The organism is Microbulbifer agarilyticus (genome assembly GCF_019800665.1).
GTDB lineage: Bacteria > Pseudomonadota > Gammaproteobacteria > Pseudomonadales > Cellvibrionaceae > Microbulbifer > Microbulbifer agarilyticus_C.
In genome coordinates, this window is record NZ_JAHVKO010000001.1 from 690,818 (window position 1) to 748,488 (window position 57,671).

The following is a 57,671-nucleotide window of genomic DNA, read 5'->3' on the forward strand; positions in this document are numbered from 1 at the left end:
TTACTTGGTTCTTGCCTTTGCTGTCGCGTACCAGATTTTGCAGGCGCCGGGTCCAGTCATCGGCCGTTCGGTTTGCAATATTACTGGTGCCGGCGATTTCGCCAAAGGTGCGAACGCTACTCGCAATATCATGCAGAGACTTTGTTTCGGTGACGAACACCGTGAAGCCGAGTTCTCTCAGCTTTTCTATTTTGCGGCTGCCTGTCCCCGATGACCAGGCGATAATGAGGTCAGGTTTTAGAACAAGCAGTGCTTCGTAGTTGATGATTTGATAGTTGCCGATTTCGGGTAGCTCACGCGCAGCTTCGGGGTAGTCGCTGCCGATTGCGGCGATGAGCTTATCCCCTGCCCCTGCACTGTAGATGTTTTCGACAATACTTGGTGCCAGCGCAACGATACGCTCTGCTGGCTGCTTCAGCTCCAACCACACTCCATCAGCGCCTTGTACACGTATTGGCTTGCTTGCCACCTCGGTGCCGCAAACGGCGCTCGCGATAGCGAGGATCCATGCACTAATTACAAGTTTAAAATGTATGCGCTGCATAATATGCCGTGACCATATTTACCGTGAGCATAGTGCTAGCCCGCCTGAAATTTCTTGAGCCAATCTTTGCACATGTGCTCTTCGACCATATCAGCGAGACGGTCGAGCTGCTGTTGTCGATGTGTGGTTAGATCCACCGCGACACTGGAGTCCAGTCCGGCCCAGTCCAAAATGGTTTGCTGGACTTTTGGCTGGTCGAACAGGCCATGAATGTAACTAGCAAGGATCTGATTGTCGGCGCTGACGGCTCCTTCTGGCCTCATCCCGCTTTCATCGTGAATAAGTATGGCTGGATTGTTTAGTCCATTCCCATGGGAAATACCGCAATGGATTTCATATCCCTGTACGGGAATGTCGGTCGAATTACCTTTCAGGGCGAATACACCGGAAACATTCTTCAGCGCTTTTTGTGGGGTAAGAGTCGTCGTGTAATCGAGATAACCGAAGCCAGCTTCCGTGCCAGGCAAGTCTTCGACACCTTCTGGATCGCAGACGCTACGACCAAGCATTTGCAGTCCGCCACAAATACCAATCAGTTTGCCACCATAGCGCAGGTGGCGGTCGAGGTGAGATTGCCAGTCGTTTTCTTTCAGGTGCTCTAAATCTGCGCGCACATTTTTACTGCCCGGCAGGATAACCAAGTCACACGCGGGCAGTGGCTCGCGGACGCTCACAAACTGCAGATCAACCTCTGGATGCAAACGCAGCGTGTCAAAGTCGGTGTGATTGCTGATGCGAGGCAATACCGGTACAACCACCTTCAATTTCGTTTCGTGACGCGCTTGCTGGGTGCTAATCGCGTCTTCTGCATCGAGATACAAATCATGCAGATACGGGAGTACGCCGAGTACCGGCTTGCCGGTACGTTCTTCCAGCCAATCAAGCCCTGACTGTAACAACGCTAGGTCACCTCGAAACCGGTTGATGACAAATCCCACGACCCGGTTACGTTCGGATCGGGAAAGTAATTCGAGCGTGCCAACGAGGTGAGCGAATACGCCACCGCGATCGATATCGGCAATGAGTACCACCGGGCAATCGACGGCCTCGGCGAAACCCATGTTGGCGATATCGTTGTCGCGAAGGTTGATCTCCGCGGGGCTCCCGGCGCCCTCAACGAGGACCAAGTCGTACTCATTCGTGAGCCTTGCGAAGGACTCCAGAACCGCATTTTTTGCGGTCATTTTGTATTGGTGGTAATCCAGAGCCTGCATATTGCCGAGCACCTTGCCCTGGATAATAACCTGCGCGCCGGTATCCGATGCGGGCTTCAGTAATACCGGGTTCATATCTGTATGCGTATCGACCCCGCAGGCCTGCGCCTGCAATGCCTGCGCGCGACCAATCTCGCCGCCGTCAGCGGTAACCGCACTGTTTAACGCCATGTTTTGCGGCTTGAAGGGGGCAACCCGCATACCCCGGCGTGCAAAAAGGCGGCCAAGCGCACCGACCAAGGTGCTCTTACCTGCGTCTGAAGTTGTCCCTTGGATCATTAAAGCGGGCATGTTCAATATACTGTGTTAGTAGTCGACGCCCTGCCGCGCCTTAATGCCAGCCTTGAACGCGTGCTTGATGTCTTTTACTTCGGACACGGTATCCATAATTTCCTGCAGTGCGCTGCCACCGCCACGCCCGGTAACTACCACGCTTTGTTCGGTGGGTCTGTGTTTAAGGGAGTTGAGTACCATATCCTGATCCAGATATTTGTATCCCAGCATATAGGTCAGTTCGTCGAGGACAACCAAGTCATAACTCGCGTCTTGCAGTAGCTCCGCTGCTACCGCCCAGGTTTTTTCCGCTTCCGCGATGTCGCCGGCGCGGTCCTGGGTATTCCAGGTGAAGCCCGTGCCCATCTGGTACAAGGTAACCTCCGGACAGTGTTTTTTCAGATAGAGTTCCTCGCCCGAAAGCTGTGCGCCCTTAATGAACTGTACTACGCCGACTTTGTGTCCGTAGCCGAGTGCGCGGATGACCATGCCGAAAGCAGAACTCGACTTGCCTTTGCCATTACCGGTCAGCAGGATCGATACACCCCGCTCGGTACTGGCGGCAGCGATGTTTGCGTCCACCTTGGCTTTTTGCTTCTGCATGGCTTTCTTGTGCCGTGCATTTTTGTCTTGCTGTTCTTCCGACATGGTCATCTCTATCAGGTTATCGCTGTGTAATCAGTAGCGCAGCTCAACACCGGCGTAGGCCGCGCGTTCCGCGGTATTAAAGCCGGCAGCCTCCACGTATTCTTCATCCAGCAGATTCTCAGCACGGACATAGATGGTGGCGGTATTGTTGAGTTGGTAGCGCAGGCTGGCATCGACCACTTGGTAGTCATCCATGTCCGAGCCATCAATATCGATCGCATCGATGCTCGTGCGTGTGTTCAGCACGACACTCAGTGATTCCATCGGTGTATAGGTTACCCCGAGGTTTGCTATGTGTTGAGGACGGCGCGGCCGTGCGATATCGTCTGTAGTTTCGGAATCGGTGTAGGTGTAGTTTGCTGAAAGCGACAGGGCTTCACTCAACGTCACGGCACCGATCAGTTCCACGCCGCGCGACTCACTGCGGCCACCCTGGCGGTAGCTATAGTCTGCGAGGTTGAACCAAATTTCGTCTTCCACGATTTGATCGAACACAACAAACTCAAGATGCAGCGCGTCTTGGTAGTAGTATTCAGCACCCACATCGAGGCCGCGGCTTTCTTCGGGCGCGAGTGCCGGAAGGTCCGGATAGTAATTCCGGTTGTAGTTGATTTCTGAAAGGCTGGGCGCGCGGAAGCCAGTACCATAGCTCGCTTTCAGTTTGAGTGAGCCGTCACCGATCTCATCGAAAACATATGCCGCACTTGCGCGGTAGCTATTGTGGCTACCAAAGTCTGAATTGTCGTCATGGCGCAGGCCGAGGGTCACAAATGCCTGCTCGGAAATACTGCCCTGATACTCGGAATATGCCGCCCATTGATCACGGGACAGGTCTAATGACGTATCTTCTCGACGCTCTAGCCCGTAAACAACACCATGGTTGCCGGTGATGTTTGCGCTACCATTCAGATTCAGTTGCTCGCGCCCCCCTTCTACCTGATAAGACGTTACGCCTTCAGTCAAATAGGTTCGGCTTAGATCAGAATGGGTGTAAGCGAATTCATGCTGAGTATTTTCGCTGTTGTGGGCCAGGTTGATACGCTGGTTTTTCTGCTCATACTCCGACGAGCAGTCATCGACCTGCGGCGACCAGCCACAGCGATCGTATTCAGTTGTTGCATTTGTATCCCGCACTACGGCTTCCACGCGCCACTGTTCAGAAAAATTGAATCCAACACGTGAATGCACGGTACCGTTGTTGTAGCCGTCGTCATCTTTCAGTACCACGTCACCAGTACTGGTGTTGAAGCCGTCGGTATAGGCCTTTGCTGCTGATACATAAAAGTCTGCGCGCCCGATAGCGCCGCCGCTGCTCAAGTTGTAGCGATGAGAGTCGTAACTACCCGCTTCCGCGCCCGCATTAAATTCGACTGCGCCATTGTCTTTGCGCGTTGAAATGTCGAGCACACCACCGGCATCTGCACCGTACAGCATACCCTGTGGGCCACGTAGTAACTCTACTCTGGCCAGGTTGCTGCTAAGAATATGCTCTACATGGGCACCGCCCTGAGTGCTTGTAGGGTCGGATATGTCGATACCGTCAATACGTACCAGGGTACGGAAGCCGGATTCTCCGCGAACCTGCAGCGAGGTGGTTTTACCCATGCCGCCAGTATTGGAAACGGAAACAGAAGGTACGCTGCGCAGAATTTCAGACAACGAGGAATAGCCGCGGGCCTTGATTTGCTCTTCGTCGATGGTGGTCACCGAGGTGGCAACATGGCGCAATGGCGTTGCCTGGCGCGAGCTGACGACGATCACCGTTTCCAGGTTCGGAATTGATGTGGCTTCTTTTTCGTCTGAAGACTGCGCGAGCGCAGGTGCGCTACTGGCGGCCAATATGGCCGAGGAAAGTAAGATCTTATTCAAGTTCAACCCCTAAGGACAAAAGCACATGGGATCGAGGGAGGAATAGCAAAACACCACGCATAGGCGCGGGAAAGGTCTTGCAGGATGGTAGCCCTCCGCTCCATCGTGGTTCGACTAGAGGCCGGTATCGGGCTGACCACTCCTAACAATAAAGGCAGAAGTGGATCACCGTTGCGGGGGCAGCGCCGGAATTCCGGACTTCCCGTTTAACCTTCCCAACCTGTCGGCGTGTGGCCGAATAGACAGGTAGAAGGCACCTCAGATCGCGGGTGCGACGTTAGGGGAAAGGGACTGTGAAGTCAATGGCCGGTCGAGCGGTGCGCTGGAGCCCACTGCCCGGCCAGCTGGGGTTAGCGGGGCGGTGCAACTACTTCGTAGACAACCTGCGAGCCGGCATACTTTGGCCGGTACCAGGTATTGCTGCAGTTCTCATAGGTCACGCCGTTCACGCTGACCGCAGTACAGGACTCGGGTAGCGTGTAGGTCCAGGCTCCCACTGCTGCTGTGGTTGCGGCACCTGCCGCCGCGCCGGCCCAATAGCCGGGCCAGTATGGATGGCGCGGATGGTGATGGCCTCCACCGCCGTGATGTCCTCCTCCACCATGGTGCCCGCCACCACCGTGTTCTGGAATGGGCCGCCGACGCTCCTCTGGGCGGAGCTCCCGTCGCAGGCCCGGTCTGGGGCCGTGGTAAGCCGTACCGTCACGGAGCCCGGGTTCTGGGCGGAATCCGCCGCGGAAGTGCGGAGCGACATTCATAAAGCCGCCGCCAAAATGCATACCGCCCGCGTGAAAGCCTGGGCGCGCCCCTGCATCGGGGGCAATGCTCAACAAGCCGGCGAGGATAGCTCCACTGGCGATACCGCCATGTATGAATCGCTTCAACGTGCGCGTCATTGGCCGGCCTCCGGTGCAGGTTGAATCTTGTTGAACGTGATGGGCTTCAGGTCGCTGGACAGGTGTGGTGAAAACATCGTGTCATTGATCGAGCTCGCATCGCGCCAGTGCACTTCGGCTGTAAACTGGGGCTTTTCCGGTAGGTGGTTATTGGTGGTGATGAGCTTCATCGGCAGGCGTTGTTCACCGGTCGTGATCCAGATTTCCCAATCCAGTCCGCCGCTATGTAACGCCCAGTGCTCTACGGCTTTGCCATCCAAGGTGGTTTCGCCCACGCGTTTTGCTTTCTTGAGGTCGATCTTGCGCGCCTCTGGTGTCCCCCACTCGAGCAAGTCCACGACGGGTATCTCGATGCCGTAGTCTTTTGCCGTGCTGATCAGTACCTCGCGGGTACTCGCGGATGCGGGCAGTTGCCCGTAGTAGCCATCTTTTTTGGCGATGACTGTGAATTGATTGCCATCGTGGTAGAACTGGCGCTCCATGGTGTCCGTCTTCAAATCCACGAACAAGTGGTCCGGGCGCTCGAAGCGCACCGATGCGGTACCGTTGACGGCCATCTTTTTGCCTTTTCCAGTGATCACATCAGTGACCATCTTGATGTCATAGGCAAGCTTCTGTTGGCTGGCGAGGGTTTTCCCCATCGCACTCAGCGCTTCATAAGCGGCTTTAATCGATGCCTGATCGCTTTGAATGGCATTTTCCGCCTGCGACGCGTGCCGGCCTATTGCAGCGAATACGGATGGTGTAGTTGCGGCGCCAATGCCTGTGATGAGTGCAGCTCCCAGGGCAAGAGTTACGAGTCGATGCCCTGACCGTCGAGCGCACTTGCTCGGGTTTCTCATTAGCTACTCCTGTCCGGTAAAGTCCGGGGAAAGTGCAAATCGAAATTCGATACACCTAACAGAATAGCTAGTAGATTCGGGCGCCGAGGAAAATTGCTACTTTACGTTAACGAAATTTTGCGCTGCCCCTTTGAGCGTGCACAAAATGGCTGCATTCGAACTTGCTCAAATAGCGAAACTGAATATCAGGCAGCCAATTGTGCATGCAAGAATGCTGGAATGGCTTCTTCAAGCCAGTAACGCGGCTGCCAGAGGCTTCCACTGATAAAACCCACGTGCCCTCCCCGCTTGCTGATTCCCAGTGTGACCGAGCCGCTCACGTCGGCCGCAGTGGGTATGGCTTTGGGGGAAACGAACGGATCGTCCACTGCGTGGATCAGATAGGTCGGGCGCGCGATGTTGATAAGATGGGGGCGACTGGACGCCCGATCATAGTAGTCATCCACATCCCTAAACCCGTGCAAGGGGGCGGTAAAGTGGTCATCAAAATGGCGAAAATTGCTGAATGCACGAGGGGCATCCAGTTGTGGCATTTTTTGTGCGATCGCTGGGTCCTGCGCTTTACGCTTCAGACTTTCCTTAAGGCTGTCCAGCAAATGTTTTTGATATACCCGTGAGAAGCCGGTATTCATTCGCTTACTCGACAGATGTAGGTCCAGTGGCGCCGACACCGAGACCGCGGCCTTAAGTGGGCTGTTCTCACCGTCTTCACCCAGCCATTTCAGTAACACATTTCCGCCCAGTGAATAGCCGACAGCCATCAACGGGGTGTTTGGATAGTGTTCTGCGAGTTTTTCGGCGAGCCAGCGAGGATCTCCGCTATCGCCACTGTGATAGGCGCGCGGCAAGAGGTTCGGGATACCGCCACAACCGCGGAAGTGCATCACCGCTACCTGAAAGCCAGCAGACAGCAGTGCAGGCATGAGTCCCTGAATGTAAGAAGATTCCACCGAGCCCTCCAGGCCATGCAACACCAGTACGATCGGTTGCGTGGGGTCATCTCTCAGACGCACGGGTGTATGCAGGCCGATGCGGTCGCCGTCAGGTGTGGCCAGCCATTGGAGCTGGGTCCGAATCCAGGGCTTGGGGCGGTGAAAAACCGGAAAGATCGTTTGCAGGTGGCAGTTTGCCAGCCCCGTTGCGGGCTTAAATGGCTGTGACGTTGGGTGGTCTGTATTGGAGGCGGTATTCAAAATGCGTGCAGCCCTGATACGTTTTGCGTAAGGGCTGCAAGCGTATCGGCTGGCGCGTATGGAATCCAGCCTGCGCAGCATAATTGGGTTAACTGGCCTCCGGCGCTGTTACTTTCTCATAAAATCGATATTCACCGTTGGGCAGTATTGCGTAGACCACGTAGGGCTCAAAATCTTTACCGCGATACATTCCTGGGCTGCCTTTGGGCATTCCCGGTACGGCAAGACCTATGCTGCCTTTGGGGGGATTGGCGAGAAATTGACGAATCAGCCGCGCGGGGACATGCCCTTCAAACACATACTGATTGTTCCAGACGCCGGTATGGCACCCCTGCATGGTGGCAGGTACACCCCACCGCTGCTTCACGCTCGCCGTATCCAGGCCATTTTCACTGGCAACGGAAAACGCATTGTTTTCTAGGTGCGTAATCCAATCGTTACAACACAGGCAGAACGGTGACTTATAGACCGTAATACTGTTGGCATCATCCCGTGGGGCTTGGCCTTCTGGTGTACTAGCGGTATTGCTGCAACCAGCGAGTAGCAGCGCGATGAGTGCAAATGGCAGGAGCTTGAGTGGAATCACTTTATTCAATCTCGGCATAGAAAATGGCGTAATGTTGTTTGTTATCGGTCCAGTACTGACGCGGTGTAAAACCGGCGCTGTTTAGCAGTGCCTCTAACCCCGAGAGGGTGTATTTATGGCTGTTCTCCGTGTGGATCGTTTCACCCTCATCAAATCGGAATGTGTGGCCGCAAATGTCCACACTTTGTTCTTCAAGACTGACTAAATGCATTTCTACCCGTTGGCGCCGGCTGTGATAAAACGCGCGGTGGGCGAAATTGTCGACGTTGAAAGATCCATCCAATTCACGATTGATACGATGAAGGAGATTTTTGTTGAATGCTTCGGTGACGTGTTCGCTGTCGTGGTAGGCGCGCTCAAGCACAATGGAGTCTTTAACCAGGTCCGCCCCCAGTAACAGCCCGTCCCCCGGACGCAGTCGAGCGCCAAACAGATTGAGTAGCTCCAAGGCAGAGACTGGTGTGAAGTTGCCAATCGTGGAGCCTGGGAAGAACACCACTTTGCGACCCGACGTATTTTGTAAGCGTTGCCAGATATAGGCGCTGGTGAAGTCACCAACAGCCGGCACAACGTTCAGGCCAGGCAGTTTGTGCTCAATGCGCTCTCGCGCCGCCAGTAAAATCTCAGGAGAGATATCCATCGGCAAGTAGGCACTGGGCTTGTCCATTTGCTGCAGAAGCGGCTCTGCTTTCTCACAGTTACCCGCACCCGGCTCAATCAGAACAACATTCGCCCCAAGCTTTGCCGCAATATCCTCGAGTTGCTCCGTGAAAATCTGGGCTTCGGTGCGCGTTAGATAGTAGTCATCAAGATCGCAGATCTGTTCAAAGATACGGGACCCCGCTTCATCGTAAAGATACTTACAAGGTAACGTTTTCTGCGCTGCGGATAGACCACTCAACACATCTTGCTCGAATGCTTCTACTACTGCGATTTGCTGTGCTGCCATATTCATAGGTCGTCTCCCGCTAAGCGGATACCGGTAAACTGCCAGGACTGGTGGGGGTAAAAGAAATTGCGATAGCTAATGCGGATGTGGCTACGTGGTGTTACGCAGGAACCGCCGCGTAATACCATCTGATTGCACATAAACTTGCCGTTGTACTCCCCTACCGCATCTGCGCTGGCCTTAAACCCCGGATAAGGCTGATAAGCACTACTGGTCCATTGCCAGACATTGCCGAGAAGCTGGGTGCCCTGCGCCGTAGAATTGTCTGATGCGTTTAGATCATCATGCTCGGGTTGCGGGTGAAAATAACCAGAATCCAGCATGTTACCAGCGGCTGTAGCACCCTTTTGGCAGTGTAGCCACGCGGCTATTTCCCACTCGAACTCGGTGGGCAGGCGGAAACCTGCCCATGTCGCAAATGCGTCGGCCTCGTAGAAATTTACGTGGCACACCGGCGCATCAAGTTTAATAGGTTGTAATCCAGACAGCGTGAATTGATGCCAAGTGCCTTCCACCTCCCGCCAATACAACGGCGCCTTCATTCCGTTCTGGTTTACATGCGCCCAACCGTCAGACAGCCACAGACGAGACTGCTGATAGCCTCCCGCATTCATAAACGCCAGATACTCAGCATTTGTGACGAGACGAGAAGCGATACGAAACGCCGGCTGATAGCGTTGATGCGCGGGCCCCTCGTTATCGAATGAAAAGGCCTTGCCATCACTGCCAAGGGTATAGGTATCTTCCGGCACCCTGAGCCAGCTGAGCTCTGCAAGAACCTCATGCTCTGCTAGTGACATTTCCTCACGAAGCTCGCCATGCACATGCGAATAAGCCGGGGCCATAGGGTTAATGGACAGGCCATGCTTGATGTCAGTAAGAAGCAGCTCCTGGTGTTGCTGTTCATGATTGAGTCCGAGAACGAGCAAATTCGCGAGGTCGCTGTCGACTTCTTCCTCGGTAAGCCAGCGTTCTATTTCTCTGTCGATATGTTGGCGGTAGGAAAAGACCTGATCGAGTGATGGTCTGGAGAGAAGTCCCCGTTGCGGCCGCGCAAAAGGCGTCCCGAGCGCGTTGTAATAGGAGTTGAACAGGTGGTGGAAGTCGGGATGGAAACAGTCGTAGTCGGGGCAATGGGGCTGCAGAATGAAGGTTTCAAAAAACCAGCTGGTGTGTGCCAAATGCCATTTACCAGGGCTTGCATCTGGCATGGACTGAATCTGGAGGTCTTCGGCAGACAGTGGCTCCACGATACGTTCAGTCTGCTGACGAACGCTCTGGTATTTGATCAGCAGAGCATTGCGCTCATTCAAGCTCAGGGGATGCGGTTCGTCCGAACACCAATAGAGTGTCGATTGGTTACCGGCTGTGTCTTCGTTTACTGCTGGGTCCAACTCTGAAATCAGGTTCATTCCTTGTCCCGAGAACGGCATCGAGTGCTTTGATCATACAAGTATTTACGTCGAATCCCATGGCAGAGGCCTGTTTCAGGAAGAGTCAGGCGCCACTTATTGCAGAGCAAAAAAAAGGGCCGGCAAAGCCGACCCTTTTCGCAGGCGCTAGGCGCCTTGTGTCACGACTGACTTGTGCGATTAGAAGCGCACAGTGAAGTCGGCACCGTACATGCGCGGCATGAAACGCCAGGCCGGGCTTGCACCGATGGCTGCACCGGTACCGCCGTAGCCGCCAGCGATCTCTTCGTCAGTGACGTTCTGTACCCACAGGGCAGCAGAGTACTGATCAGAGGCGCTGTTCCAGCCAGCACGCAGGTTCATCAGCTGGTAGTCCGGAATAACACGGGCCGGATCGCTGATGGAGCCAACACGCTCGTCGGTCCAGTTGTAGTCGCCACGGATGGACACGTCGCCACCTGCAGCCAGTTCCCAAGTGTATTCAGCCATGATGTTGAACTTGTTCTCAGGAGTGCCTACACGAGGCTGGCCAACACGGGAATTTCGCTCTTCGGTTTCGCCAATGGATTCGATGATCTGGTAGCGAGTGTACTCTGTATCCAGGTAGGAGTAGTTACCGGCGATGAACAGATTGTCGGTAGCAGCCCACTGTACTTCAAATTCCGCACCCTGGCCTTCTGCATCCGCATTACGCAGGTAATAGTTCGGGATAGGATCGCCGACCAAGTCCAGCTGTTGCAGGTTCTTGTAGTCGTAAGCAAAGACAGAAGCGTTGAAGCGTACGGCATTGTCGAAGAGGCTACTCTTCAGGCCGATTTCCAAGTTGGTCACGCTTTCCTGGTCGAATGAAGGGTCGATTCCATCTGCGACGGTAAAGCTGTTGAAACCACCTGCCTTGAAGCCGTCGGCCAGCGAGATGAAAGTCATTACATCATCGTTCCAACGGTAGTCCAGAACGATACGGCCGGAAAGATCACTCCAGGAATCATTCAGCTTCTCGTTGAGGTTCGGGTTGCCACTGTTGTTAAACGCTAGGCCAAAGTTCAGATTTTGTTCCGCAAGATTAATGGTCATCGGAATAGTGGTGCCAGGAACCAGCACTGGGTTTCCGTTTTCATCAACTACGTTGATGTCCATATCCGCAATGGGCAAAGGGTTCTGATAGCGGCTAACGATAGAGAAGTCTTTCTCATCTGCGGTATAGCGAGCACCGACAGTAAGATCCAGTTTGTCTGTCAGGCTCCAGGTAGCATCGCCATAAATTGCGGTTGAGCGATAATCACCTTCGTTGAACACAGATTCATTCCACTCAACATCCCGTGCAACGAAATCTGCGGATCCCAAATAGATCGCACCAAACAATTGCTGACGCTGGAGCTGGAGGTTCTGGGGTAGCTGTGCGGCTGCAAACAACTGGTCCTCCACACCGCCTGGAGCAATGAACAGATCATAAATAAACTGTGTGACTGCTCCACCTTCTTGGCCAGCGTCCATCATGTTCTGTCGTACAGCGTAGGCTAGTTCTTCCTGTTGTGTCGTTGGGAAGGAGTCGAATACTTCTTGAGGGATGCCTAAAATCCCCATGGAGTCAGACTGAAGGCCTTTATATACGGCAAAAGACTCAAGCGACCCGCCTGTGAAATATGCATCGGTCGTATGCTCAAGCTCTTCGCGGGAGAATGAAGCGCCCAAGGTCCACTTCAGTGTGTCTGTAGCACCATTCAGACGGAACTCTTGGGAGAACTGGGTCTGCTCATCGAAGTTCGCGGAACCAAAACGGTAGTCAGGGTTATCGGTACCGTCCTCATCCTGCTGAAGGTGTGCGTCGAAGCCACGGTAAGCAGTGATAGAAGTAAAGGTGAAGTTCTCGAAATCGTGCACGATGGAAAGCGAAGTGCCCCAGGAGTCGCGATCTTCAATAGTTGCATCATCCAATGCATAGTCACCGAAAACATCAGTACCACTCTCGGCCTGAAGAGATGGGACAATAGAGCTACGCAGTGCGCTGCCTTGGTCCATGATACCGTAATCGGCACGCCACAGAACTTCAGTGTCCGGAGTCGGCTCCCACAGCAGGGAAGCTCGGTAAGTCTGGGTATCAATATTACCGACTTCGAAATCATTTTTGGTCGAAATGTTATCAGCGAAGGAGTCACGACGGTTGGTGGACGCGGTGAAACGGCCATACAGGTTGTCGCTCAGCTGCTTGTTCAGCAGCAGGTCGCTGGAAACACGGCCGTAGTTACCTGCTGTCATGTTCAGTTCAGCAGTGTCTTCGGCCTGAGGCTTGGTAGAAATAATGTGGATAGCACCACCGGTAGCGTTACGACCGAACAGAGTGCCCTGCGGGCCCTTCAGTACTTCGACACGCTCGATGTCTGCCAGTGGGATTTCAGCACCAGCGCCACGGCCGGTGTAAACACCGTCTACGTAAACCGCTACTGCAGGGTCGGAACCTACGGTGAAGTCACCGGTTTCGATACCACGTACGCTGTAGGTCGGCTGCAGCGGGGTATCGTTGTTCATCTCTACGCCCGGGGTGAATTTACCCAGGTCGGTCAGATTCTTGACACCCATGGCTTTCATGCTGTCACCGGTGAATGCGGAGATAGCAATAGGCACGTCTTGCAGGTTCTCTGCACGTTTCTGGGCGGTTACAACTACTTCTTCGATTTCGGCGGCGTAGGCAGCGCTACTCAGAGCCGTGGTAACGGCAATCGCAGCTGAAAGCGTCGAAAGAGTAAAGGAACGGTTTTTTCCGGACTGGTCGGCGTTGTACATCATCGCGTCCTCGCGTTTTAGTTATTGGTAAAGCGTGATGGAAAATGGTTGTTATTGATAGTTATGTTGGGCCATCTTACGTGGACCTCGGTCCTAATAAAAGCTTGTGATGACCTTTTTCTTGTGACCGGTCAGTTTTTCGGCAGAAAAATGTGAACTGGTGCGCCAAACTGGCGCATAATTCTTTAAAAGCACCCATCTTGTGACCGGACTTACCAAGCTGGTTCTGTAAAATCCGCTAACAGGCGACGTTAGCGATAGCTCTTTATGACTGGTACGGTTTTACCACATTTGGCCGTATGTCCCAAAATAACAACTCTAAATTTCCGGGAGATCTTGTGATGATTCCATCAAATCCCTGGCCGAGGCGATTGGCCCGCGGCGTAATCGGTATTGGCGCCCTACTCCTGCTCATTGCGGCAGTGTTTTGGTTTTGGTTGCGTCAAAGTCTGCCGTTGCTGGAAGGCTCTTTGCAGACCGGTGCTCTCTCGGCCCCGGTGACCATCGAGCGGGATGCCCAGGGGATTGCCTTTATCCATGCTGAATCTCGCACGGACTCTGCTTTTGCACTTGGGTTCCTGCATGCACAGGAGCGCTTTTTTCAGATGGATTTATTGCGCCGTAACTCGGCGGGCGAGCTGTCGGAGCTCGTGGGTGAAGCGGCTTTGCAGCACGATAAAGAGATTCGACTGCATCAGTTCCGCACTCGTGCCGTGCGCAATGTTGCGGCGATGCCAGCCGAACAAAAGGCAATTCTCGTTAAGTACACCGCGGGTGTGAATTTTGGGTTGTCCCAATTGAGCGCTGCGCCCTGGGAGTATGCGCTGCTACGACAGAAGCCGCGCGACTGGGTGCCAGCAGATAGCCTGCTGGCAATCTTCAGTATGTACATGACTCTGCAGAGCCATACGGGCAAATTTGAATTGCGCAATAACGCGCTTGCCGAGTTACTTCCCGATGACCTATACAGCTTCTTCGTACCGCAAGGCGGCGTCTGGGATGCTCCGCTAGTTGGTGATGCGCGCGCCCCCCTATTTCACTGCCGGAAACACATATTGCGGCACTTGTGGAAGATGGTGAGCCCATGGCCTATTCGTCCATGGAGAGTGAAGACATGATCTTTGGCAGTAACAACTGGGTGGTGGGTGGCGCGCTCACCGAGCACGGCGCGGCGATCGTTGCCGATGACATGCACCTGGCCATTACGGTACCAAATATCTGGTATCGCGCCGGTTGGAATATTCCGGGAACCGAGTTTGAAATGCGCGGTACCACCCTGCCCGGCGGCCCGATTCTGGTGGCCGGTAGTAATCGCAAGGTAGCCTGGGGTTTTACCAACACTACCGCCGACTGGGGTGACCTGATTCCGCTCGAGTTGTCGGAAGATAAAGGTCAGTACCTCACACCCGAAGGCTGGAAAAACTTCATCGTTGAAGATGAGGCAATTGCGGTTAAAGGTAAGCCCGATGAAATACTCAAAGTGCGGAAAACCATTTGGGGCCCGGTGATTGGTGAGGATCATAACGGCAACCTCCTCGCCTACCGCTGGGTAGCGCACGATGTGCGCGGAGCCAATATGAACCTATTGGAAATGGAAACGATTGGCACGACCCGCGGCGCCATGGATATTGCCCCGGAACTCGGGATCCCGCACCAAAACTTTGTGCTGGGTGATAGTGAAGGCAATATCGGCTGGACAGTGGCCGGCCCTATTCCCCGCCGCGTTGGCCTGGATGGTAGCCGCTCGGTGAGCTGGGCGGACGGAAGCGCATACTGGGATGGTTACCTGCCGTTGGAAGAGCAGCCGCACGTATACAACCCACCCTCCCATCGTATTTGGACCGCGAACGCGCGCACCATGGATGGCGAATTTCTTCGCGTCATGGGTGATGGCGGTTATGCACTGGGTGCGCGCCAGCAACAAATTCGCGATGACCTTTTCGCCAAAGAAACATTTAACGAACAGGATCTATTGGATATCCAGCTGGATGATCGCGCGATATTCCTGACTCGCTGGCAAGAACATCTGCTGTCGCTTTTGGAATCGGAGGCGGACTATGCCGAGGTGCTCGAGCAGGTCAAAAACTGGGGTGCCCGCGCCAGCGCCGATTCGGTGGGTTATCGCATTGTACGTAACTTCCGGCTGCGCTTTATTGACCTGACAACGGCGCCGGTGCTGACTTATATGCGGCGCTTCGATGAGGGTTTTGAGTTCAATCGCGTAAACCGACAGATGGAATATCCGGCGTGGGAAATGCTTTCCGGCGAGCCCGCGCACCTGCTAAATCCAGAGTACCAAAACTGGCGCGCGCTAAAACTTGCCGCACTGGATTCGGCGCTGGCTGAAATGGCCGAGGGCGGCCTGCCGCTCGCAGAGCAGACCTGGGGGGTGCAGAATTCGGCAAAAATTCGTCATCCTCTGAGCCGCGCAGTGCCGGCAGTAAATTGGTTTACCGCAATGCCGGAAGAGCCATTGCCGGGTGACTCGCATATGCCGCGCTTCCAGTCCGCGACTAATGGCGCGTCAGAGCGACTCGTGGTTGCACCCGGTCGCGAAGAGCACGGTATTTTCCATATGGCGACAGGTCAGAGTGCGCACCCGCTGTCACCCTTCTTCGGCAATGGCCATCGCGATTGGGTTGAAGGAAAGCCGTCGAGTTTTACGGAAAAAGCCGCTGCGTACACACTGACATTGCAGTAACGGCACTATGCAAAAACCCGGGAATGTTGCGCATCCCGGGTTTTTATTGCGCGATATTTCGCTTCGCTATGCGGTTTCGTCGAGAATTGCGAACGAAAGGAACGAGGTGAAGAGGCCCAGTCCAAGGACAAATGGCAGCAGTGGAAAGCAGATCATCAGTAACGATGCGCCAATCCAGATGTTCTTCACCCAGTTGCGTTTGATCTGATAAGAGCGGGAATAGCGCCGCAAATGACTGTCGCTTTCGTCAGGCAATGCAATCTCACTCTCCCGAGGGAAAAAGCTCCGCACCAGAAGGGTGCAATAGAAACGCAGCAGCATCCACAACATAGAACCACCTTTGGCAAACGTCTCTATGAGTATAGATAGGCGTTTGTTGGTGGGTGGTGGAGTGGATGCCTTGGTTGCTGTTATTCGTACCCGGCTGTTACTGGCACCGGTCTGCTACTGGTACCAGCCGAGGCTTTCCCGCAAAGTGACGACACCGCCGATGATGGTAAGTGCAGGCGCGCCTACTTCGTGCTCCACGGCCAGTTGCGGAAGTGTGCCAATGGTACCGACGATGACGCGCTGGTCTCTGGTGGTACCTTTTTCCACCAGTGCTGCCGGTGTATCGGCGTCCATTCCGTGGGCGATGAGCTTCTCGGAAATGGTTGGCAGCCCGGTCAGGCCCATATAGAAGACCAGGGTCTGGTTCTTGGCGATCAGTTCATCCCAAGGAAGTACCAGGTCGCCCTGTTTCAAATGACCGGTAATAAAGCGCACAGACTGGGCGTGATCCCGGTGCGTAAGGGGAATTCCGGAATAGGCAGAGCAGCCAATGGCCGCGGTGATGCCCGGCACAACCTGGAACGGCACCTGGGCTTCTGCGAGCTTGTCGATTTCCTCACCGCCGCGACCGAACACGAAGGGATCACCGCCCTTGAGGCGCAGGACCTTTTTGCCCTCTTTTGCGAGATCGACAAGCAGCTGGTTAATGTCGTCTTGGGGCACCGAGTGGAACTGCTTCATCTTGCCCACGTAGATGCGCTCGGCATCCCGGCGCACCAACTCCAGTACCTCGGTGGATACCAGTCGATCGTAAAGCACGACATCCGCCTGCTGCATCAAACGCAAGGCGCGGAATGTGAGCAGGTCTGGGTCGCCGGGGCCACCGCCAACCAGATATACCTCGCCGCTGGGCGCGGGTTTCGCTTTCCACTGCTTTAGCTCGTCGAGGATCGTCTGTTCCGCTTCGGCCTTATGGCCGCGCTCAATCTGCCCGACCACTGGCCCGTTAAATACCCAGTGCCAGAAGTCTTTGCGCTGTGGTTCAGGCAGCGCTGCCTTCACCTTGTCACGCAGACGGCCGGCGAGCTCGGCAATAAGCCCGAGACCTGGCGACAGCAGTGTTTCGATTTGTGCGCGCAGCATACGCGTAAGAACGGGTGCGGACCCACCGCTGGAAATACCGATTGCCAGTGGGCCGCGCTCGACAATAGAGGGAAAGGTAAAGGTGCAGTGCTCGGGTGAGTCCACCACATTAACCGGCAGGCGACGCGCGCGGGCATCGATCGATACCTGCGCGTTCACATCTTCATCGGCGGTGGCCGCGACCACCATTTCAGCGTGGTCGAGCAGCTCCTGGCGGTAAGTCCCAACAATGTACTCACCACTGCTGGCCAACACCAGTTGGCGCAGCTCGTCGGTGATATCGGGAGCCACCACGAGCAGGCGTGCCTCCGCTTTACTGAGTAGCCGCGCTTTGCGCGTGGCGATGGCGCCGCCCCCAACAATGAGACAGGGGCGGTTTTTCAAATCAAAAGCGAGAGGCAGGTAACGCAAGGTCTTAATCCATACTGCTTAGCCGATCTTGGTTGCGCCCCGCATGTATGGGCGCAGTACTTCCGGCACCTCGATACTACCATCGGCCTGTTGGTAGTTTTCCAGTACCGCGATCAGCGTGCGGCCTACTGCTAACCCGGATCCGTTCAGGGTGTGCAGCAGTTCTGGCTTGCCCGTTTCCGGGTTGCGCCAGCGTGCCTTCATACGCCGGGCCTGGAAATCGCCCATCAGGGAGCAGGAAGAAATTTCCCGGTACTTGTCCTGAGATGGAATCCAAACTTCCAGGTCATAGGTTTTGGTTGCACCAAAGCCCATATCGCCACCACACAGCACTACTTTGCGGTATGGCAGATTCAGTTTCTGCAGAACTGCTTCTGCATGACTGGTGAGCTGTTCGAGCGTGTCCATGGACTGATCTGGGCGAGCGAAACAAACCAGCTCTACTTTTTCGAACTGGTGCTGCCTGATCATGCCGCGGGTATCACGCCCGTGGGAGCCGGCTTCGGAGCGAAAGCAGTTGGTGTGGCTCACGTACTTGTGCGGCAATTGATCGGCATCGACGATCTCATCGCGGTACAGGTTGGTCAGCGGTACTTCTGCGGTTGGGATGAGGTAGAAACTACGCTCGTCCTCCAGTTTGAACAGATCTTCCGCAAACTTGGGCAGCTGGGAAGTTCCGTACAGGGAATCGCTATTTACTATCACCGGCACATTGGCTTCTGTATAGCCGTGCTCTTCTACGTGTAGATCAAGCATGAACTGTGCCAAAGCGCGATGCAGCTTTGCTACTTCACCGCTCATCACGGCAAAGCGTGAGCCGGTGATCTTGCTGGCTACCTCAAAGTCCAGGCCGCCGAGATTGCTGCCCAGGTCTACGTGATCGCGTACTTCGAAATCAAATGCGCGTGGCTCGCCCCACTTGGCCACTTGGACGTTGTCATCTTCGTCTTTGCCCTCTGGCACAGACGCATCTGGCAGGTTGGGGATGGCCAGCAAGATGTCGTCGAGCTCCTGTTGCAGCTCGCTCAGCGCATGCTTGGCTTCGGTCAACTGTCCACCCAGGGACTCCACTTCCTTCAGCAGCGGTGCGATATCTTCACCAGCCGCTTTGGCGCGGCCGATGTTTTTGGATTTGCTGTTGCGCTCGTTCTGCAGGGACTCGGTGCGCACCTGCAATTCTTTGCGTTGTTCTTCCAGTTGTTCGAGCTTGGCTGTATCCAGTTGTACGCCGCGCTTCGCCAGCGCCGCAGCCACGTCGTCGAGTTGGGTACGAATCAGTTTTGGGTCGAGCATGATAATTTGATTACCGCGTTACAGATATTTCATTCCCAGCGTGATCGCCGCTGCGGTTGCAGCGAGGCACACCAGAAGGCTGACCACTACGTAGGCCAGCGCCGTTAAAGGCTGGCCATTGTGCCACAACAGCACAGTTTCCAGCGAGAAGGTCGAAAAGGTTGTGAGGGCGCCAAATAGCCCCGTCATGATAAGCAACCGCCACTCGTGACCCAGTGCGCCGCGCTCAATGATCAAAACGTAAGCAATGCCGATTAGCAGGGAGCCAACCACGTTGACAATCAGTGTGCCCAGCGGGAAGCGGTGCTCGAAAACCGGGAAGGCCCAAACACCCACAAGGTGGCGCAATATGGCCCCCACCGCTCCTCCCAGAGCAATTGCTATCCACTGCATGGCTATAAGTCCTTGTTACTGAGCTGTCCTGGTACACGTCGAGTTGGTGTACCAGTTTGGTACGACTGATGGCAGTTGGTGGCGGATTTTAACGCTTTTCCGATTGTGGGTATCGCTGACGGGGGCTTTTTTGATTCAGCTCGCGCAGTTTTTGCAGCTTTTCCTCGATCTTGAGCTCCATCCCACGCGGAACCGGCTCGTAATAGCGGCGCCCGGCAATAGCTTCGGGGAAGTAGCTTTCCCCTGCCGCGAACCCGTCGGGCTCGTCGTGGGCATAGCGGTACTCCGCACCGTGGGCCATTTCCTTCGCAAGCTTGGTGGGCGCATTGCGCAGGTGGACCGGGACCTCATGGCTGGGTTCGCGGCGAATATCCGCCAGCACGCGCTTGTAGGCGCTGTAGACCGCATTGCTCTTGGCGGCGATGGCCAGGTAAACGATGGCCTGGGCGATTGCCAGCTCCCCTTCCGGGCTCCCCAGCCGCTCTTGTACATCCCATGCGTTGAGCGCAATTTCCAGCGCGCGCGGGTCGGCATTGCCGATATCTTCACTGGCCATGCGTACCGCGCGCCGCGCAACGTACAAGGGGTCACAGCCACCGTCGATCATGCGAGCGAACCAGTACAGTGCCGCATCCGGATCGGAGCCGCGCACCGACTTGTGCAGTGCGGAGATCTGGTCATAGAAGAAGTCCCCGCCCTTATCAAAGCGCCGCACGTCTGCGGTGAGCACCTCGGCAAGCACATCTTCGTCGATTACCTGTTTGCCGCCCTCTTCCCGCGAGAGATCGCAGGCAATCTCCAACAGGTTTAATGCACTGCGCGCATCACCATCGGCGCTCAGGGTGATCTTGTCGAGCACCTCATCTGTAATCGCAATATTGCGCTTTTGCAGCTCATCGTCTACTTCCAATGCGCGCCGCAGGAGACCAGAAAGCTCGCCCTGGCTGAGGCTGCGCAGCAGATATACCCGGCAGCGAGAAAGCAGTGCGTTGTTGAGTTCAAACGCGGGGTTTTCTGTGGTGGCACCAACAAATGTGACCGTGCCCTCTTCCACATAAGGCAGGAAAGCATCCTGTTGCGACTTGTTAAACCGGTGCACCTCATCCACAAACAGAATGGTGCCCCGACCACTTTGGGCTGCATGCTGCTCGGCCTCGGCTACCGCCTGACGGATTTCCTTAACCCCGGCCAATACGGCAGATAGCGTCGCGAAGCGCGCATCGCATTCCTGGGCAAGCAGACGCGCAAAGGTCGTTTTGCCCACGCCAGGAGGCCCCCACAGGACCATGGAGTGTAACTGGCCGCGCTCTACAGCCTCGCGCAAGGGTTTCCCCTGCCCCAATAAATGCGTCTGGCCCACATAGTGGGCCAGAGTGGTAGGCCGCATGCGTGCGGCCAGAGGCTGATGCCGGCGCGGTGACCGGAATAAGTCATTCATCGCGGATAACGTCGGTGCCCTTTGGCGGCTTGAAGTTGAAGATACTTGAGGACAGTGAAGGATTGGCTTTCAAGCCATTGAATTTGATGTCGGTGGTCTGGCCCATGCCGTCGCGCACGGTCATTGCGGAGGGTAAGCCCTTCTTGTCAAAGCGAATCACCATGGATTTAAAGGGTGCGCCAGCACGCTTTGGCGTCAGGTAGTAAGCGCCCTTCTTATTTTGCACGTTGAAGGAACCGCGAATCTCTTCGACCTTGCCGCCGAGCAACAGTGCAGGAGTTTCCTTCATGCGCTTGTCCACTGGGCGAATCGTTACCTGCTCCAGATCCGGGTCATACAGCCACAGCTTTTTGTTGTTGGTTACCAGCAGCTGTGGGAATGGCTCGCCCGTTTGCCAGCGCAGGCGCCCCGGGCGCTGCACCGAGAAATTGCCACTGCTTTTTTGCAGTGTTTTGCCCTTCTGGTCCTTCAAAGTCTGACGAAAATTGCCAGAGATGGCGCCCAGAGGCTGCAGCAAGCGGCTCAACTCATCACTCGCATCAGCGAATGAGGCGTTGCTACCAAAAGCAAAGCCCAGTGCAATCAGGAAGGTGCTCAGTGTACGTTTCATAGATGGGCTCCTAAAGTCGATGCGTTCCAATTTGCGAATCTGTCCCTAAAGCCTAGTCTCTGGCACGTGAACCAGCCCTGAACCGGGAGCATAAACCCCGTTATGCGGGCGGTGGTGCCAGGACTTCGCGGTTGCCGTTGGCCTGCTGTGCCGATACGACACCGGCAGCTTCCATGGCCTCGATCATGCGCGCGGCGCGATTGTAGCCGATGCGCAGTTGTCGCTGTACCGAAGAAATGGAGGCCTTGCGGGACTTGGTCACGAATGCGACCGCTTCGTCGTAGAGCGCATCAGTCTCGGGGTCATCCTCGCCCCCTTCCGTTGCCATACCCGGTACCGGGATGCTGTTGTTGGAATCGTCGACGATACCGTCGATGTATTCGGGCTCACCGCGGCGGCACCAATCTGCCACAACTTGGTGCACTTCATGGTCATCAACAAAGGCCCCGTGCACCCTTATGGGCACCGCCGTACCCGGCGGAAGATATAGCATGTCACCATGTCCCAATAGCTGTTCAGCACCCCCTTGGTCCAAAATGGTGCGCGAGTCAACTTTGGATGACACCTGGAAGGCCATACGGGTGGGTACGTTGGCTTTGATCAGGCCGGTAATGACATCTACGGACGGTCGCTGGGTAGCAAGCAACAGGTGAATACCCGCGGCACGGGCTTTCTGCGCAATCCGTGCGATCAGCTGTTCCACCTTCTTGCCGACAATCATCATCATGTCGGCAAATTCGTCGATCACCACCACGATGGCTGGCAATGGCTTCAGGTGAGGCGCGGTCTGCTCGGCTTCGGGCACGCTGGACATAGGATCGGGCTGCCAGATCGGGTCTACAAGCGGCTCACCACTGGCGATGGCCTCTTTCACCTTGCGGTTGAAGCCCGCCAGGTTGCGAACGCCCATGGCTGCCATCAGCTTGTAACGGCGCTCCATTTCACCCACACACCAGCGCAAGCCGTTGGCGGCGTCATTCATGTCGGTGATTACCGGGGTCAGCAGGTGCGGAATCCCCTCGTATACCGAGAGTTCCAGCATCTTCGGGTCCACCAGAATGAGACGTACCTCGTCTGGAGTGGACTTATAGAGAAGACTGAGCAGCATCACGTTGATGCCGACGGACTTACCGGAGCCGGTGGTACCGGCAACCAGCAAGTGCGGCATCTTGGCGAGGTCTGCGACCACCGGCTGGCCGGCAATATCGTGCCCGAGCGCGAGGGTAAGTGCGGAGCTGGACTTGTCGTACACCTCTGCTCCGAGCACCTCGGTAAGGCGTACCATCTGGCGATTTTCATTGGGGATCTCGATGCCCACCACGGATTTGCCCGGGATCACTTCAACCACACGCACACTGATTACCGCCAGCGAACGCGCAAGGTCCTTGGCCAGGTTGGTGATACGGCTCACCTTTACACCCGGCGCAGGCTGAATTTCAAAGCGGGTGACCACTGGGCCAGGCAGGACCGATACCACCTCTGCGACCACACCAAAATCCTTAAGCTTCAGCTCAAGCAGCCGCGAAAGGGCTTCAAGGGCTTCACGGCTGAAGCCGGCCTTCTTATTGGTTTCCGCAGGATCCAGTAGCGAGAGCGCTGGCAAGGAGCCGGTAACAGGACCCTTAAACAGTTCACCCTGCTTCTCTTTGGCGGCGCGGGGGCTCTGTTTGGGGGGCGGTGCGACCGCCGCAATCTTGGGCGCCTGGCGCTTGGCAGACCGTTGCTTTTCTTCCTCGACGGCCGCCTTGCGTACCACGATGGCTTCGCGCGCTACGCGCTGCTCTTCCCGCGCTTTACGCGCCCGTGCCAGTCGCGTGCCTATCCAGTTGATGGCGAACAGCACACTGCGGCCAATGTCTTCGAGCAATTGCAGCCAGGACATCCCTGTGAATACCGTCACGCCGATGGCAAACAGGGCAAGCAGCAAGATGGTTGCCCCCACGTAGCCAAGGCCGGTTTCCATAAATGAGGAGACCGCAGCGCCGATGATGCCGCCATTGGAAAACGGCATGGGTTGCTCGGCCTCGTTAAAGCACAGGGTCGATATGGCAGCACCCGCTACCAGCAGTACGATCAGGCCTGCGACACGCAGCGCAAAAAGTGGGCCGTGGAAACGGGCGTTCTTATCGCGCAGGATTCGATAGGCGCGCCAACTGATCAGTATGGGGAACAGGTAGGCCATCCAGCCCAGTAGGGACAGGCAGACATCCGCGAGCCAGGCACCGGTCGGGCCAATGGCGTTTTGGATATCACCGCCACTGCCGGTATGGGACCAACCGGGGTCCTGAGCGCTGTAGCTGAGCAGGCTGATCCCGACCAGCAATGCGCCGGCAAGGAGTCCGATCAGGGCGCCCTCACGGACGATACGGGCGATAAGGGATTCAGGGATGGCTGCCCCGGAATCGGTTTCACTCTCAGCCTTCAATGGCCACCTCGGTCATCATGTTCTTATTAAAAGACCCACGAAATGTGTGCCCTTTATTGGGTATTGGGGTCTGTGTACTACAGCCGTCCGCCAAATGCTACCGTCGCCGGACTTCACAGATCACATTAAGAGACTATTTTACCAATATATTCAAATAGTTACGCGACAAACCTCACGCAGACCTCATGTGGAAAAAGATTTTTGCGCCACAGTTGCCGCTGTCAGAGTCGGCGCTGTGAGTGTTGCGGTGATACTAGGGCTTCGGCTCTTGTTACACACCGGAAGTTCCCTGTGCAGGTTTGCGGTTCTCTTGTCAGGATTGGTGTGTCGATATGGTCATCCTATAAAGTGCGCCAATGAAATAAATAAGGCCAAACTATTTGGTAGCGGTGGCCTCATCCCCTATCATTGCCCGCGAATTTGGGGTGCTGCACCATGCGGTCGCCTCCCCAACCGCCACCCCTGTTTTGCTGCAAACCAGTTCACTGGTTTATGGCGCCCGTATGTGACGGAGCGAATCTGCACCGGGTGACGGATCCAATAAATTAAATTTCTAAAAGCTGAAGTACTGTGAGTTCTGATATGAGCAATCATCATCGCCTGATCATTCTCGGTTCTGGCCCGGCGGGATATACCGCGGCCATCTACGCTGCCCGTGCAAACCTGAATCCGGTGGTTATCACCGGCATGCAACAGGGTGGTCAGCTGACCACCACCACCGAAGTTGAGAACTGGCCGGGTGGTGTGCATGACCTGCAAGGTCCAGACCTGATGGTGCAGATGCAGCAGCATGCCGAACGTTTCGATACCAATATCATCTTCGACCACATCGAAGAAGTGGATCTGAAGCAGCGCCCTTTCACCCTCAAGGGCAATGAGACCTATACCTGTGATGCGTTGATTATTGCTACTGGCGCGTCCGCACAATACCTGGGTCTGCCTTCTGAAGAAGCCTTCCAGGGCCGCGGCGTAAGTGCCTGTGCCACTTGTGATGGCTTCTTCTATCGTGATCAAAAAGTGATCGTGGTAGGTGGTGGTAACACCGCGGTTGAAGAAGCGCTGTATTTGTCCAACATCGCCGCGGAAGTCACTCTGGTACACCGCCGTGACGAGCTGCGCGCAGAGAAGATTCTGCAGGATCGTCTGCTCGATAAGGCTGAGAATGGCAATATCAATCTGTGCTGGCACCACACTCTGGACGAGGTTCTGGGTGACGATAACGGTGTTACCGGTGTTCGCCTGAAGAACGTCCAAGACGGCTCTACCAAGGAGCTGGATGCGTCTGGCGTGTTTATCGCTATTGGCCACAAGCCCAATACCGGTATCTTCGAAGGCCAGCTGGAAATGAACGGCGGTTATATCGTTGTTGAGAGCGGCCTGCAGGGCAATGCGACCCAGGCCTCTGTTGCTGGTGTGTTCGCTGCGGGCGATGTGTCAGACCACATTTACCGCCAGGCAGTTACCTCTGCCGGTACTGGCTGTATGGCCGCACTGGATGCCGAGCGCTATCTCGACGCACAATAATGCCGCTGCCTGATTGCAGGCTGAGGGTAAAAGGCGGCTTAGGCCGCCTTTTTTGTCCGTTGCAATCAGGCGCACCATCAATAGACACAGCAACAGCCGTAGTTATGGATGACATCCTCACGCTACTTGACCCGGATCGGGTAGAGTTTCCAGACACGTCACATGCGCTGAGCGACCCCAATGGTTTGTTAGCGGTCGGTGGGGATTTGACCTCGGACTGGCTGCTGGCTGCCTACCGCAAGGGTATCTTTCCCTGGTTTTCTGATGATCAGCCCATTCTCTGGTGGTCGCCCTCCCCGCGCTGCGTGGTGAGCCCGCAGTCGGTATCTTTCAGTCGCAGCCTGCGCAAGTTAATCCGCAAGCAACGCTTCACAGTGACCTTCGACCGGGCGTTCGAAGAGGTCATGCGGGGGTGCGCCGCGCCCAGAGCGGATGATATGGGCACGTGGATTACCGAAGATATGCACGATGCCTATGTGGAGATGCACGAGCAGGGCCATGCACATTCGGTCGAAGTGTGGCTGGGCGATGAGTTGGTCGGCGGTCTCTATGGGCTGAGCATAGGACGGGTGTTCTTCGGCGAATCCATGTTCCATCGCGCAACGGACGCGTCCAAGGTGGCTTTTGCCCACCTGGTTCGCCAGCTTGCCCGCTGGGGCTGCGATCTCATTGATTGCCAGGTCACCAACCCACACTTAAATAGCCTCGGCGCCCAGGAGGTCTCCCGCGAGGTCTTCGAGCAGCGTCTGGCTAGTGGTGTTTCGCAGCCGCCCTTCCCGGCTCCCTGGCCAGCGGCACCGGATGCCGACCTATTTAATGAGAACCCCTAAATCGGGTATCAGTCATTAAGTTTGAGTTTTGTGCGACCGCAAATTACCCTGCCGTTTAGAAGAATTATGCTCGCCTGTACCTAAAGGCGAGCTCTGACTTCCCAGTTCAAACTCTCAAACCTTTTTCCCACAAGGAGCCTGCAGCCAGGTGATCAACGGTTTCCTTAGTAGTCTTATCCGTCGGGTGATTTACCGGTGAGCCAGTTCTCGCAGCTCGATTCCGTGCGCCTCCTTGCGACGCTACCGCACCCCTGTGGCTACCTGGAGGATCGCGAGGCGACAACGGTGTTTGTGGACCCGCAGACACCGATTGATTCCCGACTGTATAGCCGACTGTCTGAGCTTGGTTTCCGCCGCAGTGGCAATTACCTGTATAGGCCTCAATGTGCAACGTGCCGTGCCTGTGTGCCCGCGCGCGTTCCAGTTGAGCTGTTTGTGCCCAACCGAAACCAGCGCCGCTGCTGGCGTAGAAACAAGGATCTCGACGTATTCCACCGTCAGGATATTGATACGGACGAGCAATACGAGATGTACGCGCGCTATATCGAAGCGCGCCATCGTGATGGTGAGATGTATCCACCTAGCCGCGAGCAGTTTCGCAGCTTTCTGAACAACGCCTGGGGCAGTACCCGCTACCTGGAATTCCGGGCCCGTGACCGGCTGGTGGCAACCGCAGTAACCGATGTGCTGAATGGTGGGGTTTCTGCCATTTACACCTTCTACGAGCCCGATGAAATCAAACGCAGCTTGGGAACCTATGCAATCCTGTACCAGATCGAGTGGACGCGGCGCCTGGGGTTGCCGAGCCTGTATCTGGGCTACTGGATACGCCAATGCGCCAAAATGGCCTACAAAAACCAGTTTCAGCCACTGGAGTATTTGACCGACGGCCGCTGGACACTCAAGTCTGATTAAGGTCGCTTTCCCCCGCGTGCTGCCCCGTCACAGAGAGCTTGGCACCAATTCCCGGTTTTACTTGGCCTGCAGACACTTTTCGTGCAAAATGCACGCCCGTCGTACCGCCGGCTCCAGCTACAGTATCCATGACGGTTACACGAAAGTGCCTGTCGGAGTCTGGAATTTACATTACCTGGCGGAATAGCTAGTACAAATCAATCAAGGGTTGCTGCCGCATGGCAAAAGACGATTACATTGAAATGGAAGGCGAGGTGATCGACACCCTGCCTAACACCACCTTCCGCGTGAAACTGGAAAACGGACATGTCGTGATCGCGCACATCTCCGGAAAAATGCGCAAAAACTACATTCGCATTCTGACTGGCGACAAGGTCAAGGTAGAGCTGACTCCTTATGACCTGAGTAAAGGCCGCATTACCTACCGCGCCCGCTAATTGCTCGCCGGCAATATCGCCGGTATTGCACGCGCAATAAAAAAGCCACCGCAAGCGGTGGCTTTTTGGTTTCTGGGTCCGCGATCAATGTAGCGCTGGCACAGCCGTATTGATTTTGAGTTGATCGTCCTCGACGGTGACTTCCACCTTACCGCCCTCTTCTGACAGATCCCCAAACAGAACAGCTTCCGCCAATGGCTTGCGCAGCTTCTCACGAATGAGTCGCGCCATTGGGCGTGCGCCCATCTTCTCGTCATAGCCGTTACGCGCAAGCCATTCGCGCGCTTCGTCATCCACTTCCAGGGTGACGCGCGACTCGTCGAGCTGAGCCTGCAATTCCACAACAAATTTGTCCACGACGGTTTTGACCACATCCACGTCGAGCGCACCAAACTGGATGATGCTGTCGAGGCGGTTGCGGAATTCTGGAGTGAACATCTTTTTGATTTCCTCCATGCCATCGGTGCTGTGATCCTGATTGGCAAAGCCGATTGAGCGACGGCTCATCAGCTCCGCCCCGGCGTTGGTGGTCATAATCAGGATGACATTGCGGAAATCGGCTTTGCGGCCGTTATTGTCGGTCAGCGTTCCGTGATCCATTACCTGCAGCAGCAGGTTAAACACTTCCGGGTGCGCCTTCTCAATCTCGTCGAGTAGGACCACGCTATGGGGGTGCTTGGTCACCGCGTCGGTCAACAGGCCGCCTTGGTCAAAACCCACATATCCGGGAGGTGCACCGATCAAGCGGGATACGGTGTGGCGCTCCATGTACTCGGACATGTCGAAGCGAATCAGCTCGATACCCATCACCTGGGCAAGCTGGCGGCACAGTTCCGTTTTACCGACACCCGTGGGGCCGGCAAACAGGAAAGAACCGATCGGTTTCTCTTCAGCCCCGAGGCCTGCGCGTGCCAGCTTGATCGAGGTGCTAAGGGCTTCGATGGCCAGATCCTGACCAAACACCACCATCTTCAGGTTCTCGTCGAGCTTGGCCAGCGCCGCTTTATCGGAAGCGGAGACGCTCTTCGCAGGTATGCGTGCCATTTTGGCAACGACATTTTCAATTTCGGTAACCGAGATCGTATCAGTACGCTGATCGGCAGGCAGTAATGCCTGGTAGGCGCCGGCCTCATCGATCACATCAATGGCCTTATCCGGCAGGAAGCGCTCGGTGATATGGCGGTTGGCAAGTTGTGCCGCCGCCTCAAGTGCCGAGTCGGTGAAGCGCACCTTGTGGTGATCCTCGAAGCATGACTTCAAGCCTTGCAGGATTTGCACAGTTTCTTCGACGGAAGGCTCGTGCACATCGATCTTCTGGAAGCGACGGGACAGCGCGCGGTCTTTTTCGAAGATACCGCGGTATTCGTTGAATGTGGTAGAGCCGATACACCGCAGCTGACCACTGGAAAGCAGCGGTTTCAGCAGGTTTGATGCATCCATGACGCCACCGGAGGCGGCGCCGGCACCAATAATGGTATGGATTTCGTCGATAAACAGTACCGCGTGATCGCGTTTCTTCAGTTCAGCCAGCAAGGCCTTAAAGCGCTTCTCAAAGTCCCCGCGGTATTTGGTACCCGCCAACAGCGAACCCAGGTCCAGCGAGTAAATGGTGCTTTCCTGCAGTGGCTCGGGCACTTCCCCATCAACGATGCGGCGGGCGAGGCCCTCGGCAATCGCGGTTTTACCGACACCCGATTCACCAACCAGTAGTGGATTGTTTTTACGGCGGCGAGCCAGCACTTGTGTCACGCGCTCTACTTCTGGAGCTCGCCCAACCAGTGGATCAATGCGGCCGAGAATGGCTTCCTGGTTCAGGTTGGTGGCATAGCTCTCGAGTGGGTCCGAGCCACCCGGTTCGGCAGTGGTGCCAAGCTCTTCATCCACCTGTTCGGGGGATGGATCCGGATTGTTGTGCGTGCCGTTCCCACCGGAACTCACTCGGGAAATGCCATGGGTGATGTAATTCACTACATCGATACGGGCGACACTCTGCTGCTTCAGGTAATACACCGCCTGACTTTCCTGCTCACAGAAAATCGCGACAAGTACGTTAGCGCCGGTAACCTCTTTTTTGCCAGAGGATTGCACGTGGAAAACCGCACGCTGCAACACGCGCTGAAAGCCGAGTGTGGGCTGGGTTTCCCGGTCGGTATCGTTCTCGGGAATGAGTGGCGTGGTGGAATCGACAAACTCCAGCAGTTCGCGGCGCAGTGCACTGAGGTCTGCGCCACACGCATGCAGGACATCCGCCGCGGATTCATTGTCCAGCAGCGCCAGCAGCAGGTGCTCAACGGTCATAAACTCGTGGCGTTTCGCCCGTGCACCTTTGAACGCTAGATTGAGCGTTACCTCTAAATCCTTGCTGAGCATCTAAACCTCAAAACCTTACTGGCCAATGTCGTCCGGATTGTCACTGAGTACACCCGGCATTCCTAATGCGTTGCCGGCAAATCCGGCCGGAAAGTCATACCAAGCCTGAGCTTGGCGCCGATTGTGCTGGGTCAACCCTCCTCGCCGTGGTCATCGTCTTCGTCGGCTTCGATTTCACACAAAAGCGGATGTTCATTGTCGCGGGCAAACTGATTTACCTGCGCGGCCTTTGTTTCCGCAATATCTCGAGTATAGACACCACAGATGGCTTTTCCCTTGGTGTGAACCTGCAACATCAATTGAGTGGCGCGCTCGCGGTTGACATAAAAAAACAACTCAAGTGCTTCTACGACAAATTCCATCGGGGTGTAGTCGTCATTGAGCATGACCACCTTGTACATTGGGGGCCGCTTTAGTCGCGGACGCGCCTCGGCCAGCGCGGTATCCCCCTGCCCCTCGTGAAAATGATAGTCGTCATCATCCGCACCTTGATCCGAGTGTAGTTTAATGATTTGCGAATTTCCCATAGTGTCAGTCAATCAATCTTGAAGAATCAGTTCACAGTCGTGACGCTGTTTTTACCTAATCGAAAAATAGTCAGAACGATTATTGGATGTCCAGTCATTTCGGCTAAGTCAGCAAACGAGCATTGTAACCCCAAACCCGCCGGGACACAGTGTCGCCGGGGATATTCGCTTGACAAGATCCGAGCGGTTGGCTACAAGAGGTAGTAACCGCGCCAAGTGGTTAATTAGGCACACGTACAATAGCGGATGCAATTGTGCTCACAAGCAAGCGCATGAAGCGCGATAACAATAAAGACATCATGTTTAGGCGGCCAGCAGTCGCCCCGGCAATTTAGAGGGATTTCGCCATGCCTACCGGTACCGTTAAGTGGTTCAATAATGCCAAGGGATATGGATTTATTCTTGCTGACGAAGGTGGAGAAGACCTGTTTGCACATTACTCGGCCATTCAAATGGAGGGTTACCGAACCCTGAAGGCCGGCCAGCAGGTACAGTTCGATATTATCCAGGGTGATAAGGGCTACCATGCGGCCAATATTAGTGCTGCAGATGCAACCCGCCCGGCTGAAGCCGCTGCGTCAGCGCCGCAAGCGCAGCCCGTTCGCGAGAAAGAAACGGAAGATATGCTGGACTAACCAGCCTGGTGTGCGGATCTGCGGTCTGTCGTGATCTGTAGCGTCCGCATGCCATAGATGAGCCGGAGGTTCCGGTCCATTCTTTCTATTTGGAAGAGTGATCTCTTTGCCTGCCCGGATAGTGGTACTCGCGTTCCAGTCCTGCCACCGCCTCAGAACCTCCGCTGATATGAATTCAAAAAAAAGGCCCCGCACCTTTCGGTACGGGGCCTTTTTTTCGAAGGTTTATCAGGCCATGTGCTTGATAACTTCGTCTCCGAATTCGGAGCAGGACTTCAGCTCAGCGCCGTCCATCAGACGCTCGAAGTCATAGGTAACGGTCTTGGCTTCGATAGCGCCTTCCATACCTTTAACAACCAGCTCGGCGGCTTCGTTCCAGCCCAGATGACGCAGCATCATCTCGGCGGACAGAATCAGGGAGCCCGGGTTTACCTTGTCCTGGCCAGCGTACTTCGGCGCGGTGCCGTGAGTCGCTTCGAACAGAGCAACGTCGTCGGACAGGTTCGCACCAGGAGCGATACCGATACCGCCAACCTGCGCGGCCAGTGCGTCGGACAGGTAGTCGCCGTTCAGGTTCAGGGTGGCGATCACGTCGTACTCGGCCGGGCGCAGCAGAATCTGCTGCAGCATGGCGTCTGCGATCACGTCCTTAACCACGATTTCCTTACCGGTGTTCGGGTTCTTGAAGCTGCACCATGGGCCACCGTCGATCGGCTGAGCGCCAAACTCTTCACGCGCAAGCTCGTAGCCCCAGTCAGCGAAGGCACCTTCGGTGAACTTCATGATGTTGCCTTTGTGCACCAGAGTCAGGGAGTCACGATCCTGATCGATGGTGTACTGCAGAGCTTTACGTACCAGGCGCTTGGTGCCCTCTTCGGATACCGGCTTAACACCAATACCTACGTTCTGCGGGAAGCGGATTTTCTTAACACCCATCTCGTCCTGCAGGAACTTAACAACCTTGTTCGCTTCGTCGGTACCAGCTTTCCACTCGATACCCGCGTAGATGTCTTCAGAGTTTTCGCGGAAGATCACCATGTCTACCTTGTTCGGCTCTTTAACCGGAGAAGGTACACCGCTGAACCAGCGAACCGGGCGCTGACATACGTACAGGTCGAGTTCCTGACGCAGGGCAACGTTCAGGGAGCGGAAGCCGCCGCCTACTGGAGTGGTCAGCGGGCCTTTGATGCTTACAACGTAATCTTTGATTGCTTCCAGAGTCTCAGCCGGGAACCAGTCGCCGCTGTAGGTTTCTGCCGCTTTCTCACCGCAGAAGATTTCCATCCATGCGATGGACTTCTCGCCGCTGTAAGCGTTGCTTACCGCTGCGTCGATAACTTTGCGCATTACCGGGGTAATATCCACGCCGATGCCGTCACCTTCGATGAAAGGGATGATCGGGGTGTTTGGTACGTTCAGGGTACCGTCTGCATTGACTGTAACTTTTTCGCCGTTTGCCGGCACTTGGATATGACCCATTATTAAGTTGACTCCAGTAACTCTTTGACTAAACGTCCGGCTATTTCGGGAAAAAAGGGGCAAACCTCGCCTAAATTTCCATTGCCGGTCATGGTTGCCGCCCGGTGTTTGCTTCGTTGCACCTACCAAGCTGGCTAAAAATCGGCGCGATTATACCAGCATCGGACTGTTTTTGTAGTTTCGTTACAACCAAGGCACTATGAATAATCAATTTCTCCTCATTTTCGCGTTAAATCGCCCTGTTTCGGCCTCCTAACCGGGGGTAAAAGTGTCCTAATGAGCAAACTGATCCTTTTAAACAAGCCGTTTGGCGTCCTCTGTCAGTTTACGGACCCGGAGGGCCGCCCTACGCTCGCTAGTTATATTACCCAGCCGGGTGTGTATGCGGCCGGCCGTCTCGATTACGATTCAGAAGGCCTACTTCTACTCACCTCAGATGGCCAGCTACAGCATAGGATTGCGCACCCGAAGAACAAACTGCCGAAAACCTACTGGGCCCAGCTTGAAGGGGCCGTGACCGACGAGGCACTCCGGGCGTTGCGCCAGGGGGTAACCCTAAAAGACGGGCGGACCGCACCGGCAAAAGCCCGCCTAATCGCCGAGCCAGACATATGGCCTCGCACGCCTCCTATTCGCCAGCGGCAATCGATCCCGACCTCCTGGATTGAACTCACCATTACCGAAGGGCGAAATCGCCAGGTCCGGCGCATGACGGCGGCCGTGGGTTTCCCCACACTGCGCCTGGTCCGGCAGGCCATCGGTAACTGGCGCCTGGATGGGCTGGCTCCCGGCGAGTCGCGTACGGTGGAAGTGCACCTGCCCAACATGCTCAAAGAAGCCGCCAGTGGCCGCAAGCCCCGTGCCGGAGGTGCGGCCCGCGATGGCAAACGCGAGCCCGCACGCGGTGACCGGCAAACCAAACGTCCGGCCGCGCGGCGAACCAGACGCAAGCCCGCCCGGTAATCCTGAAGGGACGATTGGTATCCTCTATTGTCTAAGTTGGGCGCCCAGTAATGCCCATTGCTCGGTGGCAAACGATGGATATGCCGTGAAATTGGTCACATGCACGATTCACGGGTAAAATGCGCCCCCATTTTCACGCCTGCGGGCGTCGGTGGGGCGTGAGCGACCTTGAAAAAGCGCTGCTCTCCCTCACTGTAACAACCCGGTATTTCATGTCAGATTCGGAAATGTCTGTGTCGTCAGCAACATCAACGTCTACCAATTCGGCAAAGCGCGTCATCGTCGGCATGTCCGGCGGTGTGGATTCGTCTGTCGCGGCTTTGCTTCTTATGCAGCAGGGCTACCAGGTAGAAGGCCTGTTCATGAAGAACTGGGATGAGGACGACGGTACGGAATACTGCACTGCCAAGCAGGATCTGGCAGATGCAGAGTCTGTTTGTCAGCGTCTCGGCATCAAACTCCATACCGCCAACTTTGCGGCGGAGTACTGGGACAATGTGTTTGAGTATTTCCTGGCGGAATACAAGGCCGGCCGCACGCCCAACCCGGATATCCTGTGTAACCGCGAAATCAAATTCAAAGTGTTTCTCGAGTACGCAGAAATGCTGGGCGCGGACGCTATCGCAACTGGACACTACACGCGCCGTATCGATAAAGACGGCCATACCTATCTCGGTAAAGGGCTGGACCCGAATAAAGACCAAAGCTACTTCCTGCACGCAGTGGGTGAAGCCGAGTTTGCCAAATCACTCTTTCCGCTGGGCGAACTGGAGAAACCGGAAGTCCGCCGCATCGCCGAGGAAAATGGTTTCATCACACACAGCAAGAAAGACAGCACCGGTATCTGCTTTATTGGCGAACGCCGTTTCAAGGACTTCCTGGAGCAGTATCTGCCTGCGCAGCCCGGGGAAATGCAAACCCCTGACGGTGAAGTGATGGGCCAACACGCCGGCCTGATGTATCACACAATCGGACAGCGCCAGGGCCTGGGTATTGGCGGCGTTAAAGGCGCTGGCGACCAGCCCTGGTATGTCGTTGGCAAGGATCTAGAGCGCAACGTGCTACTGGTGGCTCAGGGTAAACACCACCCCCTGCTCTACTCTACCGGCCTGGAAGCAACACAGGCTCACTGGATAAATGGTGCACCCCCTGCGCAGCAGTTCCGCGCGACGGCAAAAACACGCTACCGTCAGGATGACCAGGATTGCGAAGTGATTGTTGGTGAGGATGGCAAGCTGGTGATTCACTTCGATACGCCGCAGCGCGCGGTTACCCCTGGCCAGTCTGTTGTTATTTATCAGGGTGATATCTGCCTGGGTGGCGCGGTGATCGACCGTGCCACCGGCATCGGCGAAGTGGATGTCGATGCGGCGCGCAGCGCGATGAAATCCGCGAAGGTTGTAGGGAGCAACTCTTGAGCAATTGGCGAGATCAAGCGCTGGCACTTGCCGGTGTGTTCCAGACGGCGATTCTCGTAGAGCGTCTGGCCAAAACCGGAACTGCCCCCGCGGAGCAGATGGAAACTGCGGTTTACAGCTTGTTCCAGCAAAACCCGGAAACCACAGAAGATGTGTATGGCGGCGTGGAAAAGCTGCTGCCCGGCTTACGCGCCGCACGCCAACTGATCGCCACCCGCAGCCACCCAGAATACACCGATTGCCTGCGCTATGTGCTGTCGATTCTGTATCTGCAACGCCAGCTCGCTAAAAAGCCGGATCTACTGTCGATCATTGGCAGCCGACTGGAGAAAGCCCAGTTACAGTCAGACCACTTTGGTGTGGATCACGAGAACGTCTATGCCAATCTGGCAAGTATCTATAGTGATACCCTGAGTACCTTCCGTTTTCGTATTCAGGTGTTGGGTGATTTCAACTACCTGCAGCAACAACGTATCGCTAACCAGATTCGTACCATGCTATTTGCCGGTGTGCGCTCCGCCATGCTTTGGCGGCAGCTGGGCGGCCGCCGCCTGCACTTGCTATTCCAACGCAAGAAGCTAATCGCGGCAATGGATGCACTGATATCCAAGTACGAGTCCCTGGAACACTAATTTCACACAACTTTTTTATTTGTACGCCGGGCTCGTGTCCCGGTGATTGCTCATTATCGGAGAGACACAATGACTGTCGAGCTATCCGCACTGACCGCGGTTTCCCCCATTGACGGACGCTATGAAAGCAAAACTGCTCCTCTGCGCGACATTTTCAGTGAGTACGGCCTGATCCGTGCGCGCGTTGAGGTAGAAGTACGCTGGCTGCAACAGCTGGCCCGTCATGAGGAAATTGGCGAGGTAAAACCCTTCTCCGCTGATAGCAATCAGATTCTGGATGACATCGTAGCCAAGTTCTCTATCGACGATGCCCAGCGTATCAAGGACATCGAGCGCACCACCAACCACGACGTTAAAGCGGTCGAGTACTTCCTGAAGGAGAAAGTACAAGATAACGCTGAGCTGGCCGCGGTGAGCGAGTTCATTCACTTCGCGTGTACCTCAGAAGACATCAACAACCTGTCCCACGCACTGATGCTGCGCGCGGGTCGCGACGATGTTTTGTTGCCGGCGATGAACCAGATCGTTGACGAGATTGCCGGGCTGGCCAAGAGCTTTGCCGACGTGCCGATGCTGTCACGTACCCACGGCCAGACCGCGAGCCCGACCACTGTCGGTAAAGAGCTAGCCAACGTTGTGGCGCGCCTGCGTCGCCAGGTACAGCAAATCCAGAACGTCGAGCTGCTGGGCAAAATCAATGGTGCGGTAGGTAACTACAACGCGCACCTTTCTGCCTACCCGAGCGTGGATTGGCAGAAGAATGCCGAGGTATTTGTGACCTCCTTGGGCCTGACTTGGAACCCCTACACCACCCAGATCGAGCCGCACGATTACATTGCCGAGCTGTTTGATGCGATCGCCCGCTTTAACACCATCCTGATCGACTTCGATCGCGATGTATGGGGCTACATCTCTTTGGGTTACTTCAAGCAAAAAGTTGTTGCTGGCGAAGTGGGCTCCTCCACCATGCCGCACAAGGTTAACCCGATCGACTTCGAAAACTCCGAAGGTAACCTGGGCATCGCAAACGCGGTATTCCAGCACCTGGCCGCCAAACTGCCGGTTTCCCGCTGGCAGCGCGACCTGACCGACTCCACCGTGCTGCGCAATATGGGTGTTGGTGCCGGCTACTCCGTGATCGCTTATGCGGCGACCATGAAAGGTCTGGGCAAGTTGGAAATTAACCGTGTGCGCCTGGAGGAAGACTTGGACAACTCCTGGGAAGTGCTCGCGGAGCCGATCCAGACCGTCATGCGTCGTTACAACATCGAAGAGCCTTACGAAAAACTGAAGGCGCTGACCCGCGGCCAAGGCATCACCAAAGAAACCCTGGCGGTATTTATCGATGGCCTCGAGATGCCGGAAGAAGCCAAGCAGGCGCTGCGTGAGATGACGCCGGCCTCTTATATTGGTAATGCGATCGCTCAGGCGAACGACATTTAATCTGCGCAGTATGATCGGGAACGCAATATGACAGAGTCGAGCCAGTACAGCGCAAGAAAGCCGTTAACCCATCTGGGCGATATGCCCGTTGAGGAGTTTTTGCGGGACTACTGGCAAAAAAAGCCACTGCTGATTCGCAACGCGTTTCCCGATTTTGTCAGCCCCATATCCGGTGAAGAGCTTGCCGGTATGGCGCTGGAAGAACAGATTGAATCACGTTTGATTGAAGAGCGTGGCTCAGATGGCCCCTGGCAGTTGCGCAACGGGCCCTTCACCGAAGAAGACTTCTTTGCCCTGCCGAAAACCCACTGGACCTTGCTGGTACAGGCTGTCGATCAGTGGATACCCGAAGTTGCGGCCCTTAAAGACTATTTTCGGTTTGTGCCCGACTGGCGTCTCGACGATGTAATGATCAGCTATGCGGCTGATCAGGGCAGCGTCGGCCCCCATTACGACTTCTATGATGTGTTCCTGCTGCAGGCCGAGGGCGTACGTCATTGGCAGCTAGGGCCAGAAGCCAACGAAGACAGCCCTCGCGTAGAAGGTACGCCGCTGAATATTTTGCGGGACTTTGAAGCTGAAGCCAGTTGGCGCCTCGAGCCCGGCGACATGCTGTACCTTCCACCCCAGTTCAGCCATTGGGGCGTTGCCGAGGGTGGTTGCACCACCATTTCTGTCGGCTTCCGTGCCCCTTCCGCGCGTACCCTGCTGGAAGATCTGGGCGGCGAGCTAGCCGCACATCTGCCGGATCACATTCGCTACAGCGATCAGGATCTTCCGCTGCCTCTGAACCCAGCGGAGATCGACAGCAATACCGTTGAGCGGGTACAGAGCCAGCTCACCCAGTGGCTGCAGCAGCCGGAAACCATTGCCCGCTGGTTCGGTGCGCTGATGACCGAATCCAAGTACCCGGAAACCGTCGCGCTGGACGCAGGCAATGCCGAAGATTGGCGCGAGCACCTGCAGGATGGTGGCAGCCTGGTGCTCAACCCCGGATCTCGCGCTGCCTTCTCACGTAGCCCTGTACTGCTATTCGTGGATGGTGAACCCCTCCCCGCCCCGCTGCTGTTTGCAGAATCCTTTTGCGAAAGCCGCACCATCACGCACGGTGATCTGGTCGGTTACCCCGAACTCGGCAAGCAAGATGGCTTGATCGATGCGCTGGTGTCCCAGGGCAGTCTCATTTACCCTGAGCTACTTGAACACGATGATCAGGATGATGAGTAGGAGTTCGCGCTATGAGTCTGTTTGTTCGCCTGGCTGATTGGTATACAGACCGGGATGCCATTCGTGGCATCCGTCAAAAGGTGTTTGTAGAAGAACAGAATGTGCCGCCCGAGCTGGAGTGGGACGAACTCGAGGAGACAGCGCAGCACTTTCTCGTTTACCTCGACAGCAAGGCAATTGGCACTGGTCGCCTGACCGGTGGTGGCAAGATCGGGCGCATGGCGATCCAGCGAGAGGCCCGTGGCCACGGTGCTGGTCTGGAACTGCTGCAGCGCATTTGCAAATTTGCCGGGCTCTCTGGACAGAAAAACGTGTATCTCAATGCCCAGGTACATGCGATCCCCTTCTACCAAAAGGCGGGGTTTGTTCCGGTCGGTGATGAATTTATGGAAGCAGCGATTCCACACGTACGCATGGAGCGTACTCTGAACGAAAGTGAACCGAGTGAAAACCTCGATGACTGGAACCGTTGACCCGCGCAAACTTCAGCAGGCGGAGAGCACCCGCGCCGGGGACTCACATCAGGTTTTCGAAGGTGGTCCGCAGTGCGCCGCCGCCTTAACAACGCTGATCGGCACAAGCCGACGGCGCTTGCGTATATTCTCCCAACATCTCGCGCGACACATTTATGGTGATATCGCGGTTGTTGAAGCCCTTTCCGAGTTTGCGCGCAGCAGCCGCTACGCGCAGCTAGAAATCCTGATCACCAACAGCGAGCCACTTTTACGGCAACCACACCGTTTACTTCCATTACTAAAGCGGCTTCAGAGCCGTATTTCTTTGCGCAAAATCCAGCCTACCAGCGAGCCAACGGACTGGGAATTTGCCATTGCTGATCAGCGGCTGAGTTTTTCGGTGGCAGATTCCGTCAAATGGCTCGGCCAGTTGCGCGATGACGATCCGGTACGCAACGCCAAGCTCAACGATGTCTTCGAGCAAAACTGGTTAGTTGCCCGTCCAGACCCTGCATTACGTCAGTTTGTTCTTTAGTCTCTCGATCAAGCAGCAGCTTTACGATCAAACAATACGTTCAGTGGCAGTGCTGGGTTCAAAGCGCACGGCAACGTACTTGGACGTTGGCGTAAAGCTCCCAACTCCACAGCTCTCAAGTGGCACCAGTGGGTTTGCCTCGGGATAGTAGGCAGCGGCCTGACCCTTGGGGATATCAAAAGCAATCAGAGTAAACCCCGATATGCGCCGTTCTTGTTCATCTTCCCAGAGTGAGATCACATCAATCGCCTGGCGGTCTTCAAACCCCAGCCGATGAATATCGTCGATATTTGCAAATATCACACGACGATCGCCACGAACACCGCGATAGCGATCATTCAAGCTGTACACGGTCGTGTTGTATTGATCATGAGAACGTATGGTTTGCAGTACCAGATCAGCTTTGTTTCCCGGAGTCCCCAGTTTTTCCAAAACCGCAGCCGGCAGTGGCGCCGGCAAGGGGCCCGCGATGAAGTTTGCCTTGCCGGTGGCGGTCTGCCACCGACGTTGGCCGGCAGGGTTTTGCAAGTAGAAACCGCCCGGCCGCTCAATCTTCTCGTTGAAATTTTCGAAGCCTGGGATGACATCTTCGATCAGGTCGCGGATGCGAGTGTAGTCTTCAATAAGTGACAGCCAGTCGACCGGCTTGTTGCCGAGAGTGGCCTGTGCGATTCCAGCGATAATTGCGGGCTCGGAGCGCATTTCTGCGGCCAATGGCCGTAACTGCCCGTAGGACGCGTGGACCATGCTAAACGAATCTTCCACGGTGACGGCCTGGGGACCGCTTGCCTGGATATCTATGTCGGTGCGGCCAAGGCAAGGGAGAATCAGTGCCTCGCGCCCTGTCACCAAGTGGCTACGGTTTAGCTTGGTGCTGATTTGCACGGTCAGGTCGCAGTTGCGTAGTGCTTGGTGGGTATTTTCGCTGTCCGGTGTAGCCTGCGCGAAATTTCCACCAAGGCCCAAAAAGACCTTTATCTCCCCTTTTTCCATGCCCTCAATCGCTTTAACCACGTTGACACCGCTTGACTGGGGCATTGGCATCTGGAAACGCGTCGCCAATGCTTGGAGCAGTGATTGTGGTGGGCGCTCGTGAATTCCCATGGTGCGATCACCCTGCACATTGCTGTGACCACGGACAGGACAAAGCCCTGCTCCGGGCTTACCAATCTGGCCGCGTAGCATCTGCAGGTTGGCGATCTCTTGAATGGTCGCAACAGAGTGACGGTGCTGGGTAATCCCCATTGCCCAGCAAATAATGGTTGCGTTACTGCGGGCGAAGATATGCGCTGCGCGCTCCAACTCGTCTAGATCAAGCCCGCTAAATGCGACGATTTCATCCCAGCCGGTATCCTTTACCACAGACTGATACGCATCAAACCCCTCGCAGTGTTCTGCAATAAACCCCAAGTCCAGCGGACCGTTTTCATTGCCACGAGCCTCTGCTTCGTCTTGCCACTGAAACAGAAATTTGGCGATACCGCGCATGACCGCGATATCTCCGGCGAGGGCTGGGCGAAAGTACGCCGTGTGCATTGGCGAAGCTTTGTCAGTCACCATCTGCATGGGATCTTGTGGCGCCTGAAAGCGTTCGAGCCCGCGTTCGCGCAACGGATTTAATACAACTACCTGAGCACCACGGGCGACCGCTTTTTGCAGCGGCTCTAACATGCGCGGGTGATTGGTACCCGGGTTTTGGCCCACAACAAAAATAGCTTCCGCTTCGGCAAAGTCTTCATAGGTCACCGTGCCCTTACCCGTGCCAATACATGCCAACAAGGCCACGCCGCTGGCTTCGTGACACATGTTCGAGCAATCCGGCAAATTGTTGGTACCAAACGTACGCGCAAACAACTGATAAAGAAAAGCGGCTTCGTTGCTGGCGCGCCCAGAGGTATAAAATGCAGCCTGATCCGGAGATGCCAACGCATTCAGATGATCGGCAATTTTTCGATATGCCTGGTCCCAGGTTATCGGTTTGTAGTGATCGGTCTCTGCGTCGTAAACCATGGGCTGTGTCAGTCGGCCCTGATATTCGAGCCAGTAGTCGTCCATAGTGAGAAGTTCTCGCACACTATGTTCGGCAAAAAATGTCGCATCCACACCGCGCCCAGAGGCCTCCCAGTTCACGGCCTTGGCCCCATTTTCGCAAAACCGTATACGCCCCTCGTCCGGTGCCTCCCCCCATGCACAGCCAGGGCAGTCGAAGCCCCCGTGCTGATTGGTTTGCAACATCGCATGCAAGTTTTTGAATGGCTGGCGGCTATCCAGCCAGGCATGGGTCACGCTGCGCAAGGCGCCCCAGCCAGCTGCAGGACGCTCGTAAGGGCGAAAGCGAAACCGATCGACGGGTGTTTTCATACGGTGGGCATCTCGCAGAGTTGATCTATGACTGATTTATCGGCCGGGCAGATTTCGGCGCTGCTGTAGACTCTTGGCGCGGTCTGAGCGGGCACATGAATCAGGTTAAGCTTGTATTTCCGTGCCCAGCGCACGGCTATATCGGAGGGCGAAGCGAGCGTGACCAGAGTACCAATACCGCAGCGGGTGGCTTTTTGTACTAATTCGAGTCCACAGCGGCTGCTGATGGCAATAAATCCATGGGACATCGATAGACCTGCGCGCGCGCATGCGCCAATAACTTTGTCTAACGCATTGTGGCGGCCAACGTCTTCACGACAGACGCGACTGTTTCCTGAAGCATCGACATATATGGCTCCATGTAGAGCACCAGAGGTATTGCGGCGCAGCTGCGCACGATTGAGTTGCTCGCGCAAAGCCAATAGGTGCGCTGCCGGCGGCAAGGAGCGGTAGCGCCCAGAATAAATCGGGGGTGGAGACAACACCTGTTCCAGCGCCTCTATGCCGCATAGCCCGCAGGCACTTGAGCCGGCCGCCGTACGTCGCGTGTGCGCCCGAGCCTGTTTGAATTGATGAAACGCTCGCTGATTAAGTGTGACGTCGAGGCAAACGGCGTCATCGAAATGGCGCGTTTCCACGTCCCGAATCTGGCACTTATCCGTAACAATCCCCTCGTTCAAGGAATAGCCCACTGCAAAATCTACCAGTGCGTCTGGGGACGCCAACATCACAGCGTGACTGAGTCCGTTGTAGCTGATCGCAACGGCTTTTTCTTCGGCTAAGCGCTGATTGCCGTGATTGGGGTTGTCGCCGCACCCAGTCGGGGAGTGAAATTGATAGCCGCGGGGGCGTGTTGGGCTCTTCATTGGGCACGAGAGTCGCAGGGTTTTGACTTAGCGGTAGCGCACAGCAGTGCCACTGACACTCACCATCATCATGCCGCCCTTTTCACCGACCACCTCGTAATCCAGATCGATACCGACGATGGCATTGGCCCCCATGGAGCGGGCTTCGGCCTCGATTTCCGAAAACGCCAACTTGCGCGCCTTGCCCATTTCGCGCTCATAGGCGCCAGAGCGCCCGCCAATGACGTCGGTAATGGACCCAAATAAATCTTTAAAGATATTCGCGCCAAGAATGGCCTCGCCGACGACGACGCCCAGGTATTGCTCGATCTTGTGGCCGTCAATAGAGGGGGTGGTGGTCTTTAGCATGATGGATTCCTTCCCAGATCATTATTTTTAGACAGCTTACACAAAGAAAAAGCCCCGCGGGTGCGGGGCTCGAAATATTGTGATGTTTTTTACCTTGCGCGTGCGTGCTTAGCGTTGGCTAGCCTTGAACTCACGGCGGCGGCGATGCAGAACCGGCTCGGTATAGCCATTGGGCTGAGCACAACCTTCAAAGACCAGTTCACACGCTGCCTGGAACGCAATACTGCTATCGAAGTTTGGTGCCATGTTGCGGTATGCGGGGTCAGACGCGTTCTGGCGGTCAACCACTGCAGCCATACGCTGCATGGTTTCTTCAACCTGCTCGCGGGTGCAGATGCCCTGCTTCAGCCAGTTGGCGATATGTTGTGAGGAAATCCGCAGGGTGGCGCGGTCCTCCATCAGACCTACATCATTGATGTCCGGCACCTTCGAGCAGCCCACACCCTGGTCAATCCAGCGCACAACGTAACCGAGAATACCCTGGGCGTTGTTATCCAGCTCCAGTTGAATATCGGTAGCGCTCCAGTTGGGGTTTTCCGCTACCGGCACTGTAAGGATATCGTCGAGACTTGCAGGCTTACGGGTAGCCAGCTGGTCCTGGATCTCCGCAACGTTAACCTGATGGTAATGCAACGCATGCAGGGTTGCGGCGGTCGGAGACGGTACCCAGGCAGTATTCGCGCCCGCTTTCGGGTGGGCGATTTTTGCTTCCATCATGGCGGTCATCTGATCGGGGATCGGCCACATGCCTTTACCGATCTGCGCGCGCCCCTTGAGGCCAGTCGCCAGGCCGGTATCGACGTTCCAATCTTCGTAGGCCGCAATCCACTTGGACTGTTTCATTTCGCCTTTGCGAATCATCGGCCCCGCCAGCATGGAGGTATGAATTTCGTCACCGGTACGGTCGAGGAAGCCGGTATTGATGAACACAACGCGCTCTTGTGCAGCGGCAATGCAGGCCTTCAGGTTTACTGTGGTGCGGCGTTCTTCATCCATGATCCCCATCTTCACGGTGTTGCGTGCCAGACCGAGCGCATCTTCAACGCGGTTAAACAGCGTATTGGCAAAAGCGACTTCTTCCGGGCCGTGCATTTTAGGCTTAACGATGTATACGCTACCGGTGCGTGTATTGCGCACTGGACCTTCACCCCGCAGGTCGTGAATCGCGATCAAGCTGGTAACCATGGCATCCAGAATACCTTCCGGTACTTCGTTGCCATCTTTGTCGAGCACTGCGTCATTCGTCATCAGGTGACCAACGTTACGTACGAACATCAGGCTGCGCCCAGGCAGGGTCAATTCACCGCCTTCTGCGCCCTTGTATTCACGATCCGTATTGAGTCGACGGACGATCTCACGGCCACCTTTGTTCAGTGTTTCCTGCAGGTCGCCTTTCATCAGGCCCAGCCAGTTGCGGTAAACCACTACCTTGTCTTCGGCGTCTACTGCCGCGACGGAGTCTTCGCAGTCCATGATGGTGGTGAGAGCGGCTTCCACCAGGATGTCTTTGACACCGGCTTTGTCGGTTTTACCAATGGGGCTATTCGGATCAATCTGGATCTCGAAATGCAGACCGTTATCTGCAAGCAGCAGTGCCTCGGGTGATTCCTGCTCGCCGCGGTAGCCAACGTATTGACGGCTATTTTGCAGCGTAGTCACCTTGCCGTTGGCAAGCGTTGCTTCGAGCAGTGAGCCATTGATACAGTATTCGGTAACGTCTTTATGGCTGGCGCCGTTCAGCGGTGCAGCCTGATCGAGAAACTCACGACCGTATTCGATGACTTTATTGCCGCGCACCGGATTGTAATCGCCGGCCTTCTCCGCACCATTGTCTTCGCTGATTACGTCGGTGCCATACAGCGCATCGTACAGACTGCCCCAGCGTGCGTTGGCGGCATTCAGTGCGTAGCGGGCGTTCATCACCGGCACCACCAGCTGCGGGCCTGCCATGGTCGCAATTTCCGCGTCGACGTTTTCGGTTTTGGCGGTGAAATCCGCAGGCTCTTCGACGAGATAGCCGATTTCACGCAGGAAAGCTTTGTATTTTTCGAGGTCGCGGAAGCCGTCTGGGTTGTCCTGGTACCACTGGTCCATCTGCGCCTGAATCTGGTCGCGCTTGGCCAGCAACTGGCGGTTGATCGGCGCCAGGTCATTAACGATTTTTTCGAACTCGGACCAGAACACTTCTTCACTGACTCCGGTACCCGGAACCACGTCGTTCGCGATCAATGCGTGCAATTCTTTGGCGATCTGCAAATCGCCGATACGGACTCTTTCCGTCATGTTCGACCTCTTAGTACTGGTGAGTTCTGCGGCATTCTAAACAGGGCGAGCACCATGCCGCTAATTTATAGGTGGAATCTTCGCTATTCACCAAATGTATTCGGGCGGCCGCCTGACTACAGTTGTCGGCCTACATCGAGAATCAAACGGCGCATCCAGCGGTGTGGCGCACTCTGTTGCAGAAGTGGGCTCCATGCCATCTTCAGCTCCAGCAGCGGTATCTTGACTGGCGGCTCACGCAGCACCACACGGGGATTGCTGGACGCAAGCTGAGCCATGCGCGTCGGTACCGTAACGATCAGGTCGCTCTGTTCCGCCAGCAGCATGGCAACCTGGTAGTGGCGCGTGAACACCGAAATGTCGCGCTTGCGCCCCTGCCGGCCAATGGCCTCGTCCACCCAGCCCAGCCGCTGTACATCTTCTGGATTGACCCCAACGCCAACGCCCATCCCGGTTTTACTCACCCAGATATGTTGTGACGCGAGATAGCTCTCCAGATTGTAGTCCTGAAGAATGGGGTTATCCGCGCGCATCACACAAGAAAAGGTATCGCTCCAGATCGTCGCCTGGTGGAAGCTCTGAGGCATGGAATCAAAGCGGTTGATGACCATATCGACCTTGCCCTGCTCCACATCAACAAAGCTCACATCACTTGGCGTCATTATGTCTAGACTGATACCAGGCGCACTGACGCGCAATTGCTTCAGCAGCGGTGGAATCAACGTGGACTCCGCGTAGTCACTGGCCATGATGCGGAAGGTACGACGGGCATCAATGGGGTTGAAATCCCGGTTTGGCTGGATGACCTGATCAATAGCCGCCAGTGCCTCCCGTACCATGGGTTGCAGCTCCATGGCGCGCTCGGTGGGCATCATTCCCTCGCGGGTACGCACCAGCAGAGGGTCACCGAACAGCTCACGCAGGCGTTTGAGTCCATTGCTCATAGCCGGTTGCGAGAGACCCAGGTGGCTCGCCGCTCGGGTCACATTGCGCTCGCGTAGCAGCACATCCAGGTACACCAGTAGGTTCAGGTCGGCACGTTCGAGATTCATCAGCACAGTCTCTATCGGGCTTGTCAGCCGCTGGTTTATTTAGCGTTGTACGAGGTCTTGCCATGTATTCACGACTTGGATAGTGAGAATAATGACAATAAATTAGCCAAATTATGCCAGCACTCCTACGATACGCACAACCTATTCGCAGTCACCGATAGAGGGAATATCGCAATGTCTACTTACGCTAACGAGATCCAAACAGCCGCCAAGCTGTGCGAAACCAACGGCAACACCTGGGATGCAATCAGCCCGGAATCTGTGGCCCGTATGCGTCTTCAGAACCAGTTCAAGACCGGCCTCGATATCGCGCGTTACACCGCGAACATCATGCGCAAGGACATGGAGGCTTACGACCAGGACAGCTCCAAGTACACCCAGTCTCTGGGTTGCTGGCACGGTTTCATCGGTCAGCAGAAGATGATTTCTATCAAGAAGCACTTCGAAGGTAATACCGACCGTCGCTACCTCTACCTGTCTGGCTGGATGGTTGCTGCGCTGCGCAGTGAGTTCGGTCCCCTCCCCGACCAGTCCATGCACGAGAAAACCTCTGTTGCGGCACTGATCGAAGAGCTGTACACCTTCCTGCGCCAGGCAGATGCCCGTGAGCTGGGTGGCCTGTTCCGCGAGCTGGACGCTGCCCGTGACGCCGGCGACGAAGTAAAAGCGAAAGCGATCCAGAACCAGATCGACAACCATGTAACCCACGTTGTGCCGATCATTGCCGACATTGACGCCGGTTTCGGTAACGCGGAAGCGACCTACCTGCTGGCGAAGAAAATGATTGAAGCCGGTGCCTGCTGTATCCAGATCGAGAACCAGGTTTCCGACGAGAAGCAGTGTGGCCACCAGGACGGTAAAGTAACCGTTCCTCACGAAGACTTCCTGGCCAAGATCCGCGCCGTACGTTACGCGTTCCTGGAGCTGGGCGTAGACAACGGTGTAATCGTTGCCCGCACCGACTCCCTGGGTGCCGGCCTGACCAAGCAGATCGCTGTTACCAATGAGCCGGGCGACCTGGGTGACCAGTACAACAGCTTCCTGGACTGCGAAGAAGTTGACGCTGCTGACCTGAGCAACGGTGATGTGATCATCAACCGTGAAGGCAAGCTGCTGCGTCCCAAGCGTCTCGCCTCCAACCTGTTCCAGTTCCGTAAAGGTACCGGTGAAGCGCGTTGTATCCTCGACAGCGTTACCTCCCTGCAGAACGGCGCCGACCTGATCTGGATCGAAACCGAGAAGCCACATGTTCGTCAGATTGGCGCCATGATGGACGAGATCCGCAAGCAGGTACCGAACGCGAAGCTGGTATACAACAACAGCCCGTCCTTCAACTGGACCCTGAACTTCCGTCAGCAAGTATTCGACGCGTGGAAAGAAGAAGGTAAGGATTTGTCTGCCTACGACCGCGCCAACCTGATGAGCGCAGAGTACGACGATAGCGAGCTGTCTCAGGCGGCGGACGAGAAGATTCGTACCTTCCAGGCAGACGCTGCGCGTGAAGCGGGCATCTTCCACCACCTGATCACCCTGCCGACTTACCACACTGCGGCCCTGTCTACCGACAACCTGGCCAAAGAATACTTCGGTGAGCAAGGCATGCTGGGTTACGTGGCTGGTGTACAGCGTAAGGAAATCCGTCAGGGTATCGCCTGCGTTAAGCACCAGAACATGGCCGGCTCCGACATGGGTGATGACCACAAAGAATACTTTGCTGGTGATGCCGCGCTGAAAGCTGCCGGTAAAGACAACACCATGAACCAATTTGGATGAGTCGATCTCGAAACTATCCCTGAGAATCGTTTCACTCACTTTTGGGGCCGCTCTGCGGCCCCTTTTTTTGCCCGTAATATCTTTCAACGATCCGCACACACCTCGGAAACCCACTCATGGGCAGCGCTCTCCACGCCTATTTTCTACCGTATCAAAGCACCGCTGGCGCAAAATTGAACTAGGCTTATGGCACGCCCTAGGTAATTTTGTGCTGTTTGTATGCCTAACAAGCGCGCCAATGGTGGCCAAGTTCTCGTCCTCAACTGTGGTAGCTCTTCGCTCAAGTTTGCGTTGATTGACCCACGTAATGGCAACGCTAGCCTTAGTGGTTTGGGTGATTCACTCGGTCACAGCGTGCCTAGCGTCAGTTGGAAAATTGATGGCGAGAAACACAGCGCGGCGCTACCTGTAGGAGCGAAACACACCGAAGTAATCGAGTTTGTTGTAACCAATATCCTTTCCGGCGGGGGCATCCTGCGGGCGGATGTTGCGGCAATCGGCCACCGGGTTGTCCACGGTGGTGAAAAATTCTCACACTCCGTACTGATTAATGAACAGGTCATCAGTGCGATACAGGACTGTGTTGCCCTGGCACCTTTGCACAACAGCGCGCATTTACAGGGCATTGAGGCCGCCACCAAGGCATTTCCCGGGCTCCCCCAGGTTGCCGTATTCGACACCGCGTTCCATCAGACGATGCCCCGTCAGGCATACATCTATGCCCTTCCCTACGAGCTTTATGAAGAGCACGGCATTCGCCGGTACGGAATGCATGGCACCAGCCATCGCTTTGTTTCAGAGCGTGCAGCCGACTTGCTGGGCAAAGCCAAAGCGGATGTAAACATCATCTCCGCGCACCTTGGCAATGGTGCATCCATCGCCGCGATTCAGGCGGGAAAAAGTGTCGATACCAGCATGGGGCTAACCCCGCTGGAAGGCCTGGTGATGGGCACCCGTTGTGGTGACGTCGACCCCGGTCTGTTACTGCATCTCGGTGTGCGCCTCGATTACTGTATGAAGGAAATCAATGACCTCCTCAATAAAAAGAGCGGGTTGCTTGGTATTTCTCAGCTCAGCAATGACTGTCGGGCGTTGGAGCAAGCTGCCACAGAGGGCCATCAGGGGGCGCAGCTGGCACTTGAAATCTTTTGCTATCGATTGGCGAAATATATCGCTTCCTACCATGGAGTTTTGTCGCACGTGGATGCGCTGGTGTTTACCGGCGGCATTGGAGAAAACTCTGCATTTATTCGCGAAAATGTGCTCAACCGACTTAATGGCCTTGGCTACCGGGTAGACGAGACGAGAAACCTGGAAATGCGCTTTGGCGCAGAAGGCGCAATTGAACCACCATCCGGTACCACTACCACACCTAAAGTACTGGTCATTCCCACTAATGAAGAATGGGTGATCGCACGGGACGCCGCACAGATAATCGCCAGTGGTAATTCAGCCGCTTCAGGCCAGCCGGCTGGAGGCTCCTAGTCCATGGCCCGTACGATTATGCTTGTCCCAATCAGTTCCGGCGTGGGCATAACCTCGGTCAGCTTGGGCACCTTACGCGCGTTGGAGCGGGATGGTGTCAGCGTCAGTTTCTACAAGCCGATCGCGGAAACCGTCAAGAACGAGAGAAACCGCGATCGCAGCAATGAGATCCTGCGCACCGCGTCAAACTTAAAGGTTCCGGAATCGTTCAGCATGAAGCATGCGGAATCGATGATTGGTCACGACGATCTCGCGGATTTAATGGAAGATATTCTCGGGCGCTTCAGCGAACAGGCCCGTCGCTCGGATGTAGCGATTGTGGAGGGTCTGGTTCCCAACGCGGAAAACCAGTTTGCCAACCTGCTCAATTTACACATTGCGAAGACACTGGACGCGGAAGTAATACTGGTGGTGTGCCCCGACATGGACTCCACCCAACAGCTAAAAGACCGGCTTGAGGTCGCGATGACGACCTTTGGCGGTAGCAGCGCCCAGCGAGTGGTTGGCTGCATCGTAAACAAGGTCGGTGCCCCTTCGCATTTGCCCGACTCCCCGGGTGCGGACATTAATGGTGTGTTTGAGGGTTCTCGGGTACGACGTGGCAACCTCGAAATTCTCGCACTGTTCGGCAAAAGCCCGCTGCCAATTATTGGCTGTATTCCCTGGAATGCAGATTTGGTGGAGCCCAGGGCAAAAGATCTTGCAGAACATTTTCAGGCAGAAATCATCAACTATGGCGAGCTGGATATTCGCCGCCTGCGCAGTGTCACCTTTTGCTCACGCTCACTGGGCAATATGATCTATCGCTTCGAGCCCGGCTCAATGCTGGTCACATCCGGTGACCGTCCCGATGTCATCGTAGCCGCCTGCCTCGCAGCAATGAACGGCATCAAGATTGGTTGTCTGCTGTTAACCGGTGGCTACCAGATCGAGTCACAGGTACGAAAACTGTGCGCACCTGCTATGGAAACGGGGTTGCCGGTGATTTTGGTCGAGAGCAATACATGGCAGACGGCACTGCAGCTCCAGTCATTTAATACCGAGACGCCCACCGACGATCTTGATCGAATCGAAAAGGTGCAGGATTTTATTGCCGGTCACCTGGACAACCACTGGGTCGAATCCCTGGCGCGCGACTCCAACCGGCCCAAGCGTCTTTCTCCCCCGGCATTCCGCTACCACCTTACCGAGCTGGCACGGCGAGCCAACAAGCGTATTGTACTTCCGGAGGGGGATGAACCCCGCACGGTAAGGGCCGCACTGGTCTGTGCCGAGCGCGGCATCGCCCGCCCAGTGCTACTTGGCGACCCCAAGGAAATTCATCGCGTGGCGGAACAGCAGGGTATTTTGCTTGCGGATAAGGTTGAGATCATTGATCCAGACAATACGCGCAACAAATACGTTGATGCCATGGTGGAACTGCGCAAAAACAAGGGGCTGACTGAAATCGTCGCCAAAGAGCAGCTTCAGGACAATGTGGTGCTCGGGACCATGATGCTGGCCGAGGGCGAGGTAGATGGCCTGGTATCCGGGGCCGTACACACCACCGCAAATACCATCCGCCCTGCTCTGCAACTGATTAAAACCGCACCCGGCGCGAGCCTGGTGTCGTCGGTATTTTTCATGTTGCTACCAGACCAGGTTCTTGTATACGGAGACTGCGCGATCAACCCGGACCCGAACGCGGAAGAACTGGCGGACATCGCCATACAGTCAGCAGACTCCGCAGAAGCCTTTGGTATTGAACCGAGGGTAGCAATGATCAGTTACTCGACGGGATCATCCGGCTCCGGCAGTGATGTGGAGAAGGTCCGAGAAGCCACCAGAATCGCCAAAGAAAAACGGCCGGATCTGGCGATCGATGGGCCATTGCAATATGACGCGGCCGTAATGGAAAACGTGGCGAAGAAGAAAGCACCGGGTAGCCCGGTTGCCGGGCGCGCCACGGTGTTTATCTTCCCGGACCTGAATACCGGTAATACCACATATAAGGCCGTGCAGCGCAGTGCGGATCTCATCAGTATTGGGCCGATGCTACAAGGAATGCGCAAACCGGTTAACGACCTCTCCCGCGGAGCACTGGTGGATGACATCATCTACACCATAGCCCTCACGGCCATTCAGGCGAGCCAGTTAAAAAGCTAGCTAACTTTCGAAGTGCTTCAACGAGGCACCTTCAAGGAGCCGCTGTGTCGGTGATCTCGGCGGTATCTCCGAGCGCACGCTTATCGTCAAAGAATTTCGCATATGCACCGGCAACCAGATATGCAAGTAGGCGATGGTGGTAATCGTCGCTACCATCAAAGCCCAAACGCTCGAGGCAGGCGCGTACCGCAGGGAATTCGTCGAGGCGATGTTTGGCAATATCACGGCCTTTGCGCAGTAGCGGCCAGTAGCTGAAGATATTGCGCCCGGCTTCTTTCAGGCTCTGCAAGGCGACCGCCAATTGCGCTTCCTGCGCGGTAAAGTCTGTACCCAAGGGATAATATGGCAGTAGTGCGGGTCTGTGTCCCTGCTCGAAGATAGCCTGAAGCCGGTGCGGTGTGTTGTTCCGGTAGGCAGGGGGAATTTTAAAGCCTCGCTCCACCTTACCAGCAGCCCGCGCTTTGGCGAGCAGCTCTCGCTGGAACCGTTTATCCGCGATACAAATCATTGAGACGATTACGTCCCGATCCGTCTTGCCGCGCAGATCGGCAATGCCATACTCGGTGACCACGATATCGCGCAAGTGCCGTGGTATGGTGCAGTTCGGGTACTCCCAGACAATATTACTTTGTACGCGACCGCCAGTTGTACGGGTACTGGACAAGGCGATGATAGAGCGCGCACCTGGCAATTCTTGCGCCTGTGCGACAAAGTTGTACTGCCCGCCTACCCCGCTCACCACTTTACCGTTAGCCAAACCATCGGAAACCACTGCCCCGTTCAGGGTTACCATCATTGCCGAATTTACGAATCGAGCATGTTGCCGCTGTACACATTTCAGTTCGCGCTGTTTTTCCAGCGCGTTGATGTAGTCGATGCCGGTCATATTGATACCGGCCAACTCATCCGGATCCATTTCTCGAAGTTCACGGTAAAGGCTGGTAGAACCGAGATAGAACCCCCCATGTAGCCAGGTGCCGCCAGAAATTGGCTTGCCTGCGACGCTGCCGAGCAACTTTTGTAGTCCCGCTGCACTGTGCAGGTCACACTCCTCCAATTCGCCGCCCTCATCAAGGAAGCGATGGCCACGCCAGCTATAGGATGGGTCGATGATGCCCATGTCCTGGAGGAATTTTGTATCTTCTTCGGTTAATGGGCTCTGAATCCGCCCGCTGTTACGCAGCGCGAGCAATAGCTCCTCCGATGCACAGTCAGAAGCGACACCTGAGTTCAGCAGTGACTGGAGTGCGGCATCCTGGTAGACCTTGCGCTTCATCACCCCAGCACGTCGCAAATGCAGGAATCCCTCCGGAACCATCTCACTGGCTCCATAAATACCCTGCGTAAAAAGACTCGATTCGGCAGGTATACTGCTCGCCGTGGCATCAAGCTCGAACTGCAAGGCGTGCAGGATATCGCTGAACTCCTGGTTATGTGTCTGCCGAAGGCGGAGTACGTGGCAGATAGCATCACCGAGCGCGCCGATGCCCACCTGCAAGGTGCCTCCGTCTTTCACCAGGCTGGCGATATGGAAACTGAGGGCGTAATCGGTAATCCGGACCGGTGCATTGGGCGCGGGGAAAATTTCCTGCTCAAAAGCATCGCCTTCCAGCAGAAAATCAAACAGGGTCGCACTCACCCGCGCATCACCACCAACAAACGGCAAGCGCGGATTGACCTCCCCAACAACAACGATTGGGCCATGGTTACGCGCTTCAGCGAGTGCCAGTAGTGGCAAGGTGAGATCGGGGTTGCTACTTAAGCTGTAGTCACTGCTGGAGTCGATGGCCGGCGACACCATTTGCGCGACAACATTTACACCACGGTCTAAAAGATCACGCGGCACCAGCGTGTAATTCGTGCTGACATAATCCTGCTGCGCACTCGCTACATTGAGCATGCTCCCCGGTTGCATGAAAAACTCACACACCTCCACGTTACGCGGTAGCAGCCCCTTGCGCCGGGCCTGATTGTAGGCAAGATCTTGGTAGTCACTATAGAGGCGGTCCAGCAAGGGTTGGACAAAACGACGCTGCAGTTCGTTCCCACTTGCCGGCCGCTCGAGCGTCAATGCGGTAAATATGGTCAGGGAAATACGCGGATCGGCTTCGGCACGGGCGTAAAGGGCGTTCGCGAAATGGTTGGCTTTGCCAATCCCCAGTGGAAGCCCCAGCACGATGTGCTTACCGACTCGCTCGAGCACGGCATCGACACAGGCTTCCACCTCGTCGAAGGACTCAGGCTCTTTCGTTGATTGCACGATGAAGACCCCGCTTTTACTTCAGCCCGTTGTCTTCTGGCCACCAAGGGAATCGAAGTGATCTACCTGAATCGCCTTGTCAACGGCCTCGGCGGTGAGCTTCATCTCAGTGGCCTCTTCTTCATTAATCAACCCTTTGCTCAGCGCTTCCTCGACGGATTTCACACTGAGTGCGCGCACCCCACCCTTTTTCATTTTTTCACGGATATCGGCGGTCGCATGGCTGAGCTCAAATGCCTGCTCGACGATATCGATACCATCACCCGGGTTACCCAGGAAGACACCTTCGGTAAGCCGCTCGCGCGTTTCGGAAGGCACCATAATCAAGTCAGCGCAGGCTTTGGCCTGCCGATCAGAAGCATCGCGGATACTGTGTCCCCACGGCATGGTGAGAAACTGCATCAGTTGGCCGATGAAACGGATGGGGAAATTGTGGAACACCTCGATCAGGCTGACCTCAATGTTGTGGAAGCCCGAACGCATCGCAAACTCCAGTAATGGCCTGTCGCTGTCCGGGCTGCCATCGTCATTAAAGCGCTTGAGCGCACAGCTCATGAGATAGAGATCACTCAATACGTCCCCGAGCCGCGCGGAAATCATTTCTTTCCGTTTGAGTTCACCACCCAGTGATAAGAGGGAGATTTCAGTAACCAGCGTGAGTACCGCGGAATAGCGGTTCATCTGCCGGTAGTATTTGGCCGCATCGCCAACCCCCTTGGGGCTGCTGGCAAACAGGCCACCGGTCCAGCCATGAAATACTGCGCGGGCAAATGTTTTCAGCTGGAACATGAAGTGTTTCGGAAGTAGTGCATCCAGTTCTTTTACCCCGGCATCGTGGTCTGGATTGGTCGCCGCCTCCATTTCTTGCAGCAGGTAGGGATGACAGCGTATAGCCCCCTGCCCGAAGATCATCAGACTGCGCGTTAGGATGTTTGCACCCTCGACGGTAATCGCAACGGGCACAGCCCGGTAAACGTTACCGAGATAGTTTGAAGGGCCATCAATAATCGCCTTGCCCGCATGGATGTCCATGGCATCATTGATCGACTGGCGCAGACCGAAGGTTGCGTGCGCTTTCATAATTGCCGAGATGACTGCGGGCTTGCGGCCCTGGTCGAGGGCGCGCGTGGTGGTCTTATGTGCAGAATCCAGTACATAAGCAATACCGGCGATTTCCGCGAGGCGCCGCTGCACGCCCTCAAATTTGCCGATAGAGATACCAAACTGCTCACGTACATAGGCATAGGCGCCTGTAGTGCGCGCGGCGAGCTTGGCGCCACCGGTGGAGAGTGACGGCAGCGAAATGCCACGTCCTGCGGCGAGCGCGCTCATCAACATATGCCAGCCGTGACCTATGTTTTCCTGGCCTCCGATGATCCAGTCCATGGGAATGAATACGTCTTTGCCCCAGTTGGGACCATTCATGAACGCCTGCATCGCGGGAAGATGGCGCTGACCGATGGTTACGCCCTCGGTATCGGTAGGCACCAGTGCCACGGTAATACCGAGCTCTTCTTCATCGCCGAGAATATGGTCCGGATCATAGAGTTTGAAAGCGAGCCCCAGGACAGTGGAAACCGGGCCAAGCGTGATATACCGCTTGTGCCAGTTGACGCGCATACCCAGAGTTTTCTCACCCTTGTAGGTCTCGTAACAGACGACGCCATTGTCCACCATCGCTGCTGCATCGGAACCCGCTTCTGGGCTGGTGAGGCCAAAACAAGGGATGTCGCGGCCATCGGCAAGGCGCGGTAGATAATGGCGCTTTTGCTCATCGGTGCCGTGGGCCATCAACAGCTCACCTGGCCCCAGCGAATTCGGCACCATTACCGTTACCCCGACACTGGTGCTACGCGTTGATATCTTGGTTACGATTTGTGCGTGCGCGGTAGGTGAAAACCCGAGGCCGCCAAACTCTTCCGGAATGATGATGCCGAAAAAGCGGTGTTTCTTCAGGAAATCCCATATTTCCGGCGAAATATCGTGGTCTTCATACGACACCTTCCAGTCGTCGACCATTTTGCACAGCTCTTCCACTGGGCCGTCGATAAATGCCTGCTCTTCTTCGGTTAATTCTGGCTGCCCCATTTTGAGTAACTGATCCCAGTCGGGCTTACCGGAGAGCAATTCTGCGTCCCACCATACCTCGCCCGCCTCCATGGCTTCGCGCTCGGTGTCCGAGATTGGCGGCAATACTTTCTTAATCCAGTTTAATAAGGGCGCGGTTACCCACTTCTGACGCAAACTGCTCATTATTTGTCCTTTGGAAGGGCCGTTACAATTTGGTGATCTTGAGTTAGTGAACTGGAGTTATGCCGGGTGACGGGTATACCGCCATCGGGCCTCGTCCGCATTCGAGGAAGTCATTGAAACTATAGGCAATCTGTCGGCCGGCAAGGGCCAAAGACATACTCAGAACAGTGTGCTGGCGCCGATCAGGCAAGGGCTAGAGCGCCAATGCCACAAAAGATAATCAGTGCGCCGCAGACACGACGGATAGAAAGGCGCTCTTTCAGCAAAAACACAGAGATTAGTGACGCGAAGAGGATGCTTACCTCTCGTGTTGCCGCGACCGCCGCCACCGGCATCAGCGAAGTCGCCCACAGTGCTATGCCGAACCCGCTCGTCGCCAACACGCCGGATAGAGAGCTGCGTAAAAAATTCGCGCGCGCAAATGCCAGGCCCTTTAGCGGGCGTGTTAGCAGGACAGCAACAATTACCCCGCCACCAGAAAGAATTTCAAGCCAGGCAACGAAACTCCAGGGGTTCTCTACAGTACGTACCCCTGCAGCGCCCAATGTGGTGTAGCCGGTAATAGCAATACCAGTACCCAGCGAATAATAGATCCCAGCGGAACTTACCCGCAGTTCTTTCATGATTAGCGCAAAAATGCCGCAGCTGACCAGCAAAACCCCCACGATCTGCATGGGCTCAAGCGATTCATCGAGAAAAACCAGCGCAGCGCTTGCCACCATCAGCGGCGTTACTCCGCGCGCAATGGGATAAGCGGTACCATAATCGAGCGCATGATAAGAACGCGACAGAAGAAAGAAATAGAGGTATTGGAATAAGGCGCCACCAATCAGGAAGATCAGTGAAGACTTTGCAGGCAGTGGTAGCTGTGTCGCAAGTAGAATGCCTGCAAAGAGACCGACGCTTCGGATCATTGCGAGCTGTAGAAACGCTTCTCCACTATGTTTAACGACTGCGTTCCATACAGCGTGCGCAAGTGCGGATAGAAGGACTAAAGAAAATAAAATTGAATCCGATATTGCCAAGTTACATCAATGGTTTTGGGGAAACTATCACACCGTTATTGTCAGCGTATAAATACTCTCCGGGATTAAAGGTAACGCCGCCAAAAGTCACAGCAACATCGCGTTCGCCGATGCCTTTCTTTTCGGTCTTCATGGGGTGACTTCCCAGCGCCTGCACTCCTAACTGTAGTTGAGAAATTTCATCTACGTCACGGATGCAGCCATACATCAGGATACCTTCCCAATTATTATCAAAGGCCTTTTCCGCCAGCATATCGCCAAGACATGCGCGCCGCATTGAGCCACCTGCGTCCACGACCAATACGCGACCTGCGCCCTCTTCTGCCACCAGGTCACGCACGAGCGAATTGTCTTCAAAGCATTTAATTGTGGTGATCGTACCGCCGAAGGTTTCACGCCCGCCAAAGTTGATAAAGCCCGGCTCTACTACCTGAATCAGTTCAGGAAATTCATCGCAAAGGTCGGGGGTCGAAATGTGATTACTGGTCATGGTGCGCTCCGAAAATGAAACTGTATAGCCGTGCCGATTACCCGGCCGC

At 55.6% G+C, this 57,671-nt stretch carries 47 protein-coding genes and 1 riboswitch (1 of these 48 cut by a window edge); of the genes, 17 read left to right on the forward strand and 30 right to left on the reverse strand.

Annotation, left to right across the window (positions count from 1 at the left end; genetic code table 11):
• From KUV22_RS02860 to KUV22_RS02910, 11 genes are all read right to left on the reverse strand, one after another.
• Window positions 1–430 carry the 5' portion of a cobalamin-binding protein gene (locus KUV22_RS02860; protein WP_315857496.1) on the reverse strand. 383 nt of this gene lie to the left of the window's left edge, so the window shows 430 of its 813 coding nt (coding positions 1–430); it begins with the start codon at window positions 428–430; the stop codon falls past the left edge of the window.
• Between the two features lie 149 nt (window positions 431–579).
• Entirely contained in the window at window positions 580–2,049 is a 1,470-nt protein-coding gene (locus KUV22_RS02865) for a cobyric acid synthase (RefSeq protein WP_222228202.1), read from the reverse strand.
• 15 nt (window positions 2,050–2,064) lie between these two features.
• Window positions 2,065–2,679: a cob(I)yrinic acid a,c-diamide adenosyltransferase gene (gene cobO, locus KUV22_RS02870; RefSeq protein ID WP_222228204.1), complete on the reverse strand. Its 615-nt coding sequence runs from the start codon at window positions 2,677–2,679 to the stop codon at window positions 2,065–2,067.
• Window positions 2,680–2,709: 30 nt separating this feature from the next.
• A complete protein-coding gene (locus tag KUV22_RS02875) occupies window positions 2,710–4,548 on the reverse strand; it encodes a TonB-dependent receptor plug domain-containing protein (RefSeq protein ID WP_222228206.1) in 1,839 nt (612 codons plus the stop codon).
• A 102-nt stretch (window positions 4,549–4,650) separates the two neighbouring features.
• Window positions 4,651–4,787: riboswitch (cobalamin riboswitch) on the reverse strand.
• A 111-nt stretch (window positions 4,788–4,898) separates the two neighbouring features.
• Window positions 4,899–5,444: a hypothetical protein gene (locus tag KUV22_RS02880; RefSeq protein WP_222228208.1), complete on the reverse strand. Its 546-nt coding sequence runs from the start codon at window positions 5,442–5,444 to the stop codon at window positions 4,899–4,901.
• Complete coding sequence (locus tag KUV22_RS02885) at window positions 5,441–6,286, reverse strand: DUF2092 domain-containing protein (RefSeq protein WP_222228210.1); 846 nt, start codon at window positions 6,284–6,286, stop codon at window positions 5,441–5,443. The genes KUV22_RS02880 and KUV22_RS02885 overlap by 4 nt, the downstream gene beginning before the upstream one ends.
• A gap of 185 nt (window positions 6,287–6,471) precedes the next feature.
• The gene (locus tag KUV22_RS02890; protein WP_222228212.1) at window positions 6,472–7,479 is read right to left on the reverse strand and encodes a hydrolase; all 1,008 of its coding nucleotides are present in this window, start codon (window positions 7,477–7,479) and stop codon (window positions 6,472–6,474) included.
• A gap of 88 nt (window positions 7,480–7,567) precedes the next feature.
• The gene (locus KUV22_RS02895) at window positions 7,568–8,065 is read right to left on the reverse strand and encodes a DUF411 domain-containing protein (RefSeq protein WP_315857497.1); all 498 of its coding nucleotides are present in this window, start codon (window positions 8,063–8,065) and stop codon (window positions 7,568–7,570) included.
• 1 nt (window position 8,066) lies between these two features.
• Complete coding sequence (gene egtD, locus KUV22_RS02900; protein WP_222228216.1) at window positions 8,067–9,020, reverse strand: L-histidine N(alpha)-methyltransferase; 954 nt, start codon at window positions 9,018–9,020, stop codon at window positions 8,067–8,069.
• Window positions 9,017–10,426: an ergothioneine biosynthesis protein EgtB gene (gene egtB, locus KUV22_RS02905; protein WP_222228218.1), complete on the reverse strand. Its 1,410-nt coding sequence runs from the start codon at window positions 10,424–10,426 to the stop codon at window positions 9,017–9,019. The genes egtD and egtB overlap by 4 nt, the downstream gene beginning before the upstream one ends.
• Window positions 10,427–10,606: 180 nt before the next feature.
• Entirely contained in the window at window positions 10,607–13,210 is a 2,604-nt protein-coding gene (locus KUV22_RS02910) for a TonB-dependent receptor (protein WP_261319079.1), read from the reverse strand.
• Between the two features lie 338 nt (window positions 13,211–13,548).
• On the opposite strand from KUV22_RS02910, the gene KUV22_RS17265 reads away from it, so the two are divergent.
• Together KUV22_RS17265 and KUV22_RS02915 are read left to right on the forward strand one after the other, a co-directional pair.
• Window positions 13,549–14,325 (forward strand): penicillin acylase family protein, encoded by a 777-nt coding sequence (locus tag KUV22_RS17265; RefSeq protein ID WP_261319080.1) that lies wholly within the window; start codon window positions 13,549–13,551, stop codon window positions 14,323–14,325.
• Window positions 14,292–15,908: a penicillin acylase family protein gene (locus tag KUV22_RS02915; protein ID WP_261319081.1), complete on the forward strand. Its 1,617-nt coding sequence runs from the start codon at window positions 14,292–14,294 to the stop codon at window positions 15,906–15,908. The genes KUV22_RS17265 and KUV22_RS02915 overlap by 34 nt, the downstream gene beginning before the upstream one ends.
• A 66-nt stretch (window positions 15,909–15,974) precedes the next feature.
• Here the strand turns inward: KUV22_RS02915 and KUV22_RS02920 are convergent, their stop codons facing one another.
• The 7 genes from KUV22_RS02920 to KUV22_RS02950 form a co-directional block, all read right to left on the reverse strand.
• Entirely contained in the window at window positions 15,975–16,238 is a 264-nt protein-coding gene (locus KUV22_RS02920) for a hypothetical protein (protein ID WP_222228220.1), read from the reverse strand.
• A gap of 114 nt (window positions 16,239–16,352) precedes the next feature.
• Window positions 16,353–17,732: a siroheme synthase CysG gene (gene cysG, locus KUV22_RS02925; RefSeq protein ID WP_222228222.1), complete on the reverse strand. Its 1,380-nt coding sequence runs from the start codon at window positions 17,730–17,732 to the stop codon at window positions 16,353–16,355.
• 18 nt (window positions 17,733–17,750) lie between these two features.
• On the reverse strand, window positions 17,751–19,025 hold the full coding sequence (gene serS / locus KUV22_RS02930; protein WP_222228224.1) for a serine--tRNA ligase: 1,275 nt from the start codon (window positions 19,023–19,025) through the stop codon (window positions 17,751–17,753).
• A gap of 18 nt (window positions 19,026–19,043) precedes the next feature.
• Window positions 19,044–19,418 (reverse strand): fluoride efflux transporter CrcB, encoded by a 375-nt coding sequence (gene crcB / locus KUV22_RS02935; RefSeq protein WP_222228226.1) that lies wholly within the window; start codon window positions 19,416–19,418, stop codon window positions 19,044–19,046.
• Window positions 19,419–19,506: 88 nt separating this feature from the next.
• Complete coding sequence (locus tag KUV22_RS02940) at window positions 19,507–20,856, reverse strand: replication-associated recombination protein A (RefSeq protein WP_222228228.1); 1,350 nt, start codon at window positions 20,854–20,856, stop codon at window positions 19,507–19,509.
• The gene (gene lolA, locus KUV22_RS02945) at window positions 20,849–21,466 is read right to left on the reverse strand and encodes an outer membrane lipoprotein chaperone LolA (RefSeq protein ID WP_222228230.1); all 618 of its coding nucleotides are present in this window, start codon (window positions 21,464–21,466) and stop codon (window positions 20,849–20,851) included. Before lolA ends, KUV22_RS02940 begins: the two co-directional genes overlap by 8 nt.
• 100 nt (window positions 21,467–21,566) lie before the next feature.
• Window positions 21,567–23,891 carry a DNA translocase FtsK gene (locus tag KUV22_RS02950; RefSeq protein ID WP_222228232.1) on the reverse strand — a complete coding sequence of 775 codons (2,325 nt, stop codon included), beginning with the start codon at window positions 23,889–23,891 and terminating at the stop codon, window positions 21,567–21,569.
• 582 nt (window positions 23,892–24,473) lie between these two features.
• Between KUV22_RS02950 and trxB the strand changes: the two genes are divergently transcribed.
• The 4 genes from trxB (at window position 24,474) to infA (ending at window position 27,597) form a co-directional block, all read left to right on the forward strand.
• Complete coding sequence (gene trxB / locus KUV22_RS02955; RefSeq protein ID WP_222228234.1) at window positions 24,474–25,415, forward strand: thioredoxin-disulfide reductase; 942 nt, start codon at window positions 24,474–24,476, stop codon at window positions 25,413–25,415.
• 104 nt (window positions 25,416–25,519) lie between these two features.
• Window positions 25,520–26,245, forward strand: a complete 726-nt coding sequence (gene aat / locus KUV22_RS02960; protein WP_222228236.1) for a leucyl/phenylalanyl-tRNA--protein transferase — start codon at window positions 25,520–25,522, stop codon at window positions 26,243–26,245.
• A 195-nt stretch (window positions 26,246–26,440) separates the two neighbouring features.
• A complete protein-coding gene (locus KUV22_RS02965; protein WP_222228238.1) occupies window positions 26,441–27,160 on the forward strand; it encodes an arginyltransferase in 720 nt (239 codons plus the stop codon).
• 218 nt (window positions 27,161–27,378) lie between these two features.
• Complete coding sequence (infA, locus tag KUV22_RS02970; protein WP_010130378.1) at window positions 27,379–27,597, forward strand: translation initiation factor IF-1; 219 nt, start codon at window positions 27,379–27,381, stop codon at window positions 27,595–27,597.
• An 84-nt stretch (window positions 27,598–27,681) separates the two neighbouring features.
• On the opposite strand, the gene clpA is transcribed toward infA, so the two are convergent.
• Together clpA and clpS are read right to left on the reverse strand one after the other, a co-directional pair.
• Entirely contained in the window at window positions 27,682–29,967 is a 2,286-nt protein-coding gene (clpA, locus tag KUV22_RS02975; RefSeq protein ID WP_222228240.1) for an ATP-dependent Clp protease ATP-binding subunit ClpA, read from the reverse strand.
• Window positions 29,968–30,098: 131 nt separating this feature from the next.
• Window positions 30,099–30,494, reverse strand: coding sequence for an ATP-dependent Clp protease adapter ClpS (gene clpS / locus KUV22_RS02980; protein WP_222228242.1), 396 nt, complete (start codon window positions 30,492–30,494; stop codon window positions 30,099–30,101).
• 347 nt (window positions 30,495–30,841) lie between these two features.
• Here clpS and cspD point away from each other — a divergent pair, with 347 nt between their 5' ends.
• Window positions 30,842–31,129 carry a cold shock domain-containing protein CspD gene (cspD, locus tag KUV22_RS02985; RefSeq protein WP_222228243.1) on the forward strand — a complete coding sequence of 96 codons (288 nt, stop codon included), beginning with the start codon at window positions 30,842–30,844 and terminating at the stop codon, window positions 31,127–31,129.
• A 228-nt stretch (window positions 31,130–31,357) separates the two neighbouring features.
• Here the strand turns inward: cspD and icd are convergent, their stop codons facing one another.
• On the reverse strand, window positions 31,358–32,608 hold the full coding sequence (gene icd / locus KUV22_RS02990; protein WP_222228244.1) for an NADP-dependent isocitrate dehydrogenase: 1,251 nt from the start codon (window positions 32,606–32,608) through the stop codon (window positions 31,358–31,360).
• Between the two features lie 276 nt (window positions 32,609–32,884).
• Here icd and KUV22_RS02995 point away from each other — a divergent pair, with 276 nt between their 5' ends.
• The 7 genes from KUV22_RS02995 to KUV22_RS03025 all read left to right on the forward strand — a co-directional run bounded on the left by KUV22_RS02995 (window position 32,885) and on the right by KUV22_RS03025 (window position 39,281).
• Complete coding sequence (locus KUV22_RS02995) at window positions 32,885–33,571, forward strand: pseudouridine synthase (protein WP_222228245.1); 687 nt, start codon at window positions 32,885–32,887, stop codon at window positions 33,569–33,571.
• 227 nt (window positions 33,572–33,798) lie between these two features.
• Complete coding sequence (mnmA, locus tag KUV22_RS03000) at window positions 33,799–34,989, forward strand: tRNA 2-thiouridine(34) synthase MnmA (RefSeq protein ID WP_222228247.1); 1,191 nt, start codon at window positions 33,799–33,801, stop codon at window positions 34,987–34,989.
• The gene (hflD, locus tag KUV22_RS03005; protein ID WP_222228249.1) at window positions 34,986–35,621 is read left to right on the forward strand and encodes a high frequency lysogenization protein HflD; all 636 of its coding nucleotides are present in this window, start codon (window positions 34,986–34,988) and stop codon (window positions 35,619–35,621) included. Before mnmA ends, hflD begins: the two co-directional genes overlap by 4 nt.
• Before the next feature lie 69 nt (window positions 35,622–35,690).
• The gene (gene purB, locus KUV22_RS03010; RefSeq protein WP_222228251.1) at window positions 35,691–37,064 is read left to right on the forward strand and encodes an adenylosuccinate lyase; all 1,374 of its coding nucleotides are present in this window, start codon (window positions 35,691–35,693) and stop codon (window positions 37,062–37,064) included.
• Between the two features lie 27 nt (window positions 37,065–37,091).
• The gene (locus tag KUV22_RS03015; RefSeq protein ID WP_222228253.1) at window positions 37,092–38,291 is read left to right on the forward strand and encodes a cupin domain-containing protein; all 1,200 of its coding nucleotides are present in this window, start codon (window positions 37,092–37,094) and stop codon (window positions 38,289–38,291) included.
• Window positions 38,292–38,302: 11 nt separating this feature from the next.
• Complete coding sequence (locus tag KUV22_RS03020) at window positions 38,303–38,764, forward strand: GNAT family N-acetyltransferase (protein WP_222228255.1); 462 nt, start codon at window positions 38,303–38,305, stop codon at window positions 38,762–38,764.
• Window positions 38,736–39,281 (forward strand): DUF7931 domain-containing protein, encoded by a 546-nt coding sequence (locus KUV22_RS03025; protein WP_222228257.1) that lies wholly within the window; start codon window positions 38,736–38,738, stop codon window positions 39,279–39,281. The genes KUV22_RS03020 and KUV22_RS03025 overlap by 29 nt, the downstream gene beginning before the upstream one ends.
• A gap of 27 nt (window positions 39,282–39,308) precedes the next feature.
• Here the strand turns inward: KUV22_RS03025 and KUV22_RS03030 are convergent, their stop codons facing one another.
• The 5 genes from KUV22_RS03030 to KUV22_RS03050 form a co-directional block, all read right to left on the reverse strand.
• A complete protein-coding gene (locus tag KUV22_RS03030; RefSeq protein WP_222228259.1) occupies window positions 39,309–41,642 on the reverse strand; it encodes an FdhF/YdeP family oxidoreductase in 2,334 nt (777 codons plus the stop codon).
• Window positions 41,639–42,508, reverse strand: coding sequence for a formate dehydrogenase accessory sulfurtransferase FdhD (gene fdhD, locus KUV22_RS03035; protein ID WP_222228261.1), 870 nt, complete (start codon window positions 42,506–42,508; stop codon window positions 41,639–41,641). Before fdhD ends, KUV22_RS03030 begins: the two co-directional genes overlap by 4 nt.
• Window positions 42,509–42,535: 27 nt before the next feature.
• Entirely contained in the window at window positions 42,536–42,856 is a 321-nt protein-coding gene (locus KUV22_RS03040) for a heavy metal-binding domain-containing protein (RefSeq protein WP_222228263.1), read from the reverse strand.
• A gap of 108 nt (window positions 42,857–42,964) precedes the next feature.
• Window positions 42,965–45,139 (reverse strand): malate synthase G, encoded by a 2,175-nt coding sequence (locus KUV22_RS03045; RefSeq protein WP_222228265.1) that lies wholly within the window; start codon window positions 45,137–45,139, stop codon window positions 42,965–42,967.
• A 116-nt stretch (window positions 45,140–45,255) separates the two neighbouring features.
• Window positions 45,256–46,191, reverse strand: a complete 936-nt coding sequence (locus KUV22_RS03050) for a LysR family transcriptional regulator (protein WP_222228267.1) — start codon at window positions 46,189–46,191, stop codon at window positions 45,256–45,258.
• 174 nt (window positions 46,192–46,365) lie between these two features.
• On the opposite strand from KUV22_RS03050, the gene KUV22_RS03055 reads away from it, so the two are divergent.
• The 3 genes from KUV22_RS03055 (at window position 46,366) to pta (ending at window position 51,594) form a co-directional block, all read left to right on the forward strand.
• Window positions 46,366–47,964 carry an isocitrate lyase gene (locus KUV22_RS03055; protein ID WP_222228269.1) on the forward strand — a complete coding sequence of 533 codons (1,599 nt, stop codon included), beginning with the start codon at window positions 46,366–46,368 and terminating at the stop codon, window positions 47,962–47,964.
• 219 nt (window positions 47,965–48,183) lie between these two features.
• Window positions 48,184–49,449 (forward strand): acetate kinase, encoded by a 1,266-nt coding sequence (locus KUV22_RS03060; protein WP_222228271.1) that lies wholly within the window; start codon window positions 48,184–48,186, stop codon window positions 49,447–49,449.
• A 3-nt stretch (window positions 49,450–49,452) separates the two neighbouring features.
• Complete coding sequence (gene pta / locus KUV22_RS03065; RefSeq protein WP_222228273.1) at window positions 49,453–51,594, forward strand: phosphate acetyltransferase; 2,142 nt, start codon at window positions 49,453–49,455, stop codon at window positions 51,592–51,594.
• 31 nt (window positions 51,595–51,625) lie between these two features.
• Here pta and KUV22_RS17460 read toward each other — a convergent pair whose 3' ends face one another.
• From KUV22_RS17460 to rraA, 4 genes are all read right to left on the reverse strand, one after another.
• Complete coding sequence (locus KUV22_RS17460; RefSeq protein ID WP_222228275.1) at window positions 51,626–53,854, reverse strand: acetyl-CoA hydrolase/transferase C-terminal domain-containing protein; 2,229 nt, start codon at window positions 53,852–53,854, stop codon at window positions 51,626–51,628.
• A gap of 21 nt (window positions 53,855–53,875) precedes the next feature.
• Entirely contained in the window at window positions 53,876–56,107 is a 2,232-nt protein-coding gene (locus KUV22_RS03075; RefSeq protein ID WP_222228276.1) for an acyl-CoA dehydrogenase, read from the reverse strand.
• A gap of 182 nt (window positions 56,108–56,289) precedes the next feature.
• A complete protein-coding gene (locus KUV22_RS03080) occupies window positions 56,290–57,132 on the reverse strand; it encodes a DMT family transporter (RefSeq protein ID WP_222228278.1) in 843 nt (280 codons plus the stop codon).
• Between the two features lies 1 nt (window position 57,133).
• Window positions 57,134–57,622, reverse strand: a complete 489-nt coding sequence (gene rraA / locus KUV22_RS03085; protein ID WP_222228279.1) for a ribonuclease E activity regulator RraA — start codon at window positions 57,620–57,622, stop codon at window positions 57,134–57,136.
• Window positions 57,623–57,671: the final 49 nt, after the last annotated feature.

Bases quoted from the DNA above. Each gene is read 5' to 3' on its own strand.
- lolA (WP_222228230.1), bottom strand. From the start codon at position 21,466: ATGAAACGTACACTGAGCACCTTCCTGATTGCACTGGGCTTTGCTTTT.
- KUV22_RS02920 (WP_222228220.1), bottom strand. From the start codon at position 16,238: ATGTTGTGGATGCTGCTGCGTTTCTATTGCACCCTTCTGGTGCGGAGC.
- KUV22_RS17265 (WP_261319080.1), top strand. From the start codon at position 13,549: ATGATTCCATCAAATCCCTGGCCGAGGCGATTGGCCCGCGGCGTAATC.
- mnmA (WP_222228247.1), top strand. From the start codon at position 33,799: ATGTCTGTGTCGTCAGCAACATCAACGTCTACCAATTCGGCAAAGCGC.
- KUV22_RS02885 (WP_222228210.1), bottom strand. From the start codon at position 6,286: ATGAGAAACCCGAGCAAGTGCGCTCGACGGTCAGGGCATCGACTCGTA.
- KUV22_RS03045 (WP_222228265.1), bottom strand. From the start codon at position 45,139: ATGACGGAAAGAGTCCGTATCGGCGATTTGCAGATCGCCAAAGAATTG.
- clpS (WP_222228242.1), bottom strand. From the start codon at position 30,494: ATGGGAAATTCGCAAATCATTAAACTACACTCGGATCAAGGTGCGGAT.
- icd (WP_222228244.1), bottom strand. From the start codon at position 32,608: ATGGGTCATATCCAAGTGCCGGCAAACGGCGAAAAAGTTACAGTCAAT.
- cobO (WP_222228204.1), bottom strand. From the start codon at position 2,679: ATGTCGGAAGAACAGCAAGACAAAAATGCACGGCACAAGAAAGCCATG.
- KUV22_RS03030 (WP_222228259.1), bottom strand. From the start codon at position 41,642: ATGAAAACACCCGTCGATCGGTTTCGCTTTCGCCCTTACGAGCGTCCT.
- KUV22_RS02940 (WP_222228228.1), bottom strand. From the start codon at position 20,856: ATGAATGACTTATTCCGGTCACCGCGCCGGCATCAGCCTCTGGCCGCA.
- egtD (WP_222228216.1), bottom strand. From the start codon at position 9,020: ATGAATATGGCAGCACAGCAAATCGCAGTAGTAGAAGCATTCGAGCAA.
- egtB (WP_222228218.1), bottom strand. From the start codon at position 10,426: ATGAACCTGATTTCAGAGTTGGACCCAGCAGTAAACGAAGACACAGCC.
- KUV22_RS02880 (WP_222228208.1), bottom strand. From the start codon at position 5,444: ATGACGCGCACGTTGAAGCGATTCATACATGGCGGTATCGCCAGTGGA.
- KUV22_RS02910 (WP_261319079.1), bottom strand. From the start codon at position 13,210: ATGATGTACAACGCCGACCAGTCCGGAAAAAACCGTTCCTTTACTCTT.
- KUV22_RS03020 (WP_222228255.1), top strand. From the start codon at position 38,303: ATGAGTCTGTTTGTTCGCCTGGCTGATTGGTATACAGACCGGGATGCC.
- KUV22_RS02865 (WP_222228202.1), bottom strand. From the start codon at position 2,049: ATGCCCGCTTTAATGATCCAAGGGACAACTTCAGACGCAGGTAAGAGC.
- cspD (WP_222228243.1), top strand. From the start codon at position 30,842: ATGCCTACCGGTACCGTTAAGTGGTTCAATAATGCCAAGGGATATGGA.
- aat (WP_222228236.1), top strand. From the start codon at position 25,520: ATGGATGACATCCTCACGCTACTTGACCCGGATCGGGTAGAGTTTCCA.
- clpA (WP_222228240.1), bottom strand. From the start codon at position 29,967: ATGCTCAGCAAGGATTTAGAGGTAACGCTCAATCTAGCGTTCAAAGGT.
- serS (WP_222228224.1), bottom strand. From the start codon at position 19,025: ATGCTCGACCCAAAACTGATTCGTACCCAACTCGACGACGTGGCTGCG.
- trxB (WP_222228234.1), top strand. From the start codon at position 24,474: ATGAGCAATCATCATCGCCTGATCATTCTCGGTTCTGGCCCGGCGGGA.
- KUV22_RS02915 (WP_261319081.1), top strand. From the start codon at position 14,292: ATGGCCTATTCGTCCATGGAGAGTGAAGACATGATCTTTGGCAGTAAC.
- purB (WP_222228251.1), top strand. From the start codon at position 35,691: ATGACTGTCGAGCTATCCGCACTGACCGCGGTTTCCCCCATTGACGGA.
- KUV22_RS03040 (WP_222228263.1), bottom strand. From the start codon at position 42,856: ATGCTAAAGACCACCACCCCCTCTATTGACGGCCACAAGATCGAGCAA.
- KUV22_RS02995 (WP_222228245.1), top strand. From the start codon at position 32,885: ATGAGCAAACTGATCCTTTTAAACAAGCCGTTTGGCGTCCTCTGTCAG.
- KUV22_RS03055 (WP_222228269.1), top strand. From the start codon at position 46,366: ATGTCTACTTACGCTAACGAGATCCAAACAGCCGCCAAGCTGTGCGAA.
- fdhD (WP_222228261.1), bottom strand. From the start codon at position 42,508: ATGAAGAGCCCAACACGCCCCCGCGGCTATCAATTTCACTCCCCGACT.
- pta (WP_222228273.1), top strand. From the start codon at position 49,453: ATGGCCCGTACGATTATGCTTGTCCCAATCAGTTCCGGCGTGGGCATA.
- KUV22_RS03060 (WP_222228271.1), top strand. From the start codon at position 48,184: ATGCCTAACAAGCGCGCCAATGGTGGCCAAGTTCTCGTCCTCAACTGT.
- rraA (WP_222228279.1), bottom strand. From the start codon at position 57,622: ATGACCAGTAATCACATTTCGACCCCCGACCTTTGCGATGAATTTCCT.
- KUV22_RS03050 (WP_222228267.1), bottom strand. From the start codon at position 46,191: ATGAATCTCGAACGTGCCGACCTGAACCTACTGGTGTACCTGGATGTG.
- KUV22_RS03075 (WP_222228276.1), bottom strand. From the start codon at position 56,107: ATGAGCAGTTTGCGTCAGAAGTGGGTAACCGCGCCCTTATTAAACTGG.
- infA (WP_010130378.1), top strand. From the start codon at position 27,379: ATGGCAAAAGACGATTACATTGAAATGGAAGGCGAGGTGATCGACACC.
- KUV22_RS03015 (WP_222228253.1), top strand. From the start codon at position 37,092: ATGACAGAGTCGAGCCAGTACAGCGCAAGAAAGCCGTTAACCCATCTG.
- crcB (WP_222228226.1), bottom strand. From the start codon at position 19,418: ATGCAGTGGATAGCAATTGCTCTGGGAGGAGCGGTGGGGGCCATATTG.